Source organism: Mesorhizobium salmacidum (SeqCode) (genome assembly GCF_037179605.1).
GTDB classification, from domain to species: domain Bacteria; phylum Pseudomonadota; class Alphaproteobacteria; order Rhizobiales; family Rhizobiaceae; genus Mesorhizobium; species Mesorhizobium salmacidum.
In genome coordinates this window covers 1-55376 of record NZ_JAPYKS010000004.1, presented here as the reverse complement: position 1 = coordinate 55376, position 55376 = coordinate 1, and the positions used below count along the sequence as shown (strand labels likewise).

Genomic DNA, 55376 nt, shown 5'->3' with positions numbered 1-55376 from the left:
CACCTTGGCGTTACGGTTGCGTCCTCCCTCGACACCCTCCCCCGGACTTCAAGGAAAATCATGTTTGCTGGCAAAAAATTCGCCGCCTTCCTCTTCGATATGGACGGCACGCTCATCAATTCCATCGCCTCGGCGGAGCGGGTCTGGGGCGACTGGGCGCTGCGCCACGGCCTCGACGTCGCGGCCTTCCTGCCGACAATTCATGGCGTGCGGGCGATCGAGACCATCACCGCCCTTGCACTCCCGGGCGTCGACCCGACACACGAAGCCGATTTACTGCTGAAGGCCGAGGCCGACGATCTCGAGGGCATCCTCCAGATCTCCGGTGCCGTGGCGTTTCTCAACGCGCTGCCGCCGGAGCGCTGGGCGATCGTAACCTCGGCGCCACGCTCGTTGGCGCTTGCACGCATGAAGGTCGCCGGCATCCCTGTCCCTGGGGTCCTCGTCGCGGCGGAGGATGTTTCCCGCGGCAAGCCGGCGCCCGACTGTTTCCAGCTCGGCGCAAGACGGCTTGGCTTCGACGCGCGTGACTGCCTGGTGTTCGAGGATGCCCCGGCTGGCATCGCGGCGGCGGAGGCGGCGGGAGCGTCGGTCATGGTGATCAACGCCACGCACCAGCATCCCCTGGCAACACAGCATGCCGCGATCGCCGGTTACGACGAAATCGACATCACCGTCGACGAACGCGGCTGGGTCGCGCTCGAGCCGCAGCGCAACGCAGCTTAGAGTGCAGCGCGGCCTGGAGTGTGCCGAGATTCAGGTCAGGCCGAGTCGAAAACGGAAGCTGCCGAGAACCGGAGCGGAGCGTACTGAGCTACGTGAGCAACGGAAGCGCAGGCAGCTTCCGTTTGCAGGCCGGTCTCACCTGAATATCAACACACTCTAGAAGTCGCTGGTCAGGCCTTTGACCTCCCAGTCGCCATAGCGGCCGGGTTCCTTGCCGCCGCGGCCGCCGATTTCCCGGGGCAGTGCTGCTTCCTTGCGGCGGTAGTCTTGCCGCCTTGCCTCAGCTTCCTGCAGCGCGCGGCGGGCGGCGGGCGTCAGCTCTTTTGGCGGCTCGCCGTCATCCGTGCCGGCCGGCGTTTTACTGGTTTCATCGTTCATGCGATATCTCGACCGGATTGAAACAGGAACAGGCGTTTCCCATCATATAGCGATGACCTCACTCGGATCGACCCTTTTTCACCACCATCCGGACAGGAGCAGACGATGAACACCATCCGCACCGCCATGCTTCTCGCCGCCATGACTGCGCTGTTCATGGGCGTCGGCTTCCTGATTGGCGGTTCGGGCGGCATGATGATCGCCCTGCTGGTCGCTGCCGGCACCAATTTGTTCAGCTACTGGAACGCCGACAAGATGGTGCTGTCGATGAACCGCGCCGTCGAGGTCGACGAGAAGAACGCGCCGGAATATTACGCCATCGTCCAGGCACTGGCCAAACAGGCCGGGCTGCCGATGCCGAAAACCTATCTGATCGACAATCCGCAGCCGAATGCCTTTGCCACCGGCCGCAATCCGCAGAACGCGGCTGTCGCCGCCTCCACCGGCCTGCTGCAGCGGCTAACCCATGAAGAGGTCGCCGCCGTGATGGCGCATGAGCTCGCCCACGTCCAGCACCGCGACACGCTGACCATGACCATCGTCGCCACCTTTGCCGGTGCCATCTCGATGCTCGGCAATTTCGCCTTTTTCCTTGGCGGCAACCGCGACAACAACCCGTTCGGCTTTGTCGGCGTGCTGGCGGCGATGATCGTCGCGCCCTTCGCGGCCATGATCGTGCAGATGGCGGTCAGCCGCACCCGCGAATATGAGGCCGACCGGCGCGGCGCCGAAATCTGTGGACACCCGCTATGGCTGGCCTCCGCGCTTGACAAGATCGCCCGCGGGGCCGAACGCATTCCCAACCCCGATGCCGAGCGCAATCCCGCGATGGCGCATCTCTTCATCATCAACCCCCTGCATGGCGAGCGCATGGACAGTCTGTTCTCCACCCATCCGAGCACCGACAACCGCATCGCCGCCCTGCAGGCAATGGCGCGGCAGATGGGCGATGGCGCTCCGCGAACCGCGCAGCGCCAGGCACCGACGCCACCGCAAATGGACGAGCCGCAAGCGGCTGGACCGTGGGGCAAGCCGGCCGAACCGGAACAGCCGGCCGAACCGGCCAGCCCGAAATCCAATCCGTGGGGTCGCAACCCGACCGGGCCCAAGGGCCGGTGGTCGTGAGCGTGGCGGGCAGAGCACCTCGACGCACGGTTTCAGGCGATCAGGAACATAATGCCGGCGGCGAGTTCGTTGCCGGTCTCGCCGCGCGCAAGGCGGCCGCGCGGCTGCTGGCCGCAGTCATCGACGCCCGCACGCCGCTAGACGGCCTGACCGATCACGAGAACGGCCACCCGCAATACCGGGCACTCGATTTGCGCGACCGTGGCCTGGTGCGCGCCATACTGGTAACCGCGCTGCGCTACCGCATGACAATATCGGGACTGCTGGCGCGGCGCCTGGAAAAGCCGCTGCCGCCCAACGCGACCGCCTTGTCGCACATACTGCATGTGGCGGCAGCGCAGATCCTGTTCCTCGACATCCCCGACAGTGCCGCCGTCGACCTTGCCGTGACCCACGCCAAATCCGACCCCCGCACGCAGCGCTTTTCCGGCTTGGTCAACGGCGTGCTGCGCACGCTGGCGCGAGCCAAGGAAGTCGAGCTTCCGGCCGCGCTTGCCGCCACAGACGAAGCGCCAAAATGGTTTTCCGACCGGCTGAAGGCCGCCTATGGCACCGAGAAGGCCCGGCAGATCCTGGCTGCCCATCGCCACGAGGCGCCGGTCGATTTCTCGGTCAAGGCCGATGCCGAACTCTGGGCCGAAAAGCTCGGCGGCATTGTCCTGCCCACGGGAACGGTTCGGGTGGAGAAGCTAGCCTGCGCCGTCACGGAATTGCCGGGCTTCGCGGAGGGGGCATGGTGGGTCCAGGATGCGGCGGCCAGCCTTCCCGCCCGGCTGTTCGGCGGTGTCACCGGCCTGCGCGTCGCCGACCTTTGCGCAGCGCCCGGCGGCAAGACCGCGCAGCTCATTCTCGCTGGCGCCAGGGTCACAGCGGTAGACACCTCGAAGAACCGCTTGGCGCGGCTGGCGCAGAATCTCGACCGCCTCGGCCTCTCCGCCGACATCGTCCAGGCCGATCTGCTCAAATACGAGCCCAGCGAATTGTTCGACGCCGTGCTGCTCGATGCGCCGTGTTCCTCGACGGGCACGGTGCGGCGGCATCCGGACGTGCCGTGGACCAAGACGGCGGCGGACGTCGGAAAACTCGCCGACCTGCAACGCAGGCTGCTCGCCCGCGCCGTTACACTGGTCAGGCCCGGCGGCCGGATCGTCTTTTCCAATTGTTCGCTCGACCCGCTCGAAGGCGAAGAACTGCATCGTTCCGTTCTCAAGGACACGGCTGCGGTCATTGACGATCCGCTGCGGCAAGGTGAGATCGCCGGCATCGATTCGTTCCTGACGCCGCAAGGCACACTGCGCACCACGCCCGCCGATCTTGACCTCGGCGCGCCGGAGCGCTCCGGTCTGGACGGCTTCTTCGCCGCGCGCATGCGTCGAACCTCGGCCTAAGCACTGGGATTTGCAGATTTTTTTAGGAAGGAACCGGTCCAAAAGCAGGGGACCCGGCTCCGTCCTATGGAATTCGCCTTCGCATAAGTTCTTGAACCATATAAGCTTGTGCTTGGGGTAGAGGACGATCAGGAGGGGTTTTGGCACTGGCTGCCAGCAACACGACGCGTCTGTGGACGCTGGTCGCGAAGGAGTTCTGGCGCAAGACGCGCCGGCGCCTGCGTGCCAGCCCGGTCTATCGCTGGCGCTATTCCGGCCGCACGCCCGAACGTGTCCTGATCGCGCCGCCGGACCTGCGCCTCGCCGACCCGCAGATCGCACTCGAGATCTATTACGGCCGCTATCCACTGTCTGGCCATCTGGTCGAGACCGGCGGCAAGTCGCCCTTCCAGATCAATGTCCCCAATCACGGGTGGCAGAAGACGCTGCATGGCTTCCGCTGGCTGCGCCACATGCGTGCCGCCGGCACGGAGCTCGCCGCGGCAAACGCCCGCGCGCTCGTCTCCGACTGGATCGCCATGCATGGCAACCATATTTCAGGCATCGCCTGGGAGCCAGGCACGACGGCCAAACGCATCATCGCCTGGCTGCAGCATTCCTCCGTTGTGCTGCAGGGCGCCGAGTTCCCCTTTTACCGCGCGTTCCTGAAATCGCTGGCCATGCAGATCCGCTATCTCAGGTCGATGGCGCGCGAAATGCCCGACGGCAAGGACCGGCTGCGCGCCCGCATCGCACTGGCCTTCGCGGCACTGTCCCTGCCGGCGCCGGCCTCCGCGCTGCGCGGCGCCACCCGCAACCTTGCCGGGGAACTCAATCGCCAGATCCTTGCCGATGGCGGCCATATCTCGCGCAATCCAATGGCTGTGCTGGAAATCCTCGCCGACCTCCTGCCGCTGCGCCAGACCTACGCCAACCAGGCCGAAGCGCCGCCGCAGGCGCTGATCGGCGCCATCGACCGCATGCTGCCGGCGCTGCGCTTCTTCCGTCATCAGGATGGCAGCCTCGCCCGCTTCAACGGTATGGGCGCCACAATCCATGACCGCATCGCCACCATCCTGCGCCTTGACGACACCGCCGGCTCCCCGCTGCTGCATGCACCGCATTCGGGCTATGAACGGCTGGCGATCGGCGGCACCACCGTGATCGCCGATACCGGCCTGCCGCCGCCGGTCGACGTGTCCAATGCAGCCCATGCCGGCTGCCTCGCCTTCGAACTGTCGTCGGGCCGCCAGCACTATATCGTCAATGCCGGCATCGACACCTACGGCGCCGCCGAGTTCCGGCCACTGGCCCGCGCCACCGCAGCGCATTCGACAGCCACCATCAACGACACGTCTTCGGCGCGTTTCACCCACGCGCTGCGGGTCAACGACCAGTTGGGTTCACCATTGATCGGCGGCCCACAGCAAGTGCAGTGCAAGCGGATCGACCAGAAGGGCGTCCACGGTTTCATCGCCCGCCATGACGGCTATCTGCAGCGTTTCGGCTTCCTGCACGAGCGTGAGCTGAAACTCTCCTCGGACGGCAATGTGCTGGCGGGCCGGGACCGGTTCCAGCGGCCCGGCAACGCCGCGATCCGCAACAGCGGCCGCGATTTCATCACCGTGCGCTTTCACGTCCATCCGGACATCAATCTGCTGCAGGACGAACAGGAGCGGCTGGTGCTGACCGCCGATCTGGCCGACACTTGGGTGTTCACCTCGGACGAGGTGGTGCCCGAAGTTGAGGAATCGATCTATTTCGCCGGTCTGGGCGGGCCGCGCCGCAGCCGCCAGATCGTGCTCGCCTTCAAGGCGTCCGAAATTGCCGAAGTCCATTGGCAGCTGACGCGGACAAAGATCGCCGGTTATCCCGAAAACAACTGAACCGCCGCCAAACCAGTCGGCTCAAGCCTGCTGCGGGATACCGAAGGCGTCATAGGTGCTGAGCGATGGCGGACCGGCGAAGGCGAAGCGGATCTTGTCGACCGTCGCCGCCGCCTCGCCGCTTCGGTCATAGCGCTCGGCATCCTCTGCCGTGCTCCAAACGTTGATTGCCATGAACGTGTCGCGCGCCTGGTGCTGCTGCAGCAGCACGGCGCTGATATTGCCCTCGGCAGCGCGGATGGCGGGGATCGCCTCGGCCTCGTAGACGTCCAGCAACCGCTCCGTCGTGTCCGGCAACGCCCTGAACTGGCCAATACGCACGAATGCCATAGGTTTTCCTCCATCGCGAGAAGATGAGCCTATACTGGATGCCCTCAATTTCATATGAAACCGTCGAATGACGCGCGACGCTTGATTTCCGGGCCTCATATGCTACGGCGCGGGCATCCATCACACCAGCCGTGAAAGGCCGCCAGCCAATGGCCGTCGCCGCCAAGAATATTCCCGCCCCGGACCTCGTTCCCGTCCGCCGTGCCTTGCTCTCCGTCTTCGACAAGACCGGGCTGATCGATTTCGCCAGGGCGCTGGCCGCGGCCGGTGTCGAACTCGTCTCCACCGGCGGCACGGCAAAAGCGATCGCCAAAGCCGGCATGGCGGTGCGCGATGTCTCCGAGCTCACCGGTTTTCCCGAGATCATGGACGGCCGCGTCAAGACGCTGCACCCGTCCGTGCACGGCGCGCTGCTTGGTGTGCGCGACGATCCCGAGCATGCATTGGCGATGCGCAAATACGGCATCGAGCCGATCGATCTCGTCGTCTCCAACCTTTATCCGTTCGAGGAAGTCCGCCGCTCCGGCGCCGACTACGCGGCCATCGTCGAGAATATCGACATTGGCGGCCCGGCGATGATCCGCGCCTCGGCCAAGAACCATGCCTATGTCGCCATTGTCACCGACCCCGGCGACTACGCCGCGGTGCTCAACGCGCTGGAGATGAACATCGGCTCGCTGTCGCTGGATTTCCGCAAGAAGCTGGCGGCCAAGGCCTTCGCCCGCACCGCCACTTATGACGCGGCGATCTCGGGCTGGTTCGCCGAGGCGCTGGAGATCGAGCATCCGACCTGGCGCGCCTTCGGCGGCAGGCTTGCCGAGGTCATGCGCTATGGCGAAAACCCGCATCAGGATGCCGGCTTCTACGTCAATGGCGACAAGCGGCCAAGCGTCGCCACGGCGCGGCAGCTGCAGGGCAAGCAGCTATCCTACAACAACATCAACGACACCGATGCCGCCTTCGAACTGGCCGGCGAGTTCGATCCGAACCGCTCGGCCGCCGTCGCGATCATCAAGCACGCCAATCCGTGCGGCGTGGCCGAAGGTACGTCGCTGAAAGCGGCCTACGCCAAGGCGCTCGCCTGCGACCCGGTCTCGGCCTTCGGCGGCATCGTCGCCTTGAACCGCACCCTTGACGCCGAGGCGGCCGAGGAAATCGTGAAGACCTTCACCGAGGTGATCATCGCCCCCGACGCCACCGACGAGGCCGCGGCAATCATAGCTGCCAAGAAGAATTTGCGCCTGCTGGTCACCAGCGGCCTCCCCGACCCGCGCACCGCAGGCACGACGGTCAAGTCGGTTTCCGGTGGCCTGCTCGTCCAGGGCCGCGACAACGCCGTGGTCGACGACCTCGAATTGAAGGTGGTGACGAAGCGCGCGCCTACGCCGAGCGAAATGGCCGATCTGAAATTCGCCTTCCGCGTCGCCAAGCACGTCAAGTCGAACGCCATCGTCTATGCCAAGGACGGTGCCACCGTCGGCATCGGCGCCGGCCAGATGAGCCGGGTCGATTCCTCACGCATCGCCGCGCGCAAGGCCGTCGACGCGGCGGAGACGGCAGGCATGGCGGAGCCGTTGACCAAGGGCTCGGTGGTCGCTTCGGACGCCTTCTTTCCCTTCGCCGACGGCCTGCTGTCGGCCATCGAAGCCGGTGCCACCGCCGTGATCCAGCCGGGCGGTTCGATGCGCGACGACGACGTCATCGCCGCCGCCGACGAACACGGCATCGCCATGGTGTTCACAGGCGTGCGGCATTTCCGGCATTGAGGAGCTTCTTCCCCTTCTCCCCTTGTTGTGGGAGAAGGAAGAGGCGCTGCTATTCAACTGGCCGATCCGCCGGATACGGTGTGCGAACCAGGATCGCCATGCCGATGGCCAGGAACAGGATAATCGCCGCCATGCCAAGCCGCGCCGAGCCGCTGGTTGCGGTAATCGTCGCCACCATGAACGGCGCCAGGAAACTGGTTGCCCGCCCGGCCAGCGCATAGATGCCGAAATAGCGGCCGGATTCGGCTGCGGTCACGCTGCGCGCCATGTAGGAGCGCGACGACGCCTGCACCGGCCCGAAAGCCAGGCCGATCAGCAGGCCGTACATGATGTAGGCCTTTTCGGCCGCCGTGCCGAACAGGCCTCCCGAGTCGGCGGTCGAAAGCTGGATCAGGCCAAGCAGCGTGAAGCCCGGGCCGGTCGAGACGACGCCGATGGTGGCGATGGACAGCATGACCAGCGAAATCATCACCACCGCCTTGGAACCCAGGCCGGTGTCGAGCCGCGCCGCGATCCAGCAACCGAAGATGGCGACGACGTTGAGGATGATGCCGAACATGCCGATCTCGGTGATCGACCATTGGAACATGCCCGCCGCGAAGGTGCCGCCCAGCGCCAGTAGCGCATTGACGCCATCCTGATAGATCATGCGGGCGACGAGGAAGCGGAAGATGCCGCCACGCTTGCGCACCTCGGCCAGCGTCGATTTCAGCTCCGACAGGCCTTCGCGCACCGCCGGCCCGATCGGGATGCCCTTGATCGCGTCGGGCGTGAAGAAGAACATCGGCAGGATGAACAGGAAATACCATCCGGCCGACAGCGGCCCGGTGGCGCGGGCATCCTCGCCCAGCTGCGGGTCAAGACCGAACAATGGGATGATGCCGATGATCGTCTTGCCGGTTTCCGGCGAGCCGGCCAGGCAGGTGACGACGAAGATCAGTGCGATCATGCCCCCGAGATAACCGAGGCCCCAGGCCACGTTGGAGATGCGGCCGATCTCGCTCTTCGGCACCAGGCGCGGCATCATGGAATCGTTGAAGACGGTGGAAAACTCCGCCGCCACCGACGCCAGCGAGAACAGCGCCACGATCAGGAACAGGTTCGAGCCGGGCGCGGCGAACCAGAGCAAGGTGAGACTGGTGACCTTGATCGCGGCGAAGAAGGCGATCCATGGCTTGCGCGGTCCGGTCTGGTCGGCGATCGAACCGAGGATCGGCGACAGCACCGCGATGACCAGCCCGGCAGCGGCGATGCCATAGCCCCAGACGGCTTGGCCGGTGGTGGGATCGCCCGCCATGCGCGAAACGAAATAGGGGCCGAAAATGAAGGTGGTGACGACCGTGAAGAACGGCTGCGCCGCCCAGTCGAAGAACATCCACCCCCAAATGCCGCGCCCGGACGCCCGCTGGATCGTCTCTACCGCCATAGTGATTCCCCCGGCACCCGCTCCGCCCATTTGGGGCGCCATGTCTGCATGTTTCGAATGTTCATGCAAATGGACAAGCGCTGGCTCACATTCCCGTCAGATCGCTCATCAGGCCTGACGCAACCGACAGCCGCGACACGGTGATGTCGCCGCCTTCCGTCAGCGCCTGTAGCCGATCGCGGATGCGCGCCACCCGCTCGCCGCCGGCTTCGAGCCAGGCCGCCACCGGATCGGCCGCCTTGGACTGGCCGGTGAGCGCGGCGACCGCGATACCGCGCCGTGCCGCGCCGATCGTGTCGGTGGCGCGGGACAGAGCGAGTTGATCATAATAGTCCGAAGGCGTGATCGAGCGCGCCGCATCCTCGACGCGCGGGATGCGGAAGGCATCGCTGACGGCGAAGAACGCCCTGGCGGCCGCGACAATATCGGCACCGGCGGTGCGCGCCGTCAGCGCGATGTCGGGGATGAGCTCCGCCGCCTCGCTCATCGCCAGCTGCTCGGCCAGCTTCTCCGGGGCGCCAGCCTTGAACAGCCCGTGCCGCTTCTCCTCGATCCGCTCGCGGGAAAAAGCCGGCAGCAGCGATACCAGTTTGGGCTCCAGCGCCTTGCGCGCATCCTGCAGTTCGGCGATGCGCTGGCCGAGCGGTGCCGTGCCGGCATCGTTCTTCAGATACCAGCCGCTGCTCATATAGATGAGCCGGCTCACCATCTGATAGAGATCGAGCTGCACCTGGCCGTCGATCTGGTTGTCGAGCGCGTCGATCTCGCGATAGAGCGCCGGCAGCGCAAAGCCATCGCGCACCACGGCGAAGGTGCGCACCACATCGGCGGCGGTGCGCCCCGTCGCTTCCTGCAGCCGGTTGACGAAGGACGGCCCGCCGCGATTGACCAGGTCGTTGGCCACGACACGGGCGATGATCTCGCGGCGCAGCCGATGACCGTGGATCTCGGAAGCGTATTTCTTCGCCATCCGGTCCGGGAAATAGCCCATCAGATCGCGGTCGAAATGCGCATCGTCCGGCACGTCGCTGGCGACGATGTCGGAAAACAGCACGATCTTGGCATAGGCGAGCAGAACGCCAAGCTCGGCCCGGGTCAGCGGCTCGCCGCGTGCCTCGCGTTCGGCAAGGGCTACCGGCGACGGCAACGTCTCTACCACACGATCGAGCAGGCCGCGCGCCTCCAGCGCCGTCATGAAGCGGCTTTGATGCGCGATGTCGGCGAGACCGCGCTTGCGGGCGATCGAAAGCGCCAGCGTCTGCTGGTAGTTGTTGGACAGCACCAGGCCGCCGACCTCGTCGGTCATCTCGGCCAGCAGCTTGTTGCGCGCCGGACGCGTCAGCGATCCCTTGCGCATCGCGGACGCCAGCGCGATCTTGATGTTGACCTCGACGTCGGAGCAGTTGACGCCGCCCGAATTGTCGATGGCGTCGGAATTACAGCGGCCGCCATTCATGCCGAACTCGATGCGTGCGCGCTGCGTCACACCCAGATTGGCGCCCTCGCCGATCACCTTGGCGCGCACGTCGAGCGCCGTGATGCGGACGGCATCGTTGGCGCGGTCGCCAACCTCGGCATTCGTTTCGGTCGACGCCCTGAGATACGTGCCGATGCCGCCGAACCACAACAGGTCGACCGGCGCCTTGAGGATGGCGGTCATGATCTCGACCGGCGTGGCGGTCGTCTTGGCGAGGCCGATCGCGACCGCCGCGGCCGCCGGCAAGGTGATCGACTTCTGGTTGCGCGAGACGATGACGCCGCCTTCCGACAGCTTGGTCTTGTCATAGTCCTGCCAGCTCGAACGCGGCAACGCGAACATGCGCTCGCGCTCGGCCATCGAGGCCGCCATGTCAGGATCCGGATCGATGAAGATGTCGCGATGGTCGAAGGCGGCGATCAGCCGCGTTTTCGGCGACAACAGCATGCCGTTGCCGAACACGTCGCCCGACATGTCACCGACACCGACAACAGAGAACGGCGAGGTTTGGACATCGCGGTTCATCTCGCGGAAATGCCGCTTGACCGCTTCCCAGGCGCCCTTGGCGGTGATGCCCATCTTCTTGTGGTCGTAGCCGGCCGAACCGCCGCTGGCGAAGGCATCGTCGAGCCAGAAGCCGTGCTTCTCGGAGATGGCGTTGGCGGTGTCGGAGAAGGTCGCCGTGCCCTTGTCGGCGGCGACGACGAAATAAGGATCGTCCTGGTCGCGGCGCACCACGCCGGCCGGCGGAATGACGCCGTCCAGGCCGATATTGTCGGTGATCGACAGCAGGCTGGAGACAAAGTTCTTGTAAGCCGAGGTGCCGGCCTCGAAAATGGCGTCGCGGCCGGCGCTCATCGGCAGCTTCTTGGGATAGAAGCCGCCCTTGGCGCCGACCGGCACGATGACGGCATTCTTGACCTGTTGCGCCTTGACCAGCCCGAGCACTTCGGTGCGGTAGTCCTGGGCGCGGTCCGACCAGCGCAAGCCGCCACGCGCCACCGGGCCGAAGCGCAGATGCAGGCCTTCGACCTCGGAGCCGTAGACGAAGATTTCCCGCCATGGCCGCGGCGCCGGCAATCCCTCGACCGCCTGCGATTCGAGCTTGATCGCCAGCGACTGGCCTTTCTGTTTCGTATCGGCAACGAAATGATTGGTGCGCAGCGAGGCTTCGATCAGATTTAAATAGCGGCGGATGATGGTGTCGTCGTCGATGTTGGGCACATCTTCCAGCGCATCCCTGATCTTGGCCTTGAGGTGCTTGGCCGCCACCACGCCTTCCGTTTCCGCCGCCGGGCCGAGCCGCGCGATGAACAGGTCATGCAGGCCCCGCGCGATCTCGGGATAGCGGTTGAGCGCCGCGGCAATGAAATCCTGGCTCTGCGGAATGCCGACCTGCTGCAAATAGCGGCCATAGGCGCGCAGGATCGTGATCTCGCCCGACCACAGGCCGGCGGTCTGGGCAAGGCCATTATAGCCATCATTGTCGACATCGCCGCGCCATACCGACAGGAAAGCGTCCTCGAACAGCGCGCCGCCGTCGGCGAGGTCGATCGGCTTGCCGTAGCTGTTCTCCAGCTCCATGTCGTGGATGAAGACCAAGCCCGACTGGTCGTCGCCGACCTCGAAGGTGCGCTCACTGATGACACGGAAGCCGATGTTCTCCAGCACCGGAACGCGCCGCGACAACGCCACCGGGCTGCCATGGTGATAGATCTTCAGCGCCGCCTGGTGTGGCTTCTGCTCGGCATGGCGGTAATAGTCGATGGCGATCGGATTGCCGGCGCTAATCTTGGCGATACGCCCGGCGTCGGCCAACGCCACCGCCGCGCTGAACGTATCCCGGTAGCTCTCCGGCAGCCGCGCGGCGATCGCTTTCAACGCCGGGTCGCTGCCGCTGGCTTCCGCTGCGTCGGCAAGGGCATCTTCCCAGGTGCGCACGATGTCGCGGATCGCCGCCTCTACCGTCGCCTGCTCGACCTTCGGCGTCTTGCCGCCGGAGCGGCCGATGATGAAGTGCACGCGCGCCAGCCCGCCTTCGGGGAAGGCCGGGTAGTAGGCCGACAGCCGGCCCTCGAACACGGTTTTCAGATAGGCGCCGATCTTCTCGCGCACGACGCTGTCGTAGCGGTCGCGCGGCACGAAGACGAGGATCGAGACGAAACGGTCGAACTGGTCGGCGCGCACCAGCGCTCGCACGCGCGGCCGTTCGACCAGGCCGAGAATGGCAGCGGCATGCTTGCGCAGGATCGGAACCGGCACCTGGAACAGCTCGTCGCGCGGGTAGCTTTCCAGCACGTTGATCAGCGCCTTGCCGGAGTGGTCATGGCGGTCGAACCCGGATTTGGCGATGATGGTTTCGGCCTTGGACCTGAGATACGGGATCTTCATCACCGACCGCGTATAGGCGGTCGAGGTGAACAGGCCGACGATGCGCAGTTCGCCCGCCAACGCGCCCTTGGCGGTGTAGGTCTTGACGCCGATGTAGTCGAGATAGATGCGCCGGTGCACCAGCGACTTGGCATTGGCCTTGGTGACGATCAGCGGCTCCGGTCCGTGCAGGAAAGCACGGATTTCCGGCGTCGTCGTCACCGCCTCGGTCCCGCGCCTCAGCACCAGCACGTCCGGGTCGGTCAGGATGCCCAGGCCGGGCTTTTCGGCGCGTTCCAGATTGCCGCTTTCCTCGCCGCCGGTGTATTTGAATTCACGCATGCCGAGGAAGGTGAAGTTGTCGTCGCGCAGCCACTCCAGGAAGGCGATGGCCTCGGCGACGCTCTTCTTGTCGAGCGGCACCGCCGAATAGCGGAATTCGGAGATTGCCTGATCGAGCCGGGCCAGCATCGGCCGCCAGTCGTTGACCGCGGCGTGGACCTGTCCAAGCATCTTGCGCAGCCGCTCGGTCAAGCCATTTGCCTGTTCCGCCGTCAGCCGGGGAATGTGGACATGGATCACGCTCAGCCGGTCATGGCTTCCGTCATCCCTGGCGAAATTGCCGTCGCCGAGGATCTCGTCCACACCCGTCTTGCCATGGCGAACCGTGATCACCGGATGGGTGACCAGGGTCGGTTCACCTGATGTCTCTGTGACCTCGCCGAGGATGGAATCGAACAGGAACGGCATGTTGTCGTTGACGACCGTGATGACGGTCACCGGGCGGCCTTCGCGAACGACGCCCGAATCGGCTTCGACGGCGACGACGCACTCACCCTTTTTGTGAACGGCGACCGCCTGGCCGGCGAGATCGGCGGCACGTTCGAGGTCCGTCACGTCGTAGGCGGCGATATCCTCCGCCGGCGCGCGGGCGAGCAGGTAATCGGTGAGCCTGGCCGGTCTGTCCTCGATCTTCGCCGCAGGTGCCTTCTTCTTCGACTTGGCTGCGGACTTCACACTGGCCATGACGCTTCTTCCCTCCCGTCGCATGCTTTTGCGACTATGGTAGCAGATGACCGCTGTTTGGCGACAAAGGTTTGACGGCTTGCCAAGAATTATCGGAATTCGGCGGCAAGGCATCGCCTGACGAGGAGAAATGATCCATGACCGGCAAAATCACCGCGCTTGACCTGGCCTCGGGAGAGCTGAGCGAGCCGACAAAAGCCTATTTCGCCAAATGCGAGGAAAAGCTCGGGCTCGTCCCCAACGTGCTCAGGGCCTATGCCTTCGACGACAAGAAGCTGCGCGCCTTCACCGACATGTATAACGACCTCATGCTGGGCGAATCCGGCCTGTCGAAGCTGGAACGCGAGATGATCGCTGTCGCCGTCTCCTCCATCAACCACTGCTACTATTGTCTGACCGCGCATGGTGCGGCGGTGCGTCAGCTCTCGGGCGATCCCTTGCTCGGCGAGATGATGGTGATGAATTTCCGCGCCGCCGACCTTTCCCCGAAGCAAACGGCGATGCTCGAATTCGCCGTCAAGTTGACGCAAGAGCCGGCCAGGATCGTCGAGGCCGACCGCGCTGCATTGCGCCAGGCCGGCTTCAGTGATCGCGACATCTGGGACATCGCCTCGACCGCGGCGTTCTTCAACATGTCGAATCGTGTCGCGGCCGCGATCGACATGCGGCCGAACGACGAATATCACGCCATGGCGCGATAGGGCCACGCGCGCTCCACCATCGGTCCTCGTTCTCATCAAGCGTTGACAGGCAGACACTGCCGGCTAGGTTTCCGGGAAACAAAATTTCCGAGGGGTGAAACTTCGTGCCCGAAGCTAACGCTTCGAGAATGGGAGCCCTTATGCTTGACCGAATTGCCAAACCCAGGATTGTTCTCTGCGCCCTGACCATGACCCTGGCGCTCGCATCTCCACCCGCCCATGCATTCGAGGCGGCGACAGCCTACCAGCCCATTTTCGAGACGGCGGCGGCCAAGACAGTAACGTTGAGCGGCCACGACCTGACCATCGACCAGGTCATCGACATCGCCCGCAACGGCGCCAAGGTCGAACTCAGCCCGGAAGCGCTGCAGCGCTCGGCGGATGCCTACGGCCTGCTGCTCGAGGGTGCCGCCGAAGGTATCACGATCTACTGGTTCAACCGTGGCGCCGGCGACCAGCGCGAAACGGTGATCTTCTCCGGCGACCCGACGACGCCGGAAAACAGCAAGCTCCTCAAGGATCAGCAGCTCGCCCGCTTCAAGGGCGGGGTCAACAGAGGCTACGGGCCGGAGCTGCAGGAGGAGGCGCTCGTGCGCGCGATCATGGCGATCCGCGCCAACACCATGTCCTACGAAGCCGCCAGCCCGCAGCTGACGCATATGCTCCTCGACATGCTGAACAAGCGGGTGACGCCGGTCGTGCAATCGCGCGGCACGCTCGGCGAAGGTGACCTCGCGACACTCGGCAATATCGGCGCGGCCATGGTCGGCGAAGGCGAGGCCTACCTCAACGGCGTTCGCATGCCGGCCGCGCAGGCCCTTTCGCAGGCGGGCCTGAAGCCGCTCGAACCGTTCGCCGCCGACCAGGCCGCGCTGATCAGCAGCAATGCCTACGCGCAGGCACAGGCGGTGCTTTTGCTGGAAGACGCGCGAAAACTGCTGGAATGGACCGACCTCAGCTACGCCATGGGACTGAACGGCATGAATTCCAGCGTGACGCCGATATCGGTGCCGGTGCAATCCATGCGGCCTTACCCGTGGCTGACATGGGATGCGGCGAGGAACATGGACATGATCAAGGGCAGCTATCTCTTCGATGAGGATGCGGCCCGCATCATCCAGGACCCGGAAAGCATACGCGCCTCCAGCCAGCGTCAGGGCTCGGCCTGGCAGGCCTGGGCGGATCTGCGCCAATCCGTGCTGCTCTCCATCAACTCGTCGGATCACAATCCGGCCGTGCTGCCGGGCCTGACGCCGCAGAGCTCGCCGGAGCTGAACACGCCGCAATTCATGAAATATTACATCAAGGGCGGACCGCTGAGTAACGGCAAGTCCGGCTATATCTTCTCCAACGCCAACTGGGATCCTTATCCCATGGCCAATCAGGTCGAGGCTTTCATCATCTCTCTCACCAATCTTGGCGTCGCGGTGGCGCAGCGCATCGAGCGCTTCCGCAATCCCTTCTTCACCGTGGTCAAGCCGGCCGATGTGCTGAAGCCCGAAGAGCGCAAGGATATCCCGACCTTCGACGGCTATCTGCCGACCGATCTCTGGCAGGAACTGGCCGACCTCGGCACGCCGGTGACACCGAATGGCCAGGCCATCGTCGCCACCGTCGAGGACCTCGAAGCGCAGACCCGCATCAAGACGCAACGCGCCCGCGAGGCGGTCGACCTGTCGTTTCACCTGCTGGCTCAGGACCTGTTGACGGCAAGCTATTGGATGGAAATCCGCAAGGCGCAGAACCCGCAGCGGAAATTCGGTGAGGCGCCAACCGCGGCGCTCGAGGCGCTGCGCCAGGTGATCCCCTGGCATCAAGCGGCGTCGGAACGGCAAAAGCGGCCGCTCGGCATGGTCGCCTATGATTTCATGCTGGGGAACCCGGCCTCGAAATTCTACCCCGGCGGACCGCAGGCGCCGAAGAGTGCCGCATTTCCGACGGCCGGCGTTCTGCCCAAGCGATGAAGGCCGCCGCAAGGCGGGTATCCAGGAACCGATGCCCACCTTCAGGACGGTCGAGTAGCATATGGCGATCACCTCGCGGAGACGAATATTAGCGCTGGCGAATTTTCATTGCCTGCCGGTCATTTTGGTCCGATGATCGGCAGCGGCATGACCGCATGTCGGTTCGATGCCGCTGATCAGGGAGGAGAGCATGGCAAAGTTTCTCTACATCTATCATGGCTCGGGCAAGATGCCGGCGAACGAAGCGGACCGCAAAGCAATGACCGACGCCTGGACAGGCTGGTTCGGAAAACTCGGCTCGGCCGTGGTAGAGCGCGGCAATCCTGTCGGCATGTCGAAGACGGTGCTGCCCGGCGGCAAGGTCGAGAACAATGGCGGCAGCAACCCGACCGGCGGCTATTCGATCATCGAAGCGAAGGACATCGATGACGCTGCCCGCAAGGCCAGGGAGTGTCCGATTCTGATGGAGCCGAACTGCAACGTCGAGATCGCGCCGATCATCAATATGATGGGCTGACGCCTGCTTAGAGCAATTCCAGGAAAAGTGTGAAGCGGTTTTCCCCGGAAACGCGCGTAGCGCTTTCCCTAAGGAATTGCGTTAAAAAAGAGCTAGAGCGGTTCGACGTTTTCATGAAACGGCGAACTGCCCTAGGACCGCGCCGCGATGGCCGCCGCGGCACCGGCCATTGTCGTGGCGCTGACGCGGTTGGCGATCTTCATGGCGCGCTTGCTCCTGAGCAGCTTGCGCGCCTGCGAGGCGGCAAGCACCCAGGCGAGATCGATGGCGATCAGCACCACCGCCATGGTCGCCGTCAGTTCGACCCAGCCGACGAGGCTGACCGAAGCGAGGTCTATGATGGTCGGCAACAGCGCCAGATAGAACATCATGATCTTGGGATTGCCGAGCGTGACGGCCATGCCGGCGAAGAACAGCTTGCCGGCCGAATCCTCGCGCGGCATCTCGCCTTCCTTGGCGTCGACGGGCGCCGTCCACATCTTCCAGGCGAGGTAGGCGAGATAGGCGACGCCAACCCATTTCACCATGACGAAAGCGAGATGGAAGGTCTGCGCCACCACCGCTAGCCCGAACACAGCCAGCGACAGCCAGATGCCTTCGCCGATCCACATGGCAAGCAGGAACGGAAACACATCGCGAAACCCTTTCGAGATGACGCGCGCGACGAGCGCCGCGATGGACGGACCGGGCGAACCGGCGGCCACGAACAAGGCGGCGGCGAAGATCAGCAGTGAGGCGAGGTGCATGGCGAGGGTCTCTGCGTCGGGGCTCGATCAGCCACAATAACCCAACAGCTGCGGCTCTGGCAAAGGCAAGACAATATGGGCCATGGGCGCTGACCTGCCGCGTGCTTGCGGAGCCCCTTGCAGACCCGGCGTCACGCCGCTAGAAGGGCTGCCGCGAAACAATTTCGAGCCTCACTTTGCCTCAGTAACCGCCGGTCTCGTCAACTCCCCCGACACACCTGCATGGCGCCGCATCAGCAGTGCCTGTTTCGTTTTCATGTGTTCTTCTGGGCGGCGGTTCGAGACCGGTTTGGCACTGCTGAACCGCTGTCGCGCGCTTTTGCCCAGCGACAGCTGTATTCACATCCTCCGCAGCCACCCGCCACGCCGCGCCCGCATGGGCATCTCGACATCGCCGACCGGATGAACTTCCCGACGGGAAGGACTTACCGGCATGTCTTCGGCCCTGCGCATCCACTGGACGATCGCGCCTGAAATCGCACCACGCCCCCTGATCAACTGCAATCGCTGCGGCTGCGTGAAAGCCTATCGCTGCAGCGGGAAATTCCGCGTCAACGCCAACGGCAAGCGCATCGACGTGTGGCTGATCTATCGTTGCGTCGATTGCGACAATTCCTGGAATGTCGGTATTTTCGAGCGCTGCAACCGCCGCGACATCGCGCCGGCGCTGCTCGCGGCACTCGAAAGCAATGATCCGGCACTGGTCCGGAGCCATGCCTTCGACATCGTTGCCCTGCGCAAACACGTGGGGCGCGTCGAGGAGTTCCCTGACGCCGCCGTGCGCAAGCAGGTGATCGGCGAGATGAAGGAAGACGCGACGGCGCTGGAACTCCGGCTCGGTCTGGAAATGCCGGTATCGCTGAGGCTCGACCGGCTGCTTGCCAACGAACTTCGCATCTCGCGGTCGCGGCTTCAGGCACTGGACGAACGGAGGCTGCTGACCATCGAGCCGGATGGAGCAAAGGCCCTGCGCAAACCAGCCCGAGAGGGAGCGACAACCCGCATCGATCTCGCCGGCGAGCCTGACCGGCGGACCATCATCTCGGCCGCGGGTGGATGAACGAAAAAGGGCGGAAGCACAGGTGCTCCGCCCTCTCAACTCTCGAAAAAGGAAACCCTTACGCCGCGCCGACCGCCTTGGACGACTTCTCGAAACGCTTACGCTCGTTCGGGTCGAGATAGAGCTTGCGCAGGCGGATGGTCTTCGGCGTCACCTCGACCAGCTCGTCGTCCTGGATCCAGGCCAATGCGCGCTCCAGCGTCATGCGGATCGGCGGGGTGAGCTTGACCGCTTCATCCTTGCCGGCGGCGCGGATGTTGGTCAGTTTCTTGCCCTTCAGCACGTTCACTTCGAGATCGTTGTCCCGGCTGTGGATGCCGATGATCATGCCCTGATAGACCTTGACGCCCGGATCGATGACCATCGGGCCACGGTCTTCCAGGTTCCACATGGCATAGGCGACCGACTCGCCCTGCTCGTTGGAGATCAGCACGCCGTTGGTGCGGCCGGGCAATTCGCCCTTGTAGGGTTCGTAAGCATGGAACAGCCGGTTCATCACGGCGGTGCCGCGCGTATCGGTCAAAAGTTCCGACTGGTAGCCGATCAGACCGCGCGTCGGCGCGTGGAAGACGATACGCTGGCGGTTGCCGCCCGACGGGCGCAGTTCGACCATTTCGGCCTTGCGTTCCGACATCTTCTGCACGACGACGCCGGCATGCTCCTCGTCGACGTCGATCACAACTTCCTCGACCGGCTCCAGCAATTCGCCATTCTCGCCCTTCTGCATGACGACGCGCGGACGCGAGACGGCGATTTCAAAGCCTTCGCGGCGCATCGTCTCGATCAGCACGGCGAGCTGCAATTCGCCACGTCCGGAGACGAAGAACGAATCCTTGTCGGGCGATTCCTCGATCTTGAGCGCGACATTGCCTTCGGCTTCCCGAAGCAACCGGTCGCGAATGACGCGGCTGGTCACCTTGTCGCCTTCGGTGCCGGCCAGCGGGCTGTCGTTGACGAGGAAGGACATGGTCACGGTCGGTGGATCGATCGGCTGTGCATGCAGCGCCTCGGTCACCGCCAGGTCGCAGAACGTGTCGGCGACGGTCCCCTTGGACAGGCCGGCAATGGCGACGATGTCACCCGCCTGGGCTTCTTCGATCGGCTGGCGCTCGAGGCCACGGAAAGCGAGGATCTTGGAGATGCGGCCGGTTTCGATCTGGGTGCCGTCATTGTGCAGCACCTTGACCGCCTGGTTGGACTTCAGCGTGCCGCTCTCGATGCGGCCGGTGATGATGCGTCCGAGGAACGGATTGGCTTCCAGGATGGTGCCGATCATGCGGAACGGACCGGGATGGACGGTCGGCGCCGGCACATGCTTGATGACGAGGTCGAACAACGGCGCGAGCTGCTGGTCCTTGGGCCCTTCCGGGTTTTCCGACACCCAGCCGTCGCGGCCCGAACCATAGAGGATCGGGAAATCGAGCTGCTCGTCGGTGGCGTCGAGCGCGGCGAACAGGTCGAACACCTCGTTGACCACCTCGACATGGCGCGCGTCGGGACGGTCGATCTTGTTGATGACGACGATCGGCTTCAAGCCGACCTTGAGCGCCTTGCCGACGACGAACTTGGTCTGCGGCATCGGCCCTTCGGCGGCGTCGACCAGCACGATGGCCGAATCCACCATCGACAGGATGCGCTCGACCTCACCGCCGAAATCGGCGTGGCCGGGGGTATCGACGATGTTGATGCGGGTGTCCTTCCAGTCGACCGAGGTCGCCTTGGCCAGGATGGTGATGCCGCGTTCCTTTTCGAGATCGTTGGAATCCATGGCACGCTCGGCGACGCGCTGGTTGTCACGGAAGGAGCCGGACTGTTTCAAAAGCTGGTCGACCAGGGTGGTCTTTCCATGGTCGACGTGCGCGATGATCGCGATATTACGGAGGTTCATGATTCTGGTCTCGGAAGCGTTGCAGGCAGCAGGCCAAAGGCGCTGCCTCTTTCGGTTGCGCGGCTCATACAGGGTTTTTCGCAGTTGCGAAAGGGGACGCGCGCCACCAAATACTCATCAAATCTTAAGCATCTGCGTGTGAAATGATTTTGTTAACCAAGGCGGGAACCTTTTCAGGCCCCGGGCAGTTCGAACGTCATGACCGATAAACTCAACCGATTTTGGCCGCTGATCGCGTCCGCTGCCTTTGCCGTCCTGCTGGCGGCCAACGCCGCGCAGTCGGCCGCGACGCTGAAGGAAGCGCGGTCTGTCCTGCCTGATAATACGCCTTCCGCGCAGCAGGCCTTTGCCGACGCGCCCGACGGCGTCGACCCGGTAGTGACCGGCCCGGTCAGCGCCGCCTTCAAGCAGAGACAGGCCAGCGCCAACTGCGATGCGGCGGTTTGGCCCAACATTCCAATGGTCTGCTACCCCGACTGAGACGCCTCTCGCGCCAGTTCTTACACGCTGAGGCGTGTTGAGATTCAGGTCAGGCCGAGCCGAAAACAGTGACTTTCGAGAACCGGAGCGGAGCGTACTTTTGTACGTGAGCACCGGAAGCGCAGGAAGCCGCCGTTTGCAGGCCGGCCTCACCTGAATATCGACGCGCCTCAAGCCGCCTGCGGTTCCGGATCGAAGGCCGGTCGGCTGGTGTTGATCAGGAGCGAAATACAGGCCGCCGCGATTGCCGTCATGCCGGCAATCAGGAACGCCAGTTCGTAATTGCCCTGCAGCTCACGCATGGTGCCGCCGAAGGCGGCGGCGGTGGCGGCACCCACCTGGTGGCCGGCGACGATCCAGCCGAACACGATCGGCCCGCTGCGGTCGCCGAAGGCTTCGTTGGCCAGCCGCAGCGTCGGGGGCACTGTGGCGATCCAGTCGAGGCCGTAGAGCACGGCGAAGATGATCAGGCTGGTCGCCGAGAACCCGGAATAGGGCAGATAAATCAGCGACAGGCCACGGATGGCATAGTAGACGCCGAGCAGCTTGCGCGGGTCGAAACGGTCGGTGAGCCAGCCTGACAGCGTGGTGCCGATCAGGTCGAAAATGCCCATCATCGACAGCAGGCCGGCGGCCTGCACCTCGCCAATGCCCATGTCGCCGCAGAACGCGATCAGATGCGTGCCAACCAGCCCGTTGGTGGTGAAGCCGCAGACGAAGAAGGTGGCGAACAGGTACCAGAACACCCGCGTGCCGGCGGCGCGGCGCAACGTGTTGAGCGTATGCGCCAGGAAATTGCCTTGTGCCGCGGGCGAAGTCGGCGGAACGTCATCCGCCTCGGCGCCATAGCGCACCATGCCGATCGAGGCCGGGCGCTCCGGCACCAGCAGCCAGACCAGGGGGATCAACGCAGCGGTAGCGATCGCGACGGCGATGACAACGGGCTGCCAGCCGCCGGCTTGCGCCAGCGAGGCGATCAGCGGCAGGAAGACCAGCATGCCGGTGGCGCTGGAGGCCGACATCAGCCCCATGACAAGGCCGCGATTGGTCTTGAACCAGCGGTTGACGATGGTGGCGCCGAGCACGCTGGCGACGGCGCCGGATCCGATGCCGGAAAAAACGCCCCAGGTGATGAACAGATGCCAGGGCTTGGTCATCAGCAGGCTGAGCGTGGTCGAACCTGACATCACCACCAGCGATGCAAGCAGCGTGCGGCGCAGCCCGATGCGCTCCATCAGTGCTGCTGCGAACGGACCGGTCAGCCCGTAGAGCAGGATGCCGACGCCCGCGGCCAGCGAAATGACGTCGCGTCGCCAGCCGAAACTGTTTTCCAGCGGCAGCATCATGACGGAAGGCGCCGAGCGCAGGCCGGCGGCGATCAGCAGGCAAAGGAAGATGACGCCAACCACGACGAAAGCGTAGCGCTGGCCAAATGGACGGGATTGAGCTATCATGTTACTGACCGGTACGTTGCAAGGTGGGAGCATGTATCGTACCGATCGGTAACATTGTCAATCGAGTCCCATGATGCCAAGCGACAAAAAAATTGAACTGACCATCAGAGACGGTCATGCTTCCGCGCCACCCAAGGCCGCCAAGAAGATCCTCGACGTAGCCTATGACCTGTTCTACCGGCGAGGTATCAGGGCGATCGGCGTCGACGAAATCGTCAAGCGCGCCGGCGTCACCAAGCCCAGCCTCTATCGCAGCTTTCCCTCCAAGGACGAGCTGGCCGCCTCCTACCTCAGGCAATACGATCTTGAATACTGGGAGCGTTTCGATGAGGCCGTTGCCGCCTATCCCGGCGACCCGCGCGCGCAGATCAAGGCTTTCCTGACCCGCATCGGCAAGCGAACGCAAGTGGCGGACTATCGCGGCTGCGGCATGACCAATGCGGCGGTCGAATATCCCGACCACAGCCATCCGGCCCGCGTCGTCAGTGAGGCCAACAAGCAGGAATTGCGCCGCCGCCTGCGCGCCATGGCGGCGGCGATGGGCGCGCAAGACCCTGACACGCTGGGCGACGGGCTGCTGCTGCTGATCGAAGGCGCCTATATCAGCGGCCAGCTGTTCGGCCTTGGCGGACCGGCGCAGTCGGTTGCCCGCAACGCCGACCTGCTGATCGAAGCGAGCTTGAAGAAATAGCGATTGGCGATACGCTGGGACGACCTCCAACGGAGATCTCCGCGATGCGCAGCCTGTTGATCCCGCTTACCTTCGCCGGCCTCTGCCAGGCGGCACAAGCCGGCGAGATATCCAGCGCCTACACCGACCTCGACTGGAAAAAGGACTGCGTGACCTATGCGCAGGCCGAGCAGGGCGACGGCGACTGGGCCGACCTCGCCTGCTCCGGTTATCGCGGCTATTCCGTGCTGATCGGATATGACGACGCCCGCGAATCGCTGTTCTACGGCTTTCCGCCCGGCGGCGACATGACGTCCGCCTGGGAAAGTTTTTCGGCCTTGAATTCGTCCGGAGCCAAGGTCGAGTGGCGCATCGAAACCAATGGCGACAAAGCCGTGCCATTCGCGGTCATCCACCGCCGCTCGATCAGCGATCCCGAGGACGAGACCAAGAAGACCGAGGTGCTGCTCGTCGCCAAGGTCGCCCAGATGGACGCCCGTGACGGCTGCACCGTCGGCCTGGTGCTGGCCACCGGCAACCTCACCGCCAACGACCAGGCGCGCAAGATCGCCGATGAAAAGGCGAAGGGCTTCGCCCGCGGCAAGGACAAGCGCGTGGTGGTCGGCAACGTGCCGGCTTTCGGCCGGGTCGATAACTGAGGACGTCGCCGAAGCGCCGCTTCGCGGCTGCTCCGCCCTGGCATGACGAAGTCGGGTTACCTACTTGCTCGCCTTCGCCCGGTCGATCGCGTCCATGATCATCTTCTTGGCATATTTGGAATCGTGCCAGCCCTCGATCTTGACCCATTTGCCGGGTTCGAGATCCTTGTAGTGCTCGAAAAAGTGCTGCACCTGCTGGCGCGTGATGTCGGGCAGCTGCGTGTATTCGGTGACGTTCTCGTAGCGCAGTGTCAGCTTCGGTGACGGCACCGCGATGATCTTCTCGTCCTGGCCGGCATTGTCTTCCATGATCAGCACGCCGATAGGCCGCACGTTGATGACGCAGCCCGGCACCAAAGCGCGCGTGTTGCAGACCAGCACGTCGATCGGGTCGCCGTCGCCCGACAGCGTGTGCGGCACGAAGCCGTAATTGCCGGGATAGCGCATCGAGGTGTGCAGGAAGCGGTCGACGAACAGCGTGCCGGCCTCCTTGTCCATCTCGTACTTGATCGGCTCGCCGCCAATCGGCACCTCGATGATGACGTTGACGTCGTCAGGCGGATTCTTTCCAGTGGCTATGGCTTCGATGCGCATGGCTTTTTGTCCCTCTCTCGATCGGCAGGAGATAGCGGGCGGCGCAAAATGGTGCAATGCGGCGAATGGTGCTTAGATGCATCCGGTGAGACGCGATGGCGCTCTACGCGTTCAATCATCGGCACAAGATGTTTCAGCGCCGTGATTTTGGGTTAGTCGGGGACTCCGCCTTCCGAATATCCCCGGCGGTCACTCCCAGACGAAGGCGACCTTCTTGAGCGCCTTCTGCTCGAAAATCTCGACGCCTTCGGCGATGTCGCGGCCGCCGGCCCCGGCATAGAAGGCAAGTGCGTTCTGGTTGTCTTCCAGCGCCCACACCACCATGCCTTTCAGCCCATGGTCGGCGAGACGTGCCCTGGCCGCCGAAAACAGGCGCCTGCCGAGCCCGATGCCCTGGTATTCAGGGCGCAGGTACAATTCGTAGATCTCGCCCTGCTGCTTGAGTTCCTTGGCGCGGTTCTTGCCGATCGTCGCATAGCCGGCGATCTTGCCACCGATCTCGACGACCAGCACGGTGGCGGCGCGGCGGATGGCATTGGCCCACCAGTCGGCGCCACGGCGGTTGATCATCGATGTCAGCGTGCGGTGCGGAATGATGCCGGAATAGGCGCCCCGCCAAGCTTCCAGATGCACCTCGGCAATGGCGCCGGCATCGCGCGGGTCTGCCTTCCGGATGTCGATCGTCAGCGTATTCATGATTTGTTAACCATAAACCCGCATTGCCCGATTGCAAGAGTCCGGGCGGCCGATGGTGCGCTTTCGCACAGACGATCCATGACGCTGGTGACATCCAGCAAAGCCTGTCAGGAATCCGGCTGAGGAGCGTTTGCGGGCGAGCTTTCAGATCTCGACCAGATGGTCGTCCAGCTCGTTGGTATCGCCTTGCGTGACCGGGAAGTGCTCGGCCAGCACCGCCCCCACCTGCTCGATCGCCGTGACGAAGCCGTCGGCGAGCCGGTCGTCGCCGGCATGCGCGGTGAGATCACGCACCACTCCGTCCCACAAATGCTGGCCGACTTTGGCGTCGATGCCTGAATCGGCGACCACCTCGGCATAGCGTTCGGCGATCGAGACGAAGATCAGCACGCCGGTGCGCGCCGTGGTGCGGTGGACGTTGCGGGCGAGGAACTGCTTGACCGCATTGGCGTGTGCGGCCTGATAGCGCAGCCGACGCGGCACCATATGGATGCGCAGGCCGGGCAGCGTCCACAGCAGGGCGAGCACGCAGGCCAGCGCCAGCAACTCAGCTATGACGAAATGCGGCAGGCGGATGGTGAGCCACCAGGCCTCCAGCCCATAGGCGACCACGAGGCTGACGACCAGCATGCCGAGTGTCGCCATCAAGGCCGCAGGGGCGAAATAGCCATCGCTGGCATGCGCCACGACGCAATAGATTTCGCCGTCGGTCCTGGATTCCGCCGACCGGATCGCAGCGGCGATCCGCTCATGATCCTGTGGGCTGATCGGTCGTGTTGCCATGATCTTGTCTCACCAGCTTCCTGAAGAACCGCCACCGCCGGACGAGCCGCCGCCACCCGAAAACCCGCCGCCGCCGCTGCTTGACCCCGAAGACCACCCGCCGCCGGAACTGCCCGAGGACCAGCCGCCGCCCGACCCCGTCGTCCAACCGCTGATGCGCGTGGATCCGCCCGCTCCCTGGCCATAACGAAACGTCATGCCCAGCCATCTATACACGCCCGGCGACAGCTTCGTGCCGAACATCGGCGGCAGGAATGCCATTGCCAGGCCGCCGAAGAACATCGTCGCCCACAGGATCAGGAACACGGCGACGACCGGGTCCATGGGAGTGCTGCTGTCGGCGGGATTGCGCTTGCCGCGCGCCTCCAGCTCCTCCGGATTGCCCTCCAGCACCATGATCATGTCGTCGACGGCCTTCGAGATGCCGCCGGAGAAATCGCCGGCGCGGAAGGCCGGCACCATGTCGTTCTCGATGACCAGCTTGGTGTGCAGGTCGGTCAGCGTGCCTTCCAGCCCATAGCCGACCTCGATGCGCATCTTGCGGTCGTTGGGCGCGACCAGAAGCAGAACGCCGTTGTTCTCCTTGGCCTGGCCGAGCTTCCAGAAGCGGAACAGCCGGTTGGCGTAGGGTTCGATCTCCTCGCCGCCGAGGCTGGGGATGGTGGCGACGACGATCTGGTCCGAGCCCTTGGTTTCGAAGTCCGCCAGCTTCTGCGTCAGCGCCGCCTTGGTCGCGGCATCGATGATGCCGGCATTGTCGACCACGCGGCCCGTGAGCGCCGGCAGATCGGCAGCGAAGGCGGTTAGGGGCAAGAGGAGGAAAAGGCAGAATAACGCGCCAAGAAAAACCAGGTTGGCGTTCTGTCGCGCCCCCCTCTGTCCTGCCGGACATCTCCCCCTCAAGGGGAGAGATTGGATGTCATACAGGGTTTCGCCAATCGCCAGGCATTGAGAGCGGAAGCCGGCCGCAAAGCTGCCAATCCCCTTTGAGGGAGAGGTGTCCGGCAGGACAGAGGGGGGTGTTTGCACGCCAGCGATCCGTCTTTTCGCGGAATTTATTTCGATGACAGTCGCCGTTCACCCGCCCTGCTTCGTGCCGAAATCGACCTTCGGCGGCTGCATCTTGTCTTCCTCTACGGTGAAGTTGGCGAAGGGCTCGCTGCCGCGGAACCAGAAGGTCGCCCACAGCACCGACGGGAACGTCTTCAGCGTCAGATTGTAGTCCCTGACGGCCTGGATGTAGTCGCGCCGCGCCACCGCGATGCGGTTCTCCGTGCCTTCGAGCTGCGCCTGCAGCGCCAGGAAATTCTGGTTGGCCTTGAGGTCGGGATAGGCCTCCGACACCGCGATCAGCCGCGAAAGTGCGCTGGTCAGCCCTGCCTGGGCATCCTGGAACTTCTTGAGCGCTTCCGGATCCTTCAGCGTTTCCGGCGTTACCGTGATCTGCGTCGCCTTGGCCCGCGCCTGGACAACGGCGTCGAGCGTGTCCTTTTCATGCGAGGCATAGCCTTTGACCGTCTCGACCAGATTGGGGATGAGGTCGGCGCGGCGCTGATACTGGTTCAACACCTCGCTCCATGCCGCCCTGGCGTTTTCTTCCGCCGTCGGGATCGTGTTGTAGCCGCAGCCGGCAAGCAGCGGCAGCACGATTGCCATCATCAGGAAGGCGGGCAGCGTGCGGAATGTCGATGGTCGAGCAAGGCGCTGGGCAGGCATGATGGGGGTCCCTCGATAGAAGTTGCATCCGAAGCATTACCACAATCGGCGCGCAAGAAAACGGCCCCGACCTCTGCAGCAGGCCCGGCATGGATCGCCCCCGCGCAAGGCTCTGTGATTGGCCGCGCGAACGCGATAAGGTTCCACCAAAACGGGACATCATCATGCCGGAAGGCCAGGACAGCGACAGGGAATCGCGCCGTATCCTCCAGCGCGTCGCGCAGGAGACCGATCCGGCCGGCAACTCTTTCGTGGCACGGACGACAAAAGGCATGCGCGACCACGTCTCCGCGGCCGATGCCGACCGCTCGGACCCGATCGAAGTCTGGGGTACGCGCGTTGGCAGGATACTCGGCCTGCTTCTGGCGCTGGGCTTGATGGTCTGGCTCGTGCTTTTCCTCACCCGGGGCAGCTAGGAATCAAAAAACAATGAGCGCCGAAAAAACCGACGCGCCGCGCGCGGTCATTGTCATTTCCAGCCATGTCGCGCGTGGCTCGGTCGGCAACCGTGCCGCCGTCTTTGCGCTGGAGACGCTGGGTTTTCCGGTCTGGGCGGTGCCGACAATTATCCTGCCATGGCATCCCGGCCATGGCCGCGCGACCCGCATCGTGCCGCCGCTCGACCAGTTCAAGGCGCTGATGGCCGATCTGGAGCGCGCGCCGTGGCTCTGTGAGGTAGGTGCCGTGCTGTCGGGCTATCTCGGCGAGGCCGGCCAGGCCGAGGCGGTCGCCTCTCTGGTCTCCGCGGTCAAGGCGAGGACGCCCGACGCCGTCTACATCTGCGATCCGGTGATGGGCGATTCCGGTGGCCTCTATGTGCCCGAGCCCACCGCCGCCGTCATGCGCGACCGGCTGATGCCGATCGCCGACATCGCCACTCCCAACCGCTATGAGCTGGAATGGATGGCCGGCGCGCCGCTGCCCGACCTGAAATCGGTGATCTCGGCGGCACTCCATGCCGGACCGTCGACCATGCTGGTCACCTCGGCACCGTCGATGATTTCAGGCGGCACCGGCAATCTGCTGCTCGACGGCACCCAGGCGCTGCTCGCCGAACACCGCCTGATCGAGAAGCCGCCGAACGGCCTGGGCGACCTGACCGCGGCGGTCTACCTGGCGCGCATCCTGTCCGGCCAGCCGGCGATCAAGGCGCTGCAGTCGACCACGGCGGCGGTCTACGAGATCCTGGCACGCACGGCAAAACGCGGCGGCGACGAGTTGCAGCTCGAGACCGATGCGCAGAGCCTGTCGCACCCGATGGCCATGGTCCAGCTGCGCCACCTCACGCATCCGGGGCGGGACCGCCGGGCGTGACCCCGGCCAAAGTCGTGCTCGTCGGCGCCGATGGCTGCAAGGCCGGCTGGATCGCCGTGCTGCGCGAACCCGGTTCGACACCTCGTAACCCCGACGCCGCGCCTTCGGTCGATGTCTTCCCCACCTTCGCCGCCCTGCTGGCGGCGATCCCCGATGATGCGGTCGTCGCCGTCGACATGCCGATCGGCCTACCGGAATTTTCGCAAAAGGGCGGGCGCGGACCGGAGGCGCAGGTGCGGCCGCTGCTCGGCGCGCGCCAGTCCAGCGTCTTTTCGATCCCATCGCGCGCCGCGCTCTATGCCGACACCGGCGATTTCACCACGACCGAAGCCTGGTACGCGGCACATCTCAGGGCAAGCGACGTGGCCAGGACGACATCGGACCCTCCGCGCGGCGTTTCCATCCAGGCCTTCGGCATCTTCTCGAAAATCCGCGAGATCGACGCGTTGCTGATCGCGCGGCCCGAGCTGCGCGGCCGTGTCTTCGAATCGCACCCGGAAGTCGCCTTCTGCCGCCTGAACGGCGATCGGGCCATGCTGTTGCCGAAGAAGATCAAGGGCAGCGTCAATCCAGCCGGCATGGCGGAACGCAAGGCGCTGCTTTGCCGGCACGGCTATGACATGGACTTCCTCGACCAGCCGCCGCCACGTGGTGCGGCCGCCGATGATTTCCTCGATGCGGCGGCCATGATGCTGATCGCCGGCCGCATCGTTGGCGGCAAAGCAAAACCGTTTCCCAACCCGCCGCTCGCTGACGGTTTTGGCATACCGGTCGCGATCTGGGCGTGACAAAGTCGGCGGGCGTTCCCGCTTTGGCGCATGACATTTATGGCCAGCCCCCGCAATTCTGCATTGCTCGCAGCGGGCTTTTGCCGTTAGAGCCTTTCCTCGACCGCAACGAGCTTCCGCCTCCAACCGGAAAGGCCTTAGCCGCCCATGCCTCATCTTCCCGACCACCTCCTCGCCGGCTACCGCAATTTCATGAACGGCCGCTACCTCACCGAGAGCGGCCGCTATCGCGAGCTCGCCCGCGAAGGCCAGGCGCCCGAGACCATGATCGTCGCCTGTTGCGACTCCCGATCCGCGCCCGAGGCGATCTTCGACGCCGGCCCCGGCGAACTTTTCGTCCTGCGCAATGTCGGCAATCTGGTGCCGCCTTACGAGCCGGACGGCGAGTTCCATTCGACCTCGGCGGCGCTCGAATTCGCCGTGCAGAGCCTCAAGGTCAAGAACATCGTCGTCATGGGCCACGGCCGCTGCGGCGGCATTCGCGCCGCGCTCGACCCCAATTCCGCGCCGCTGTCTCCCGGCGACTTCATCGGCAAATGGATGAGCCTGATCGCGCCGGCTGCCGAGACGGTGTCGGCCAGCACCTTCATGACGGCGACAGAGCGCCAGACGGCCCTCGAGCGCATCTCGGTCCGCTATTCCATCGCCAATCTCAGGACCTTTCCCTGCGTCTCGATCCTCGAGGGCAAGGGGCGGCTGTCGCTGCACGGAGCGTGGTTCGACATTTCGACCGGCGAGCTCTGGGTGATGAACAAGGAGACCGGCGATTTCGAGCGGCCGGTGCTGGAATGAACGGGGCCGCGCGCCAGCTGACGGACGTCCGGCCGGTCGTCTTCACGGCAGCGGTATTGCTGTTGGCGATCATGGCCGCTCGCGCCGATGACCGCGCCATCATCGGCCGCTGGTATTCGGCGCTGCTGGTCGCCGATCGCACCGAACTGGCGGACCTGCTCGCCGACGACGTCCGCATCAAACTCGACGACCTCGGCGTCGTCCAGAGCAAACAGGAATTCATCGCTTCGCTCGACGAATGGAAAGGTGCGGTTGCCGGTGCTGCTATCCGCCACCGCATCGAGAAGAGCGAAGGCGGGGTCACCACCGTGATCGCCTGCTACGATTTCCCCAACAATGACATGCTGATGCAGGAAACCTTCGCGGTGAGCGACAACCGAATCACCGCCAGCTCGCAAGCCGCGATCGCCGAAACCTGCGAGGGCTACTGAGGCGGAGCGGCCAACTGGTATATTGCGGGTCAGCAGGCAGCGTCCTACATCGGTGATACCCTCCTTCCTGACGCCAGCGAAAGACCCTCCATGCCTTCCACGAAAGTCGTCGATCTTGCCGCCCATCCGTTGACCGCGTGGCGAGGCCCGCTCGGCCTGCCCGATTTTGCCCATATTGGCGACGGTGATTTTTCCCCCGTCTTCGACGCCGCGCTGAAGGCGCATGAGGCGGAGATCGACGCGATCGCCACCAACCAGGAAGTACCGACCATCGAGAACACGCTTGCCGCGCTGGAACTTGGCGGCGAGGCGCTCGATCATGTCTCGTCGATCTTCTGGTGCCGCGCCGGCGCTTACACCAACGAGACGATCCAGGCGCTGGAGCGCGACATTTCGCCGAAGATGTCGAGGCACTTCTCGGCGATCTCGATGAACGAGAAGCTGTTTGCCCGCATCGACGACCTCTACCAGCGCCGCGAAGCTCTGAAGCTCGATCCCGAAACGCTGCGCGTCCTGGAGAAGACATGGAAAGGCTTCGTGCGTTCCGGCGCCAAACTCGACGCCGACGGCAAGATACGATTGGCCAAGATCAACGAGGAGCTGTCGTCGCTCGGCACGACTTTCGGTCAGAACGTGCTGGCCGACGAGCGCGACTGGGCGCTGTTCCTCGACGAGGCCGACCTCGCCGGCCTGCCGGATTTCGTGAAAAGTTCGATGGCCGAGGCCGCCGAGATGCGCGGCCGGAAGGGCCGCTACGCCGTCACCCTGTCGCGCTCGATCTACGAGCCGTTCACGACCTTCTCGGAACGCCGCGACCTGCGCGAGATCGCCTATCGCGCCTTCACCATGCGCGGCCAGAATGGCGGCGCGTCCGACAACACGACCGTGGTGCGCGACATGCTGAAGCTGCGCGCCGAAAAGGCGAAGCTGCTCGGCTACGCCTCCTTCGCCGCGCTCAAGCTCGACGACACCATGGCCAAGACGCCGATGGCGGTGCATGCGCTGCTCGACCCGGTCTGGGAAAAGGCGCTGGAAAAAGCCGCCGCCGACCAGAAGGAGCTGGAGCGGCTGGCGGCGAAAGCCGGCAGCAACGAAAAATTCGCCGCCTGGGACTGGCGTTTCTACCAGGAGAAGCTGCGCGCGGAAAAGTTCGCTTTCGACGAGGCGGAACTGAAACCCTATCTGCAGCTCGACCGCATCATCGATGCCTGTTTGGATGTGGCGACACGGCTGTTCGGCATCACCTTCCAGGAGAAGAAGGGCATCGCCGCCTGGCATCCGGACGCGCGAGTCTTCGTGGTGAAGAACGCCGACGGCAGCGAGCGCGGCCTGTTCCTGGCCGACTATTTCGCGCGGCCCTCGAAGCGTTCCGGCGCCTGGATGAGCGCGCTGAAGTCTGGCTACAAGCTCGGACATGGCTCGCAGCCGGTGATCTACAACATCATGAACTTCGCCAAGCCGCCGGCGGGCGAACCGGCCCTGCTGTCGGTCGACGAGGCGAAGACCTTGTTCCACGAGTTTGGCCATGCGCTCCACGGCATGCTGACCGACGTTACCTGGCCGTCGGTGTCCGGCACCTCGGTCAGCCGCGACTTCGTTGAATTGCCCTCGCAGCTCTACGAGCACTGGCTGACGGTGCCGGCGGTGCTGGAAAAGCACGCGCTGCATGTCAAGACCGGCAAGCCGATGCCGCAGGCGCTGCTCGACAAGATGCTGGCCACGCGCACTTTCGGCGCCGGCTTCGCCACCGTCGAGTTCACCGCTTCGGCCTTGATCGACATGGCCTACCATGCACGGCCCGATGCGCCGGAAGAGCCGCTTCGTTTCGAAGCCGAAACATTGGAAAAGCTCGACATGCCCGGCACGATCGCTATGCGCCATCGCACCCCGCATTTCGGCCATGTCTTTGCGGGCGAGGGCTATTCGGCCGGCTATTATTCCTACATGTGGTCCGAGGTGCTCGACGCCGATGCCTTCGCCGCCTTCGAGGAAACAGGTGATCCCTTCAACCCGGCGCTGGCCGAGCGGCTGAGGAAGAACATCTATGCCGCCGGCGGCTCGAAGGACCCTGAGGAGCTTTACACGGCCTTTCGCGGCAAGATGCCTTCGCCGGAAGCAATGATGGTCAAGCGCGGATTGGTGTGATTAGCCGATCTCCCCCCTCGTGGGGGAGATTGGCAGCGTCGCCCGCGGCACCCTTCCAAGGGTCAGCCACCCTTGGCCACACTGGCCGGGTCAGCTTCGTGTAATTCGTCGCCGCCGGATTGCTGGGATACGAACTCAGCGCCGCGACATAGATGATCTCGGCGGCGATCGGCTCGAAGCCCGCGTAGAAATGATTCGTTGATTTGATCAGCAGTATGTCCTTCGTCAGCGGATCGACGCCGATGTTGGAAAAGATATCGGGCTCGAAGGTCTGCGTGCGATTGGTGTTCAGGATCACATCGACCTCGGTGCCTTCGATGCGCACCACCGCTGAGGGTCCCAATGTCACGCGGCTCGGACCGAAACTCTGCCAGCCTTCCCCAACGGCCTTTAACACCGTCACGCGCGCATCGATCGGCTCGCCCGCCTGCGGCCCGGCCTTGCCGCCGAAGCGCAGGTCGATGACCGCGCCCTCGCCCGCTGCCTGGCAGAAAGTCACCGCGATCGGATCCCAGATCGTCGCCACGCCGACGCTTGTGATGCCCCGCGCCAGCAGTTCGCGAAGCACGATGGTGCCGTCGCCGGGAACGCCGCCGCCGGGATTATCCCAGATGTCGGCGATGACCACGGGCTTGCCGGGATTTTCGGCGCGAACGGCCAGCGCCCGATCGATGCCGTCGGCCGCGCTCAGCATGGCCATCGCCGTCGTTTCGCGCATGGCATAGAGCTCGCGTCCCAGCCGCTCGGCCAGCGCATCGCCTTTGGCCTTGTCATCGTTGGTGACGACAAGGATGCGCGTGCCCATTTCGGGCACGTCCGCGGCCATGAAGCCATGGATGACCGAGACCGACAGCACGCCGTCCTTGCCGTGCAGCGCCTTGATGCGGTCGACGAAGGAGCGCATCGGTTCGCGGCTGGTCGGCAGCACCTGGATCATGCGGCAGTCGAAGGTCGAGATGACGGGTTTGATCTCGCCGCGCGCCGCGGCAAGTCCAAGTTCGACGACATGCTCGCCGCGCTCGTAGAAATCGGTGTGCGGGAATTCGAGGAAGTAGGCCATGATGTCGGACGCCGCCACGCGCTTCGGCGTCAGATGGCTGTGGGGATCGAACTCGCAGGCGATCACCACGCCGGGCCCGACAATGCCGCGCACGCGCTCCAGCAGATCGCCCTCGCAATCATCATAACCCTGCGCCACCATGGCGCCATGCAGGCCCAAAATGACGGCATCGACCGGAAGTGCCGCCTTGAGCTGGCCGAGTATCTCGTCGCGTAGCGCTTCATAAGTCTGCCGCTGCACGAGACCGCCGGGCTCGGCCCAGGTCGCGGTGCCCTCGATCACGGTCAGCCCTTCCGCGGCCGCGCGACGGCGCAGCGCCACGATCGGCGAGGAACACAGGGTCGGCGTTTCCGGATGCTTGCCCGGCCCGGCATAGAACGCCATCTCGAACGAGGCCCGGTCGGTCGGCACCGGCGAGAAGGTGTTTGTTTCCGTCGCCAGCGAGGCGGTGAAGACGCGCATGAAAGCTCCGTAGACTTCTTGTTTTTCGCAATTCCGGGCGGAAAACCGCCGCGCACTTTTCCTGGACTTGCTGGGATCGCTACTTGACCGCCCCGAGCGCCAGCCCCCGAACGAGATAACGCTGCAGCCAGATGAACAGGATCGCCACCGGCAAAGTGGCCAGCAGCGTCGCGGCCATGACGTGATGCCATTCGATCGTGTAGCGGCCGGCGACCAAAGAGAACACCTGGATCGGCAGCGTGTAGCTCTCCTGGCTGCGCAGCATGGTCAGCGCCACGACGAATTCGTTCCAGGCGTTGATGAAGGTGAAGATCGCCGTCACCGCGATCGCCGGCAGGCAGAGCGGCAGAAACACTTTGCGCAGCGTCAGCCAGCGGCCGGCGCCTTCCATCCAGGCCGCCTCCTCGAGGTCACGCGGAATGGTGTCGAAATAGCTCTGCAGCATCCAGACCGTGAAGGCGACGTTGAAGGCCATGTAGATGAAGCCGAGCGCGGTGGTCGATTCGACCAGCCCCCAGGCGGCCATCAGCCGGAACAGGCCGAGCACCAGCACGATCGGCGAGATCATCTGCGAGATCAGCAGGAACTGGCGGAAGGCGCCGTAACCGGCAAAGCGAAAGCGCGACATCGCGTAAGCCGCCGGCACCGAGATCAAGATGGCGCCGACGGTGGCGATCACCGAGACATAGAGTGAATTGGCCAGCGCCTGGCCGAAGCCGGTCGCCACCCACATGTCGGAAAAATTCGACCAGCGGAACTCGCTCGGCCACCATGTGGGTGTCAGCACCTCGGTCCGTGGCTTGACCGCCGTCAGGAACATCACCGCGAAGGGAAAGATCGTCACCACGATCAAGGGCGCCAGCAGCAGCCAGGCGATGACGGTGCGCTTCAGCTTGCCAGTCATGCGCGCTGCTCCCGCATCGCGAGGCGCACATAGATCATGGTGAAGATCAGCAATATGGCGAACATCACCAGCGACACCCCCGAAGCTTCGCCGAGTTTGCCGATGCGGAACGCGAGCTTGTAGAGATGGGTGACCAGGATGTCGGTCGAGTTGGCCGGCCCGCCCTGCGTCATCACCCAGATGATCGGGAACGAGTTGAAGACGTAGATGGTGTTGAGCACGATGGCGATGTTGATGAACGGCTTCAGCAGCGGAAAGGTGATCTCGCGGAACTGCTGCAGCGGCGTTGCCCCTTCCAGTGCGGCCGCCTCGTAGAGATCGTCCGGGATCGACGACAGGCCGCCGAGGAAGATCGTGGTGGTGAACGGCACCGTCACCAAGATGCCGATCAGAACCTGCATCGGAAAGGCGGTTTCGGCCTGTGCCAGCCACTGGATGTTGTGGTCGATCAGGCCAAGCCCGATCAGCGCCGAATTCAGCATGCCGCTTTCGCCGCTCAGCGCCCAGCGCCAGACCACCGCCGTCATGGTCAGCGACACCGCCCAGGGCAGCATGATGATGACACGGGCAAGGCCCCGGCCATAGAAATCGGTGTTGAGGATCATCGCCACCGGGATCGAGAGCAGCAGCGCGCCGCCGACCACCAGCACGGTCCACAGCCCCGTGCGCCAGAGTGCGGCGACAAAATCGGGATCGGCCGTCAGCGCGGCGAAATTGGCAAGGCCGCTGAACTCGCGCAACTGACCGAAGCGGTTGACGTCATGCGTCGCGATCTGGATCAGGTCCCAGACCGGCCAGAAGATGACCACCGCCGCCAGGAACAGGCTGGGCAAGGTCAGGAGATAGGGCAGGAAGCGATTTTGCATCGGCTTGGGTTGAGTCCCGGTGCGCTGGATCTGAGTTTCTGCTTATGCGAATTTCGGATCCGCTGCACCCGGCTGGAAATCAAAAATGTGGCGCGCCCCGCCTGAGTCGGGGGCGCGCCACGGGCGCAGGGAGATACGCCCTATTTCTTCAGCACCGCATTGGCCTTGGCCGCGGCGTCCTTCAAGCCTGTCTCGGGATCGCCGCCGAGATAGATCTTCTGCATGGCATCCGAGGTGATCTGGGCAACTTCTTCCCAGCCCGGGATGACTGGCGCGAAACGGGCATCCGGAAGCAGGGCGGTGAAGGCGGCGAGATCGGCGTTGTTGACGTAATAGTCCATCTTGGCCTCTTCCTTGTTCACTGGGAGGAAGCCTTCGCCTTGCGTGAACTTGGCGCGCTGCTCCGTGGTGAACAGGAAGTCCATCAGCTTCCAAGCCTCGTCCTTGTTCTTGGAGTTCTTGAACATGATCATGGAGTCGGTGACGCCATAGGTGCCGCGCGCGCCGGTCGGACCGGCCGGAATGGCGGCCACGCCATATTTGAGGCTCGGCGCCTCCTCCTTGATCTGGTTGGACAGGAAGGGCGCCGTGATCATCATGCCGACCTTGCCCTGCTTGAACAGGTTCTGCACGTCCTCGCGGTTGTTGGAGGTGACGCCGGGCTCGGTCAGCCCCTCGTCGATCATCGACTTGTAGAGCTTGGCGGCTTCGAGCGCGCCCGGCGTGCCGAGGCCCGACGTGCCGTCCTTGTTGAGGATCTCGGTGCCCTGCGACCACATCGCGTAATAGTAATAGACGTCGGTCTCGATCTCCTTACCCTGCAGGCCGAAACCGAAGGCACCCTGCGCCTTGATCTTGCGCGCGTCCTCCTGCAGTTCGGTCCAGGTTGCCGGCGGTTTGGCGATGCCGGCTTTCTCGAACAGCTCCTTGTTGTAATACATGGCGCGCGCCGAAGCGGCGATCGGCAGGCCGTAGGTCTTGCCGCCCATGATCGAGGGCGACAGGAAGGTGTCGATGAAGCGGCCCTTGAATTCGGGCGTGATATAGCTGTCGAGCGGCTCGGCGACATCCTGCTGGACGAAATCGATCAGCCAGCGCGTGCCGATGATGGAGAGATCCGCATTGGTGCCGGCGGTGATGTCGGTGGTCAGCTTCTGCAAGAGCACATCCCACGGCACCACCTCGAACTTGACCGTGATGCCAGGGTTCTTCGCCTCGAACTCCTTCTTGACCTGCTCGAAGTAGGGGCCGGTCTTGGCGCTGTATTCAGCGACGGTAACCCGCACTTCGCCGGCCTCTGCCTGCGCCGCGAAGGCCAGCATGCCCATTCCGGCCATCAGGCCGGCAGTCCATTTTGCAAGGTTCATCCGATCTCTCCCATTTGTTCGCGCATTCGCGCTCCTTGTGCCGGTGCTGACACAAGATTTATGTGACTTTCCTACATTATCGATGAATTCGCCGCATGCAAGCGGATTAATATGTTGCTTAATTACATCGTGTTCTTTAGCCTCCCGGCATCTGCCTGACCTGCGGGAGGAGCAAGCGCCGTGGTTTCGAGAGCCGAATTCGAAGGCAGGACCGTCGTGGTCACCGGCGCCGGTGGCGGCCTTGGCTCGGCGATCGTCGCACTGCTGGCTGACAGAGGCGCGCGGGTGGTCGGCTGCGACCAGTCGCAAGAGGCGCTGGCGAGCCCGCACCTTGCCTCGCGCCATGTCTTCGACCTTCTCGACCGGGCCTCGATCGAGGCCGCGATCGCCGCCGTGCTCGAAAAGGACGGCGTCCCCGACATCCTGATCAACAATGCCGGCTGGACCCGCGCCGAGACGCTTGATGCGCTGACCGCGGACAGGATCGAGCACGAACTCGACCTCAACCTGACCGGCGTGATGATGTTCGCCGATCCCATTGCCAAGGCGATGGCCGCGCGCGGTTCGGGCAGTGTCGTCTTCATTTCCTCCGTCAACGCCATCGCGCATTTCGGCAACCCCGCCTATGCCGCCGCAAAGGCCGGCATCAACGCCTATGCCAAATCGATCGCCGTCGAGCTCGGCCGCCGCGGCGTGCGCGCCAATGTGGTTTGCCCCGGATCGATCCGCACCGCCGCCTGGGACCATCGCCTTGCCAAGGACCCTGAGATCTTGGGCAAGCTGCAGCGACTCTATCCGCTCGGCCGCATCGTCAACGCCTCGGAAGTCGCCGAAGCGGTGGCTTTCCTTGCTTCCGACCGGGCCTCGGGCGTAACAGGCGTGGTGATGCCCGTGGATGCGGGATTGACCGCCGGCTGCCTGCCGTTCATCGACGACATATTGGGAGCGTGACCATGACCGACGTCGAGTTTCGCAAGCTGTCGAAATCCTTTGGCCAGCACAAGATCCTCGAGGACATCAGCCTCGACATCAAGAGCGGCGAGTTCGTGGTGCTGGTCGGCCCGTCTGGCTGCGGCAAATCGACCTTGCTGCGCATGCTGGCAGGATTGGAGACCATCAGTTCCGGCGATCTCCTGATCGGCGGCACGCGCGCCAACGACCTGCCGCCGCAGCAGCGCAACATCGCCATGGTGTTCCAATCCTATGCGCTGTTTCCGCACCTGAAGGCCTCGGATAATATCGGCTTCGGCCCGAAAATCCGGGGCGAGAACCGCACGGACATCGACCAGAAGGTCAAAAAGGCGTCCGGCGTCCTCAACCTGTTCTCCTATCTCGACCGCTACCCCCGCCAGCTCTCAGGCGGCCAACGCCAGCGCGTCGCCATGGGGCGCGCCATCGTGCGCGAACCCTCGGTGTTCCTGTTCGACGAGCCGCTCAGCAATCTCGACGCACAGTTGCGCGTGCAGATGCGCACCGAGATCAAGGCGCTGCACCAACGGCTGAAATCGACCATCGTCTACGTCACCCACGACCAGATCGAGGCCATGACCATGGCCGACCGCATCGTGGTGATGGACCGCGGCAGGATCCAGCAGGTCGGGGCACCGCTGGAGCTCTATGACAGGCCGGCCAACAAGTTCGTCGCCGGCTTCCTCGGCTCGCCGTCGATGAGTTTTGTGTCCGGGGCTCTCAAGACGACGCCTGAGAAAACCTGGTTCGAGTCGGTCGGCGGCGGGCGGCTTGCGCTCGCCGGCAAGCCGGTGCCGGCAGGCAGTGCGGTGGAGGCGGGCATCCGACCCGAGCATTTCATCGTCGGTGAAGCCACCGGCACCATGACGCTCAAGGTTGACGTCGTCGAGCCGACTGGTTCCGAAACCCATGTCTACGGTGCCATTGGCACTGATACGGTACGCGCCGTGTTCCGCGACCGGCTGCCGGTCCGGCCAGGCGACCTGCTGCCGGTCTCCGTCGATCCCGGCAACATCCATCTGTTCGACACGGCGACGGGCCTGCCTCTGAGATGACGACGGAAACTCGGATATGAAGACGCCTGCCGACATCATCACCCGGCTGCAGCTGATGTCGCAGGACGGCACCAAGTCGGATCGCCGGCTGGCAAGCCTCGTCCTGTCCGACCTCGACTTCGCCTCGAAGGCCGCGATCTCCGAGATTGCCGCGCGCGTCGGCGTCAGTGAGCCGACGGTGACCCGTTTTTGCCGCAATCTCGGCTGCGAGGGCCTGCGCGACTTCAAGTTCCACCTGGCGCAGGCCATTGCCATCGGCGGCCAGTATCTGTCGCCGGAGCCGCTGAGCCGCGACGCCCGCGAGCAGCGCATTGCGTCGGCCATCACCGAAGCGGCTGTCACAGCCATCCAGCGCGCCAGCGAGAATCTCGACATGACGACGCTGGTCGATGTCGCCGCGCGCCTTGCTGCGTCAGGCAATGTGCTGTGCATCGGTTCGGGTGGCATTTCCTCGATGATGGCGACCGAAATGCAGAACCGGCTGTTCAGGCTCGGCCTGCCGGTTCTGGCGCAGATCGACGGGCAACTGCAGCGCATGTACGCCGCCGTCGCCACGCCGGACACCACCGTGGTCGCCTTCTCGGTCTCCGGTTATGCCCGCTCGGTCATCGAGGCGGTGCAGGTCGCCCAGCAATATGGCGCCGCCACGGTGGCCGTCACCGCGCCCGACTCCGCACTGGCCAAGGCCGCCGACACGGTCATCCACCTGCAGCCGCTCGAGGACGGCAACATCTACAAGCCGACATCATCGCGCTACGCGCTGCTGGCGATCGTCGATATGATCGTGACATCGGTCGCCGAGACGCGCGGCCCGAAGGTGCTGGAGAACCTGCGCCGCATCAAGCAGAGCGTGAACACGCTGAAGGTCGACGATCCGCGTTTGCCGCTGGGCGATTGATTGAACTTCAGGCAGAGGATTGATCGCAGACCGCTTCGACACGTCTTGCCAGCGCAGCCGGTTCGCCAACAATGCGCAGCGTCTTGAGCCGGGTCGTGCCGCCTGCAACGACCGAAACGGCCGAAGCCGGCACGCCCAGCGCCTTGGCGACCAGCTTCTCCAGCGCTTGATTGGCGGCGCCGTTTTCCGGCACGGCGCGGACCCGCGCCTTCACGTGACTTCGTCCGTCCGCCGAGATCTCGACACTTTCGAACCTGTCCACCGAAGACTTTGGCGTCAACCGGACAAACAGCTCGATGCCGTTGTCGCGAATGCGGTAAGGCGCGCTCAAGCGATCGTCAGGCCAGCAGCAGCGGCGCCACCGTTGTGAGAATGAACTGCCTGAGGAAGAACAGGATCAGCAGCAGGATGATCGGCGAGATGTCGATGCCGCCAAGGTCGGGCATGAAGCGCCGGATCGGCCGCAGCGCCGGCTCGGTCAGCCGGTAGAGCATGTTGCCGATGCTGCCGACGAACTGGTTGCGCGAGTTGACGACGTTGAATGCATAGAGCCAGGAAAAGATCGCCGAGGCGATGATGACCCACCAATAGAGGTCGAGCGCCATGACGATGGTTTGAATGAGGGCGAGCATGCCGGTCTCCAATTGTTGCCGACATGTAGCCATTACGCGCCAAACCGGCAAGGGCAGGTTCCGCCATGCGACCTGTGGTCGGGTTTTCGGTGATGCGCCGCCTTGACAGGAAACCGCGTCCCCCGATAAATGCGCCATCCGCTGGACGGGGCTGTAGCTCAGCTGGGAGAGCGCGTCGTTCGCAATGACGAGGTCAGGAGTTCGATCCTCCTCAGCTCCACCAGCGGAATAATCGATTGTCCGCCTTTCCCGAGCGGTAACGCCCAAGCATCATGCGATACCACGGCGTCAATGCCCCCAAAAATGGCCAGATGCGATTTCGCGTTCCCAAGGCGAAATGGTTGTCAATTGGACTTATGGCGATGGCCTCTGTCCGGTAGACGCTATTTTTTTTGGAAGCCGCCCCATTAGACTGGCGTTCTCAAATCAGTTTTTTCTGTGTGTTGTGACAAGGCGTTTCGGCAGGGGCGACCGAAGGCGCTATACGGATTCCGACTCGAAATGAAGAAGCCGCCCGCGGAAGCAAAAAAGTGTCCATTCGCGAGAATCTCGCTGCAAATCTCAGGCGGCTCTGCAAGGACCATGCTTCCGTCAGCGCGGTGTGCCGCGAGCTGGGCATCAACCGCACGCAGTTCGAGCGTTACCTGCAGGGGCAGACCGTTCCCAACAAGACCACCGCCAAGCTGATCTGCGACTACTTCCGCGTCGATGAACCCGAACTGTACCGGGACCCAGGCACGCCTGAGCTCTCGGCTCCCGGCCTGCCGCCGATTTCCGAAAGCCTGTTCACCCAGATGATCCGCCCGCCCGCTCCGTCGATCGCGAGCGGCACCTATTTCACCTATTTTTCGATTCCGACCCGCGCCGACCTCCTGATGCGCTCGGTGACCTTCGTGCGTCGCGAGGCCGAATTGGTCACATTCCGCAGGGTTACCGGATGGTCGGAGCGCCGCGGCTCGACATGGGCGCGGGCGCGCGGCAACCACTATGGCGTGGCGATCTCGCGTCTCAACTGGATCTATTTCAGCGGCGTCAACCGCCGCCAGACAGGCGAGCCGTCGCTGATCTCGGTGCAATGGGCGCCTATCTCCGAACCGGTGCTGACAGGCAAGGCCATGCTTCTGACCGAAACCGGACCGGCATTCGTGTCGGTCATCATGCGGCAGGACATGTCCAATATCCCGCCCAGGCGTGCGATCCGCATGGCGCACGTCATCAGGCTCGATGATCCCGGTATCGATCAGCTCGTCGTCAGCCTCGCCCGGGATGGACTGGGCTAGCCACTAGCTTACGCTAAATAAGAACAAGAATATCCCGAAAAAGCGTATGTTTGCGATTGCCTACTCCATATCCGAGTAAAATCGTTTTTTTCGACTTTGCAGCCAAGAAAGATATTTTAGATCACATTCGATTTACTACAATTTTAACAAAGTATTAAGTCTTGGGACCTTACCTTTCTTCTTGCGGATCCGAACCTGGCCCGCATTTGGCGGCTCGGTCGACCAATTAGCCAACTCGACATGCACATCGTAGCCAATACGGGTTCCCAGAATTCCATCGGATGACAGGAGTAGCACGTGTCAAACCAGTCCCTACGTCAGTCAGAGCTCGATAGTCTGCAATATATCGCGACGATGACCAACGAGCTGGTGCAGATGGCCGAAGCAAGCCGTTTTCCCATGATCTCCTATCTGCTCGGCATGGCCTATGCCGAGGCCTTCGATGTCTTGCGCGGCGCACGGCCGGCCAGACATGCGCAGCTCAGCGGCAACCCGATGCACCCCAAGGCACACGCGAAAGACAACCACGCCCAGCCAAGGACGGCGTAGGGCGCGTGATGGGCGGCTGCTAGTCCCGCAAACTGAACACGAATGGCGCCGTACGGCTGACGCGCGAGCCTAGTTCCGACGGCGGCGCCGGCACGGTGGCGCCCCGCAGCACCGCGAGCGCGGCACGGTCGAGTTCGGCATCGCCGGACGAACGGACCACGTGCGCCGATATCACCCGGCCTGAGGCATCCACGGTGAAGGCCACATTGGCATTGCCCTGCGCGCGTCGGGATTTCGCGGCACTCGGATAGCGCTTGTGGCGGTTGATCCACGCCGTCAGCCGCGATTCCCATTTGGCTGGGCTGACACCCGAAATCCCGGCCGCCGATTTCGGCGTCGCTGTCTTGGCGGCGGGCTTGATCTCGGCGCTCGCGGCACTTGCCGTCTTCGGCGGTTCCGCCTTTTGCTTCTTCGGCTTTAGCTTGGGCATGTCGGCAGGCCTTTTGACCCTGGCTTCGGCCGGTTCCTTTTCCTTGCGCCGCTCCGTCGGCTTTGCCTGCGGCAACGGAACGACAACCTCCGGCGCGACGGTCTCGACGATATCGGGGACGACCTCCTCCAGCGGCGGCTGGTCGACTGGTTCGACTTTCGTCATCTCCGTTGACTCGTCCGGCGGCACCGTCTCCGGCTCGGCAGCAGGCTCCGCTTGCTCGATCACCTTGTCGGGTTCGGCTTCGGTGACCTTTTCGGTCTCTTCAACCGGCTCGGTCTGGTCGGGAATGGCCGCACCGAGCATCGCGGCGTGTTCAGGTAACGCCGGCGTCACCATCATCGGCGCCATTTCGATCATCAGGGCTGGCGGCGGTCCGCCATCCGGCGGGTCGGCTGGACTGAAATTCTGCACGGCATAGGCGACCGCGACGTGCGCCCCAAGCATCAGCACGGCCGCACATGCCCACAGGCCAAGATCGCGCCAGCCGAAGCGCGACAGGACCATCGTGGCCGAGGCGGCGGAGCATGTCATGGGGCAGCCGTCGCGCCTGGCACCGGTGCGGCGGCATCACTGGCGGGAGCGGCTTCCAGGCCGACCAGGGCGACCTTCAGATAGCCGGCTGCACGCAGCAGGTTCATCGCCTCCATCAGGTCGCCACAGGCGACCGCCTTGCCGGCGCGCAGGAAGATGCGCGTCTGCTTGTCGCCCTTGGTGCGGCTGTCGAGTATGGCGGCAAAAGCCGGGCGCGGCACGGCGTCATTGCCGATCGAGAGCGTGAGATCATCCTTCAATGTCAGGAAAAGCGGGGTCTCCGGCCGCGGCGCCGATGTCGCGGTCGACCTGGGCAGATCGACATTGACATCCACCGTCGCCAGCGGCGCCGCGACCATGAAGATGATCAGGAGCACCAGGATGACATCGATGAACGGCGTGACATTGATCTCGTGGCTCTCCTCGAGGTCGTCATCCATGCTCTGGCGGATTCGGCTGCCCATGGTCTTGCGCCGCTACTCGGCCGCCACCGCCGTCGCGGGTGCGACGGAGCGGAAATCGAGGTCGCGGCTGACCAGCCGTTCGACGCCCGCCGAGGCGTCGGCCAGGACCTGCCGGTAGCCGGCTATGGAGCGGGCGAAGACGTTGTAGATCACCACCGCCGGAATCGCCGCGACCAGACCCATCGCGGTGGCCAGCAGCGCCTCGGCGATGCCTGGCGCGACCACGGCGAGATTGGTGGTCTGCGCCTGCGAAATGCCGATGAAGGCGTTCATGATGCCCCAGACGGTGCCGAACAGGCCGACGAAAGGCGCGGTGGAACCGATCGTCGCCAGCAGGCCGGTGCCGCGCGACATGCGCCGCGACGCCGCCGCCTCGATGCGCGACAGGCGCGAATTGACCCGTTCCTTCAGCCCGTCTCCGCCGACATGGTCGAGCGCGCCGGCCGAAAGCGCGGTCTCTTCCTCCGCCGCCCGCACCAGGAGCGCGCCGGGGCCGCCACCACGGTCGAGCGCACGGCTCGCCTGCTTCAACGTCGCGGCATCGCCGATCGCGCGAACCGCGCGCCGGATGCGCAGCTTGCCGCCGAAAATCTCCAGCGATTTGGCCAGCCAGATCGTCCAGGTGACGAGCGACGCGAAGGCCAATCCGATCATCACCGCCTTCACGATGATGTCGGCGGCCATGAACATGCCCCATGGCGACAGGTCGTGCGGCAGGTTCAGCTCCATCGCCCCCGCAGGTGCCGCCCCCGCCGGCAGCGCGGGCGCGGGCGTCGCAGATGCGGCCGTCGTGGCGGATGCCGGTGCGGCTGGAGCAGCTTGTGCCGCTTCGGTCGGCGCGGCAGGTGCCTCGACTGCTGGAGCAGCGCCGGCCGGTTGCTCCTGGGTCATCGCGCCGGTCGCCGCCAGGATCACCGATGCGACAAATGCCGCCAACAAACAATGTCTCGACACGAGCTTCTTCCTTGTCCTTACAGCGGCCCCCGGTCATGGCATTTCTCCAGCGCGGCCGCCGCATTCCAATCCCGGCTGCGCCAGGCAAGGTGCCCGGCTGACTATGAAACATGAACTTATTAGTCAACATTAAAGATGACTGCAATGCTCAACAATTTGGGAATGCGCCGCAAAATCCCTGAAACGCTACGGCGCCGGTGGTCTGCGATATCCGCCCCGGGCTATACGATGACAGGCATCCAGTGTCGCCGTGTCGATGCGGACTCGCTAGACTGATCCGGCAGCAAGGAGTTCCGGATGATCAAGGCAATACCTTTCGATTACCCCTATGACGGCAGGCTGGTTGCCGAAAACACTGCGTTGATCGTCATCGACCTGCAACAGGATTTCCTGTCGACATCGGGCTATTTCGCCAGAAAAGGGTATGACCCCTCGCCGCTGCGGGCGATCCTGCCGACGGTGAACCGTCTGATCGCGGCCGCACGCGAAGCCGGCGTCATGATCATCCACACCAGACAGGGTTACCGCGCCGACATGGCCGACATGACGCCCTACGAGAAATGGCGCCGCAAGCGCGCCGGCCTCGACGGCACCGACGTCCTGCTGCGCTCCGGCGCAGGGTTCCAGATCGTTCCGGAGATCGATGTCGCCCCGCGCGACATCATCGTCGACAAGACCTGCAACAGCGCTTTTACCTATACGGATTTCGAGCTTGTGCTGCGCGCGCAAGGCATCACCCATCTGATGTTTTCCGGCTGCACGACGGATGTCTGCGTTCACACCACGTTGCGCGAAGCCTGTGACCGCAATTTCCAGTGCCTGACAATCTCGGACGCCTGCGCCAGCGGCGACAGGCAAGCGCATGAAGCGGCATTGCACATGGTGACGGTCGAGGACGGCGTCTTCGGCGTGCTGGCCGATTCGGACGCCGTCATCGCGGGCTTGTCGCGCCTTCCTTGCCCGACTGATCCGGGTGCCGCTACTCCAGCATGACGATGGCCTCGACCTCGAAGAGCATCGGGTCGATCGCAAGCTTGGGAACGGGAACCAGGGTTTGTGCCGGCAGCGTCTCGCCGAACATCTCCTTCGCGCTCTGGGTCAACACGCCAAGCTTGGACATGTCGTGATCGACGACGAAGACCGTGAGCTTGGCGACCTTGTCCGGCCTGGCGCCGAGCGCATCCAACGCGGCGCGCAGATTTGCGTAGGCTTGCTTAACCTGGACGGCGAAGTCGGGCGACAAGCCTCCCGTGCTGTCTTGGCCGCCCTGCCCGGAAATGTAGGCCACCCGGGCTCCGGCGGGCATGATTACGGCTGTGCTATAGCCATTCGGCGACGGGTCGTAGAGGGTTTTTGGATTGACGATGGTCAACCTGGAATCATTCGCATTCACTGGCGCCACAGTGGAAGCTGCCATGATCATGATTAGTCCTCCGATAAGCAGATGGTTGGTTGTGCGTGACATGATTTTTCTTACCTCCGCGGACCGACTCGTACGCCATACGAGCCAGTCGCATGGTACATTGTACGAGTCAATTGAGCGGGATCGACATTCCTGCCATTGCCGGCCAAAATCGATATACTGAACAGAGAGGAAGATGGATGACCGCCAAACGCAGCGGCGCCCGGAGCAAACGGCCCCGACGGACGGAATTCCAGCCCGCGCCGGAGCCGCGCGGTGAACCGCACCTCTTGCTGGAACGCCCTCTCTCCCTGGAACGCATTGTCGCCACTGCGGTGGAACTGCTGGACGCACGGGGGATCGACGGATTGACGATGCGTCGACTGGCTGATCGCCTCGGCTCGGGCGTGATGAGCCTATATTGGCACGTCGACGACAAGGACGGCGTCTTCGATCTGGCGCTCGATTCCGTGCTCGAATATCGCGGATCGCCGCAAATGAATGGCGCTGAGGACTGGCGAGTGGAAATTGTCCATATGCTCGAAGACTGGCGGGCCGGCATGCTGCGCCATCCCTGGTCGGTACCGCTGTTGTCGAGCCGGGCGCTTGGACCGAACATTCTCAGCCGCCTGGAATTGCTCGGCAGGACTTTGTCCCGAGCCGGCGTGGCGGACAAGGATTTGAACGTCGCGATCTGGTCGCTATGGAACTATGTGATGGGCGCCACCATAACCCGGACGAGTTTCGACCTCGCGGACAGCGACAAGGCCGCCACGCAGCAGCACCACGCACATCCGGGCGCACGCTATCCCACGATCCAACGCTCCCGCCTGCTGTTCGACGACGATTGGGTCGGCACCTTCAGGAAGGGCCTCGATTTGCTGCTTGCGGGCCTCGCTCCCGGGAAATGAACCTGCCAAGCTGTGGCGCATCGGCCTCCCGGCGCGCCAGGGAGTTGCGCAGCAGCGCCATTGTTTCCCGGCCAACTGTCGCGATCTCGTGTGGCCTGTCGACGCCGACGACCATGAACTCATCGATGCCGAGAGCCGCATAGGCAAGCAACGACAGCGCGACCTGGGCCGGTGGCCCGGAGAGGTCGACCGCCTTGTGGCCGGCGGCGGAAACACCTTGGTGGATCCTGACCGGAAGCGCGAAGCGCAGTTTGCCGGCACGGCCATATTCGGCTGCGGCGCCACGCGCCCGCTCCATCAATTGCCTGATATCGTCGATCGAGCCCGGCGCCAGCTCGAAGAGATCGGCATGCCGGCCGGCCACCTTCAGCGCCGTTCCGGATTGCCCGCCCATGCGGATCACAAGGTCGGCGCCATGCGGACCCTTGCGCGGCACGTAACCACCCTTGATGCTGTAAAACGCGCCTTCGTGATCGAAGGGCCGGTCGTTCGACCACAGCCGCTTCAACAGGACCAGATATTCGTCGATGCGCTGCCAGACGACGCCATGGCCGACCGGCCGTGTCTCGGCATCGTCATCGTTCAGCGGCTCGCTGATCATCCTGAGCGCCAGCCGTCCGCCGCTCTCCCTGTCGATGGACGCCAGCTGGCGGGCAGCCACCGTCGGGTCGATAACCCCGGCCCAATGAGTGAGCACCACTTCCAGCGAAGCGGTGCGGTTGAGCACCTGGGACGCAAGATCCATGTTGGTCAGCAGCCCGGCCGAATCGTCGACGACGATCTTCTGGAAACCGCCGTCCTCGATCAGCCCGAGCTTCGTCGCGGTCTCGGCGAAGTCATAGAAAAAAGGAACCGCCGCGTCGGCGGTCTTGCCGGGAATATGGGTGAATTCGATCGGCATTGTCATCTCCTCCATCTCTGGATTCACTGATGCTGTGAAATGCGGCCCCTCAGGTGCGCGAAAGCGCTCCGGGATCCGGTTCATTCAACTCCGATTGCCTGAAAGCTGTGGGGCAACAGCCCCTGTCGATCCCTTAGGGAATAAGGCCCAGCACGACTGCCCCGGTGAACACGAACGCAAGGGCAAAGACGAGATAGGCGAAAGCGCCAGCATAGGCCGGGCGAAAGCCCTGGGCATTGGCCAGCTTCTGGCCGTTGCTGTCGGTCTGGGCGTTCTGGATATAGGACATATCGACCTCCGTCTGTGGTTAATCTATAAAACTTGTAGACTTTGTCGATTGCTATTTTTGCGTCATAGGCAAAATTATTTTCTGATCGATCGTCGAAAATTGGTACGAAATTGCTATGGAGGCAAATCCAGGCGCTCGACGGAGATGGATGGCGGCATCGCTTCACGCGCCTATTTCCTGCATTGGCCACCCGATGCAGGAGGGATAGCATCGTTGCCGGTGGCAACATGAAATCATCCAAAAGGACGTTGGGAGCAGAAAAATGGGCGAAAGACTGGCCGGCAAGGTCGCCATCATTTCGGGCGGAGCGACGGGAATGGGCGGCGCGGCTTCGGAGTTGTTCGCCGCCGAAGGCGCCAGGGTGGCGATCATCGACCGCAACGGTGAAGCAGCCGCTGCAACCGCGGCCGCGATACGCGCGCGGGGACACATGGCCGAATACTTTGTCGCCGACGTTTCCGATGAGGCTCAGGTCGAGGCGGCGGTTACAGGAGCGACCGAAAAACTCGGGCCCGTCACCGTGCTGTTCAACCATGCCGGCACCATCGTGATAAAGCCGTTCCTGGAGACGACACTGCAGGAATGGGATTGGCTGCACGCCGTCAATGTGCGCTCGATGTTCCTGATGACACGCGCCGTGCTGCCCGGCATGATCGCCGCCGGCGGTGGATCGATCGTCTGCACCTCGTCGATCTCGGCGGTGGCGGCGACGCCGAATGAAGTGCTCTACGACACCACCAAGGGCGCCTGCCACATGTTCGCGCGCGCCATCGCGGTGGAGTTCCGTGATCGCAACATCCGTTGCAACGCGGTCTGTCCCGGCTTCATCAGAACGCCGCACGGCCTGCGCGAGGTCGCCGACCTTGGCAAGCTTGGGGTCGATGTCTCGGACGCCGCACTTGCCGCGCAGCAGGGCCGCATCGGCGAGCCGGAGGAAGTGGCGAAGGCAGCGCTTTACCTGGCGAGCGACGAGTCCAGTTTCGTCAACGGCACGCATCTGTTCGTGGATAACGGCTTTACCGCGATGTGACGCATTCGGGTTTTGGGTCTTCGACCCAGGGACAGCTTGGCGCCTTCCTCTACCCGTCGATCGGGGGAGAGGAAAGGATGCCAATTATTCGCTTACCGCTCTTCCCGCCGAAACGGCTTCAGCAGTGCCGAGGGTGCCACCGCGTTGCGCGACATGACCGCCATCGCGACTATGGTAAAGATGAACGGAAGCATCAGGAACGCCTCGTAGGGGATATGCCCCAAACCGCTCGCCTGCATGCGGAGTTGCAAGGCATCGACGAAGGCGAACAGCAGCGCGGCCCCTGCCGAGCGCCACGGGTCCCAGCGGCCGAACACGACCAGCGCGATCGCCACCCAGCCGCGCCCGGAGACCACGCCGAAGGTGAAGGCATTGAATTGCGCCATCGACAGGAAGGCGCCGGCGAGCCCCATCAGGGCGCCGCCGAGAATGACGGCCTGGAAACGCGTGGCAATGACGCTGACGCCGGCCGAATCGGCGGCGCGCGGGTTTTCACCGACCATGCGCACCGACAGGCCCCAGGGTGTGCGGTAGAGCACGAAGGCGGCGAGCGGGATGGCAATGATCGCCATGTAGACCAGCGCGAACTGGTTGAACACCGCAGGTCCCAGCACTGGAATATCTGAGAGGACCGGGATCGGCAGCGTCTGAAAACCCTTGATGCTCGGCGGCACCGATTGCTGGCCGAAGATCAGCCGGTAGAGGAAATAGGCAAGGCCCGACGAGAACAGCGTGACGCCGATGCCGCAGACATGCTGGCTGAGGCCGAGCGCCACCGTGAACAGCGCATGCAGCGCGCCCATCAGCATGCCGGTCAGCACCGCCACCAGCACGCCGAGCCACAGGCTTCCACTGAGGCTGGTGGCGGTGAAGCCGGTCATCGCGCAGAGCAGCATGATGCCTTCGATGCCGAGATTGAGCACGCCGGCCCGTTCGGAGAACATTTCGCCGAGCGTGGCAAAGGCCAGCGGCGTGGCGATGCGGATGATGGCGGCGAGAAAGCCGACCTGAAAAATCTGTTCGAACACCGCGCTCATCCGAAGGCTCCGACGCGGCGGATGCGATAGGCGGTGAACAGCAGCGCCACCAGCATGGCGAGCAGCGCCGTGCCCTGGATGACGTCGCTGAGGAAGGCCGGCACGCCGGTCGCCCGCGACATCGCCTCGGCACCGGTCATCACGGCCGCCAGAAAAATCGCCGCCGGCACGACGCCGAGCGGGTTGAGCCGCGCCAGCATGGCGACGACGATGCCGGAATAGCCGTAGCCCGGCGAGATGTCGCTCATCACCTGGAAGTGCACGCCGCCGACCTCGCCGACGCCGGCAAGACCTGCCAGCGCGCCCGACAGCAGCGCCGTCGAGATCAGCACTCGCTCGACATGGATGCCGCCGTATCTGGCCGCTTCCGGGTTTTCGCCGGTAACCCTGATCCGGAAGCCGAGCGTCGTGCGCACGATCAGGAACCAGATCAATGGGGCCGCGACCAGCGCCGCGACGACACCGAGATGCAGTCGCGTGCCTTCGATCAACACCGGAAAGTTCGCCGAATCCTCGATCGGCGGCGAAATCGGGTAGCCGCTGAAGCTATCCTTCCACGGCCCTTCGATCAGCGCCATCAAGGCGTAGTAGATGACCGAGTTGAGCAACAGGGAGCTCACCACATCATCGACCTTGAATTTTACGCGCAGCGTCGCCGGCACCAGCGCTACTGCGGCGCCTGCGGCCGCACCCGCCAGCGCCATCAGCAGCATGGCGAGCGGCCCCGGCATGGGAATGGCGCCAACAAAACAGCTCGCCACCGCACCGGCAAGCAATTGCCCCTCGGCGCCGATGTTCCAGAATTTGGCGCGGAAGGCGACAGCCACCGCCAGCCCGGTAAAAATCATCGGTGCGGCCCGCACCAGCGTTTCGGTGATGGCATAGCTGTCGCCGAGCGAAGCCGTGAACATAACCCCGTAGGAATCGAGGACACCCGCGCCGGCCAGCGCGATCAGCCCGCTGCACAGGATGAGCGTGGCGGCGATCGCCAGCAGCGGCAAGGCGAGGTTGAACCAGGCGGGTGTCGAGGTGCGGACTTCGAGGCGGAACATCAGCCGTGCCCCTCCGCGCCGGTCATCAGCAGGCCGAGCCGCGCGACGGTCGCGTCGGCGCTGTCCAGCGTGCCGGCGATGCGGCCTTCATACATCACCGCGATGCGGTCGCAGAGCACCAGCAGTTCTTCCAGATCCTCGCCGATGACGATGATGCCGCAACCCTTGGCGCGCATGTCGAGGAATTTTTCGTGGATGAAACGGGCGGCGCCAATGTCGAGGCCGCGCGTCGGCTGCGACACGATCAGCACCTTTGGGTCGAAGGCAAGCTCGCGCGCCAGCAGCGCCTTCTGCAGATTGCCGCCGGACAGCGCGCCGGCGCGCGTCATCGGCCCGGGACATCTGATATCATAGGCCTTGATCTGTTCTTCGGCGAAAGCGCGGATCGCATCCGGCTTGAGCAGCCCCCTGGCGGAGAAGGCAGATGTGCCGATGCGCGGCAGCACCATGGAATCGGCGAGCGGCAGATTGGTGACCAGCCCCGTCGTCATGCGATCTTCCGGGATGCGGCCAAGGCCCAGCGCCTGCACCTCGCGCGGCGAGAACCGCGATACGGTCTGGCCGGCGATGGTCATCCGGCCGGCATCGGGCGCGCGCACGCCCGAGATGACCTCCGCCAGTGCCCGCTGGCCATTGCCGGAGACGCCGGCAATGCCGAGGATTTCGCCCGCACGAACCGCAAGCGACACATCGCGCAGCGCCGTGCCGGAATGCCGGGAGGTTGAAATGCCATCGAGCGTCAGCACATCGGCGCCGGGCACCGACGGCCCCCTCGCCGGCGGCACGATCTCATGGCCGCACATCAATTGCGCCATTGCGGCCGACGTCGTGTTGGCAGGATCGTCGACACGGCCGGCGACGCGGCCATGCCGCAGTACGGTGCAGCGATGGGTGAGTGCCCGCACCTCATTGAGCTTGTGCGAGATGAAGATGATGCCGAGCCCTTGCGCCGCCATAGACCGCAACGCCGAAAACAAACCCTCGACCTCGCTCGGCGCCAGCACTGCAGTCGGTTCGTCGAGAATCAAGAGCCTGGCGCCTCGAAACAGCGCCTTGACGATTTCCAGCCGCTGCTGCTCGCCGACCGACAGCGCCGAGACCGGCAGATCGGGATCAAGCGTCAGCCCGTGCTGGCTGCTGATTTCAGCAAGCCGAGCCAGCCCGCCGGCGCGATCGATCCGCCCCGACTTGCCCGGAATACCGATGAGCAGGTTTTCCAGCACCGTCAGCCGTGGCGCCAGATGGAAATGCTGGTGCACCATGCCGATGCCGGCGGCCAGCGCATCGGCCGAGCTCGTGATCCGTACCGGCCGGCCTTGGATCAGGATCTCGCCGGCATCCGGCGCGTAAGCGCCGAACAGCACGTTCATCAATGTCGTCTTGCCGGCGCCGTTCTCGCCGAGCAGACCGAGGATTTCGCCCGGCGCCACGCTGAGATTCACGGCCTCGTTCGCCTTGAGGGCGCCGAAGGTCTTGGTGATGCCGCGCATTTCGATGAGGGGGGCGGACAAGGGCGCTCCTGAAAGGAATTGGCTTTACCATGGCAGCTTTGATTGACAGGGATGCGCTGCACCCCCGTCAGGCCTGCCGGACGAGGGGCGCCACGCACCGGCCCCTCGCAACCAACCCTCAATCCGAAACCGGCGTGTTCTCGTCCACATCCACCCGGAAATTGCCTTCCAGGATCTCGGCCTTCTTCTTCTCGACCAGATCCTTGATCTCGGCGGGTAACGTTTTGTCGAACTTGTGGAAGGGTGCCAGATACGAGCCGCCCTTGGCCATGCGCGAGAAATCGCCGTAATCCTGCGCCGTGTAGACGCCGGCCTTGACCAGCTTGATCGCCTGCTCGACCGTCGGGTACATGTCCCAGACCGGGCCGGTGATGACCGTGTCGGGGCCGAGGCTCGACTGGTCGGACATGTTGGAGATGGCGAAGATCTTCTTCTCCACCGCCGCCTCGATGACGCCGAAGCGTTCGGCATAGATGACATCGACGCCGGCATCGATCTGCGCCACCGCGGCCTCCTTGGCCTTCGGCGGATCGAAGAACGAGCCGATGAAGGCGACCTTCTTCTTGACGTTCGGATTGACCTCCTTGGCGCCGGCAAAGAAGGCGTTGACCAGCCGGTTCACTTCCGGGATGCCCATCGCCGCCACCGCGCCGACGGTGCCCGACTTCGACATCTTGCCGGCGATCATGCCCGAGAGATAAGCCGGCTCATGGATCCAGTTGTCGAACACGCCGAAATTGGGTTCGGCCGGCCCGGCTCCCGAGCCGAACAGCCAGGCGGTCTTCGGGAACTGCTTGGCGGTGCGGCGTGATTCACGCTCGGCGGCGAAGGCATCGCCCAGCACCAGCTGGTAGCCGCCTTGCGCATATTCGCGCATGACGCGGCTGAAGTCGGCGGTCTGCACCTTCTCGGACCATTTGTATTCGATACCGAGTTCCTTCTCGGCCTTCTGCAAGGCGACGTGGATCTGGTTGTCCCAAGGCTCCTCGATCGGAGTGGCGAAGATCGCCGCCACTTTCAGTTTTTTGCCCGCCGCGAAGGCCGCACCAGGCAGCATCGCCGCCGCCAGGCCAAGAGCGCCCAGCTCCAGCACGTTGCGCCGCGACAGCCCTTCGCGCATCGAATGGGATTTGTTCTTCCGGTTTTCCATTGAAGTGCCCCTCTGTTCGACAGCCGTGTCGAGCCGGCTGTTCCAAAAATCAGACGGGGAACTATGGAACGGGTCAGCACTTTTGTCCACATGGTCAAATTTGGCGGAGCGCCGAATCTGGCCATGGTCTTGGCGAGCCGAGAACCGACGATCAGGCCCGTTCGAGCGCAACGGCAATGCCCTGGCCGACGCCGATGCACATGGTGGCCAGCGCGTAGCGGCCACCGCGTTCGCGCAGCTCACGTGCGGCCGTCCCTGAGATGCGGGCGCCCGACATGCCCAGGGGATGCCCAAGTGCGATGGCGCCGCCATTCGGATTGACGTGCGGCGCATCCTCGGCAATGCCGAGCTCGCGCAGCACGGCGATGCCTTGTGAGGCGAAGGCTTCGTTGAG

General features: G+C 64.1%; 55 protein-coding genes, 1 tRNA gene and 1 pseudogene. 28 read left to right on the top strand and 29 right to left on the bottom strand.

Annotation, left to right across the window (positions count from 1 at the left end):
• Positions 1 to 60: 60 nt before the first annotated feature.
• Positions 61 to 726, top strand: a complete 666-nt coding sequence (locus tag O7A60_RS06625) for an HAD-IA family hydrolase (RefSeq protein WP_337105598.1) — start codon at positions 61 to 63, stop codon at positions 724 to 726.
• 156 nt (positions 727 to 882) lie between these two features.
• Here the strand turns inward: O7A60_RS06625 and O7A60_RS06620 are convergent, their stop codons facing one another.
• Complete coding sequence (locus O7A60_RS06620) at positions 883 to 1104, bottom strand: DUF1674 domain-containing protein (protein ID WP_027145146.1); 222 nt, start codon at positions 1102 to 1104, stop codon at positions 883 to 885.
• Between the two features lie 105 nt (positions 1105 to 1209).
• Here O7A60_RS06620 and htpX point away from each other — a divergent pair, with 105 nt between their 5' ends.
• The 3 genes from htpX to O7A60_RS06605 all read left to right on the top strand — a co-directional run bounded on the left by htpX (position 1210) and on the right by O7A60_RS06605 (position 5482).
• A complete protein-coding gene (gene htpX / locus O7A60_RS06615; RefSeq protein WP_027145147.1) occupies positions 1210 to 2229 on the top strand; it encodes a zinc metalloprotease HtpX in 1020 nt (339 codons plus the stop codon).
• On the top strand, positions 2226 to 3617 hold the full coding sequence (locus O7A60_RS06610; protein ID WP_337105597.1) for an RsmB/NOP family class I SAM-dependent RNA methyltransferase: 1392 nt from the start codon (positions 2226 to 2228) through the stop codon (positions 3615 to 3617). Before htpX ends, O7A60_RS06610 begins: the two co-directional genes overlap by 4 nt.
• A gap of 140 nt (positions 3618 to 3757) precedes the next feature.
• Complete coding sequence (locus O7A60_RS06605; protein ID WP_337105596.1) at positions 3758 to 5482, top strand: heparinase II/III family protein; 1725 nt, start codon at positions 3758 to 3760, stop codon at positions 5480 to 5482.
• A 21-nt stretch (positions 5483 to 5503) separates the two neighbouring features.
• Here O7A60_RS06605 and O7A60_RS06600 read toward each other — a convergent pair whose 3' ends face one another.
• Positions 5504 to 5812 carry a putative quinol monooxygenase gene (locus O7A60_RS06600; RefSeq protein WP_337105595.1) on the bottom strand — a complete coding sequence of 103 codons (309 nt, stop codon included), beginning with the start codon at positions 5810 to 5812 and terminating at the stop codon, positions 5504 to 5506.
• Between the two features lie 149 nt (positions 5813 to 5961).
• On the opposite strand from O7A60_RS06600, the gene purH reads away from it, so the two are divergent.
• Positions 5962 to 7578 carry a bifunctional phosphoribosylaminoimidazolecarboxamide formyltransferase/IMP cyclohydrolase gene (gene purH / locus O7A60_RS06595; protein WP_337105594.1) on the top strand — a complete coding sequence of 539 codons (1617 nt, stop codon included), beginning with the start codon at positions 5962 to 5964 and terminating at the stop codon, positions 7576 to 7578.
• Positions 7579 to 7627: 49 nt separating this feature from the next.
• Here purH and O7A60_RS06590 read toward each other — a convergent pair whose 3' ends face one another.
• A complete protein-coding gene (locus tag O7A60_RS06590; protein ID WP_337105593.1) occupies positions 7628 to 9004 on the bottom strand; it encodes an MFS transporter in 1377 nt (458 codons plus the stop codon).
• 85 nt (positions 9005 to 9089) lie between these two features.
• On the bottom strand, positions 9090 to 13877 hold the full coding sequence (locus O7A60_RS06585) for an NAD-glutamate dehydrogenase (protein ID WP_337105592.1): 4788 nt from the start codon (positions 13875 to 13877) through the stop codon (positions 9090 to 9092).
• A 137-nt stretch (positions 13878 to 14014) separates the two neighbouring features.
• On the opposite strand from O7A60_RS06585, the gene O7A60_RS06580 reads away from it, so the two are divergent.
• From O7A60_RS06580 to O7A60_RS06570, 3 genes are all read left to right on the top strand, one after another.
• Positions 14015 to 14578: a peroxidase-related enzyme gene (locus tag O7A60_RS06580; RefSeq protein WP_140503915.1), complete on the top strand. Its 564-nt coding sequence runs from the start codon at positions 14015 to 14017 to the stop codon at positions 14576 to 14578.
• Positions 14579 to 14718: 140 nt separating this feature from the next.
• Complete coding sequence (locus tag O7A60_RS06575) at positions 14719 to 16542, top strand: aromatic amino acid ammonia-lyase (protein WP_337105591.1); 1824 nt, start codon at positions 14719 to 14721, stop codon at positions 16540 to 16542.
• Between the two features lie 190 nt (positions 16543 to 16732).
• A complete protein-coding gene (locus tag O7A60_RS06570) occupies positions 16733 to 17059 on the top strand; it encodes a YciI family protein (protein WP_337105590.1) in 327 nt (108 codons plus the stop codon).
• A gap of 131 nt (positions 17060 to 17190) precedes the next feature.
• Here the strand turns inward: O7A60_RS06570 and O7A60_RS06565 are convergent, their stop codons facing one another.
• Positions 17191 to 17805, bottom strand: coding sequence for a LysE family translocator (locus O7A60_RS06565; protein WP_337105589.1), 615 nt, complete (start codon positions 17803 to 17805; stop codon positions 17191 to 17193).
• 222 nt (positions 17806 to 18027) lie between these two features.
• Between O7A60_RS06565 and O7A60_RS06560 the strand changes: the two genes are divergently transcribed.
• Complete coding sequence (locus O7A60_RS06560; protein ID WP_337105588.1) at positions 18028 to 18279, top strand: hypothetical protein; 252 nt, start codon at positions 18028 to 18030, stop codon at positions 18277 to 18279.
• Complete coding sequence (locus O7A60_RS06555; RefSeq protein WP_337105587.1) at positions 18239 to 18865, top strand: DUF1062 domain-containing protein; 627 nt, start codon at positions 18239 to 18241, stop codon at positions 18863 to 18865. The genes O7A60_RS06560 and O7A60_RS06555 overlap by 41 nt, the downstream gene beginning before the upstream one ends.
• A 58-nt stretch (positions 18866 to 18923) precedes the next feature.
• Here the strand turns inward: O7A60_RS06555 and typA are convergent, their stop codons facing one another.
• Positions 18924 to 20753 (bottom strand): translational GTPase TypA, encoded by a 1830-nt coding sequence (typA, locus tag O7A60_RS06550; RefSeq protein WP_027145159.1) that lies wholly within the window; start codon positions 20751 to 20753, stop codon positions 18924 to 18926.
• 198 nt (positions 20754 to 20951) lie between these two features.
• On the opposite strand from typA, the gene O7A60_RS06545 reads away from it, so the two are divergent.
• The gene (locus tag O7A60_RS06545; RefSeq protein WP_140503924.1) at positions 20952 to 21233 is read left to right on the top strand and encodes a hypothetical protein; all 282 of its coding nucleotides are present in this window, start codon (positions 20952 to 20954) and stop codon (positions 21231 to 21233) included.
• A gap of 170 nt (positions 21234 to 21403) precedes the next feature.
• On the opposite strand, the gene O7A60_RS06540 is transcribed toward O7A60_RS06545, so the two are convergent.
• Positions 21404 to 22687, bottom strand: coding sequence for an MFS transporter (locus O7A60_RS06540; RefSeq protein ID WP_337105586.1), 1284 nt, complete (start codon positions 22685 to 22687; stop codon positions 21404 to 21406).
• A 73-nt stretch (positions 22688 to 22760) separates the two neighbouring features.
• Between O7A60_RS06540 and O7A60_RS06535 the strand changes: the two genes are divergently transcribed.
• Both O7A60_RS06535 and O7A60_RS06530 read left to right on the top strand, forming a co-directional pair.
• Positions 22761 to 23378: a TetR/AcrR family transcriptional regulator gene (locus O7A60_RS06535; protein ID WP_337105585.1), complete on the top strand. Its 618-nt coding sequence runs from the start codon at positions 22761 to 22763 to the stop codon at positions 23376 to 23378.
• 44 nt (positions 23379 to 23422) lie between these two features.
• Positions 23423 to 24016 carry a hypothetical protein gene (locus O7A60_RS06530; RefSeq protein WP_337105584.1) on the top strand — a complete coding sequence of 198 codons (594 nt, stop codon included), beginning with the start codon at positions 23423 to 23425 and terminating at the stop codon, positions 24014 to 24016.
• Between the two features lie 60 nt (positions 24017 to 24076).
• Here O7A60_RS06530 and ppa read toward each other — a convergent pair whose 3' ends face one another.
• The 5 genes from ppa to O7A60_RS06505 form a co-directional block, all read right to left on the bottom strand.
• Complete coding sequence (gene ppa, locus O7A60_RS06525) at positions 24077 to 24610, bottom strand: inorganic diphosphatase (protein WP_140503932.1); 534 nt, start codon at positions 24608 to 24610, stop codon at positions 24077 to 24079.
• Positions 24611 to 24799: 189 nt separating this feature from the next.
• Positions 24800 to 25306: a GNAT family N-acetyltransferase gene (locus O7A60_RS06520; protein ID WP_027146749.1), complete on the bottom strand. Its 507-nt coding sequence runs from the start codon at positions 25304 to 25306 to the stop codon at positions 24800 to 24802.
• Positions 25307 to 25450: 144 nt separating this feature from the next.
• Entirely contained in the window at positions 25451 to 26089 is a 639-nt protein-coding gene (locus O7A60_RS06515) for a TPM domain-containing protein (protein WP_337105583.1), read from the bottom strand.
• 9 nt (positions 26090 to 26098) lie between these two features.
• A complete protein-coding gene (locus O7A60_RS06510) occupies positions 26099 to 26941 on the bottom strand; it encodes a TPM domain-containing protein (protein ID WP_337105803.1) in 843 nt (280 codons plus the stop codon).
• Between the two features lie 225 nt (positions 26942 to 27166).
• Positions 27167 to 27805: a LemA family protein gene (locus O7A60_RS06505; protein ID WP_337105582.1), complete on the bottom strand. Its 639-nt coding sequence runs from the start codon at positions 27803 to 27805 to the stop codon at positions 27167 to 27169.
• Positions 27806 to 27969: 164 nt separating this feature from the next.
• Here O7A60_RS06505 and O7A60_RS06500 point away from each other — a divergent pair, with 164 nt between their 5' ends.
• From O7A60_RS06500 to O7A60_RS06475, 6 genes are all read left to right on the top strand, one after another.
• Entirely contained in the window at positions 27970 to 28221 is a 252-nt protein-coding gene (locus O7A60_RS06500; protein ID WP_337105581.1) for a hypothetical protein, read from the top strand.
• 13 nt (positions 28222 to 28234) lie between these two features.
• The gene (pdxY, locus tag O7A60_RS06495; protein ID WP_337105580.1) at positions 28235 to 29119 is read left to right on the top strand and encodes a pyridoxal kinase PdxY; all 885 of its coding nucleotides are present in this window, start codon (positions 28235 to 28237) and stop codon (positions 29117 to 29119) included.
• Positions 29116 to 29907 carry a DUF429 domain-containing protein gene (locus O7A60_RS06490; RefSeq protein ID WP_337105579.1) on the top strand — a complete coding sequence of 264 codons (792 nt, stop codon included), beginning with the start codon at positions 29116 to 29118 and terminating at the stop codon, positions 29905 to 29907. The genes pdxY and O7A60_RS06490 overlap by 4 nt, the downstream gene beginning before the upstream one ends.
• Before the next feature lie 147 nt (positions 29908 to 30054).
• Positions 30055 to 30699 (top strand): carbonic anhydrase, encoded by a 645-nt coding sequence (locus O7A60_RS06485; protein ID WP_027144539.1) that lies wholly within the window; start codon positions 30055 to 30057, stop codon positions 30697 to 30699.
• Entirely contained in the window at positions 30696 to 31130 is a 435-nt protein-coding gene (locus tag O7A60_RS06480) for a nuclear transport factor 2 family protein (protein WP_337105578.1), read from the top strand. The genes O7A60_RS06485 and O7A60_RS06480 overlap by 4 nt, the downstream gene beginning before the upstream one ends.
• 90 nt (positions 31131 to 31220) lie before the next feature.
• Entirely contained in the window at positions 31221 to 33275 is a 2055-nt protein-coding gene (locus tag O7A60_RS06475; RefSeq protein ID WP_337105577.1) for a M3 family metallopeptidase, read from the top strand.
• On the opposite strand, the gene O7A60_RS06470 is transcribed toward O7A60_RS06475, so the two are convergent.
• The 4 genes from O7A60_RS06470 to O7A60_RS06455 form a co-directional block, all read right to left on the bottom strand.
• Positions 33256 to 34797, bottom strand: a complete 1542-nt coding sequence (locus O7A60_RS06470; protein ID WP_337105576.1) for a M81 family metallopeptidase — start codon at positions 34795 to 34797, stop codon at positions 33256 to 33258. The genes O7A60_RS06475 and O7A60_RS06470 overlap by 20 nt on opposite strands.
• Positions 34798 to 34876: 79 nt before the next feature.
• Positions 34877 to 35701, bottom strand: a complete 825-nt coding sequence (locus O7A60_RS06465) for a carbohydrate ABC transporter permease (protein WP_140811112.1) — start codon at positions 35699 to 35701, stop codon at positions 34877 to 34879.
• Complete coding sequence (locus tag O7A60_RS06460; RefSeq protein WP_337105575.1) at positions 35698 to 36567, bottom strand: carbohydrate ABC transporter permease; 870 nt, start codon at positions 36565 to 36567, stop codon at positions 35698 to 35700. The genes O7A60_RS06465 and O7A60_RS06460 overlap by 4 nt, the downstream gene beginning before the upstream one ends.
• A 140-nt stretch (positions 36568 to 36707) precedes the next feature.
• Positions 36708 to 37934: an ABC transporter substrate-binding protein gene (locus tag O7A60_RS06455; RefSeq protein WP_337105574.1), complete on the bottom strand. Its 1227-nt coding sequence runs from the start codon at positions 37932 to 37934 to the stop codon at positions 36708 to 36710.
• 180 nt (positions 37935 to 38114) lie between these two features.
• Between O7A60_RS06455 and O7A60_RS06450 the strand changes: the two genes are divergently transcribed.
• From O7A60_RS06450 to O7A60_RS06440, 3 genes are read left to right on the top strand one after another with little or no spacing between them, the layout of a single operon-like run.
• Positions 38115 to 38885, top strand: coding sequence for an SDR family NAD(P)-dependent oxidoreductase (locus O7A60_RS06450; RefSeq protein WP_337105573.1), 771 nt, complete (start codon positions 38115 to 38117; stop codon positions 38883 to 38885).
• Between the two features lie 2 nt (positions 38886 to 38887).
• Positions 38888 to 39958 (top strand): ABC transporter ATP-binding protein, encoded by a 1071-nt coding sequence (locus O7A60_RS06445; RefSeq protein ID WP_337105572.1) that lies wholly within the window; start codon positions 38888 to 38890, stop codon positions 39956 to 39958.
• 16 nt (positions 39959 to 39974) lie between these two features.
• Positions 39975 to 40856, top strand: coding sequence for a MurR/RpiR family transcriptional regulator (locus tag O7A60_RS06440; RefSeq protein WP_027144548.1), 882 nt, complete (start codon positions 39975 to 39977; stop codon positions 40854 to 40856).
• Positions 40857 to 40863: 7 nt separating this feature from the next.
• On the opposite strand, the gene O7A60_RS06435 is transcribed toward O7A60_RS06440, so the two are convergent.
• Positions 40864 to 41187, bottom strand: a complete 324-nt coding sequence (locus tag O7A60_RS06435) for a DUF167 family protein (RefSeq protein WP_337105571.1) — start codon at positions 41185 to 41187, stop codon at positions 40864 to 40866.
• Positions 41188 to 41194: 7 nt separating this feature from the next.
• Entirely contained in the window at positions 41195 to 41488 is a 294-nt protein-coding gene (locus tag O7A60_RS06430; RefSeq protein ID WP_015315112.1) for a YggT family protein, read from the bottom strand.
• Positions 41489 to 41635: 147 nt separating this feature from the next.
• Between O7A60_RS06430 and O7A60_RS06425 the strand changes: the two genes are divergently transcribed.
• The 3 genes from O7A60_RS06425 to O7A60_RS06415 all read left to right on the top strand — a co-directional run bounded on the left by O7A60_RS06425 (position 41636) and on the right by O7A60_RS06415 (position 43317).
• Positions 41636 to 41711, top strand: a tRNA-Ala gene (locus O7A60_RS06425).
• Positions 41712 to 42018: 307 nt separating this feature from the next.
• Positions 42019 to 42768 (top strand): helix-turn-helix transcriptional regulator, encoded by a 750-nt coding sequence (locus tag O7A60_RS06420; RefSeq protein WP_337105570.1) that lies wholly within the window; start codon positions 42019 to 42021, stop codon positions 42766 to 42768.
• A gap of 297 nt (positions 42769 to 43065) precedes the next feature.
• Positions 43066 to 43317: a hypothetical protein gene (locus O7A60_RS06415; RefSeq protein ID WP_127277088.1), complete on the top strand. Its 252-nt coding sequence runs from the start codon at positions 43066 to 43068 to the stop codon at positions 43315 to 43317.
• Positions 43318 to 43336: 19 nt separating this feature from the next.
• Here the strand turns inward: O7A60_RS06415 and O7A60_RS06410 are convergent, their stop codons facing one another.
• From O7A60_RS06410 to exbB, 3 genes are read right to left on the bottom strand one after another with little or no spacing between them, the layout of a single operon-like run.
• A complete protein-coding gene (locus O7A60_RS06410; RefSeq protein WP_337105569.1) occupies positions 43337 to 44281 on the bottom strand; it encodes an energy transducer TonB in 945 nt (314 codons plus the stop codon).
• The gene (gene exbD / locus O7A60_RS06405; RefSeq protein ID WP_337105568.1) at positions 44278 to 44745 is read right to left on the bottom strand and encodes a TonB system transport protein ExbD; all 468 of its coding nucleotides are present in this window, start codon (positions 44743 to 44745) and stop codon (positions 44278 to 44280) included. Before exbD ends, O7A60_RS06410 begins: the two co-directional genes overlap by 4 nt.
• Positions 44746 to 44757: 12 nt before the next feature.
• The gene (gene exbB / locus O7A60_RS06400) at positions 44758 to 45699 is read right to left on the bottom strand and encodes a tonB-system energizer ExbB (protein WP_337105567.1); all 942 of its coding nucleotides are present in this window, start codon (positions 45697 to 45699) and stop codon (positions 44758 to 44760) included.
• A gap of 297 nt (positions 45700 to 45996) precedes the next feature.
• Between exbB and O7A60_RS06395 the strand changes: the two genes are divergently transcribed.
• Entirely contained in the window at positions 45997 to 46692 is a 696-nt protein-coding gene (locus tag O7A60_RS06395) for a cysteine hydrolase family protein (protein WP_337105566.1), read from the top strand.
• Here the strand turns inward: O7A60_RS06395 and O7A60_RS06390 are convergent.
• On the bottom strand, positions 46679 to 47164 hold the full coding sequence (locus O7A60_RS06390) for a RidA family protein (RefSeq protein WP_027144555.1): 486 nt from the start codon (positions 47162 to 47164) through the stop codon (positions 46679 to 46681). The genes O7A60_RS06395 and O7A60_RS06390 overlap by 14 nt on opposite strands.
• A 137-nt stretch (positions 47165 to 47301) precedes the next feature.
• Between O7A60_RS06390 and O7A60_RS06385 the strand changes: the two genes are divergently transcribed.
• Positions 47302 to 48012, top strand: a complete 711-nt coding sequence (locus O7A60_RS06385; protein WP_337105565.1) for a TetR/AcrR family transcriptional regulator — start codon at positions 47302 to 47304, stop codon at positions 48010 to 48012.
• Here O7A60_RS06385 and O7A60_RS06380 read toward each other — a convergent pair.
• Both O7A60_RS06380 and O7A60_RS06375 read right to left on the bottom strand, forming a co-directional pair.
• Positions 47963 to 48913 carry an LLM class flavin-dependent oxidoreductase gene (locus O7A60_RS06380; protein WP_337105564.1) on the bottom strand — a complete coding sequence of 317 codons (951 nt, stop codon included), beginning with the start codon at positions 48911 to 48913 and terminating at the stop codon, positions 47963 to 47965. The two genes, O7A60_RS06385 and O7A60_RS06380, sit on opposite strands and share 50 nt — an antisense overlap.
• A gap of 133 nt (positions 48914 to 49046) precedes the next feature.
• Positions 49047 to 49202 (bottom strand): hypothetical protein, encoded by a 156-nt coding sequence (locus O7A60_RS06375; protein ID WP_140510795.1) that lies wholly within the window; start codon positions 49200 to 49202, stop codon positions 49047 to 49049.
• Positions 49203 to 49464: 262 nt separating this feature from the next.
• Between O7A60_RS06375 and O7A60_RS06370 the strand changes: the two genes are divergently transcribed.
• Entirely contained in the window at positions 49465 to 50232 is a 768-nt protein-coding gene (locus O7A60_RS06370) for an SDR family NAD(P)-dependent oxidoreductase (protein WP_337105563.1), read from the top strand.
• A 92-nt stretch (positions 50233 to 50324) separates the two neighbouring features.
• Here O7A60_RS06370 and O7A60_RS06365 read toward each other — a convergent pair whose 3' ends face one another.
• The 5 genes and pseudogenes from O7A60_RS06365 to O7A60_RS06345 form a co-directional block, all read right to left on the bottom strand.
• Positions 50325 to 51269, bottom strand: coding sequence for an ABC transporter permease (locus O7A60_RS06365; protein ID WP_027144559.1), 945 nt, complete (start codon positions 51267 to 51269; stop codon positions 50325 to 50327).
• Complete coding sequence (locus tag O7A60_RS06360) at positions 51266 to 52321, bottom strand: ABC transporter permease (RefSeq protein ID WP_337105562.1); 1056 nt, start codon at positions 52319 to 52321, stop codon at positions 51266 to 51268. Before O7A60_RS06360 ends, O7A60_RS06365 begins: the two co-directional genes overlap by 4 nt.
• Positions 52321 to 53832: an ABC transporter ATP-binding protein gene (locus O7A60_RS06355; protein WP_337105561.1), complete on the bottom strand. Its 1512-nt coding sequence runs from the start codon at positions 53830 to 53832 to the stop codon at positions 52321 to 52323. Before O7A60_RS06355 ends, O7A60_RS06360 begins: the two co-directional genes overlap by 1 nt.
• Before the next feature lie 118 nt (positions 53833 to 53950).
• A complete protein-coding gene (locus tag O7A60_RS06350) occupies positions 53951 to 54982 on the bottom strand; it encodes a BMP family protein (protein WP_337105560.1) in 1032 nt (343 codons plus the stop codon).
• A 151-nt stretch (positions 54983 to 55133) separates the two neighbouring features.
• Positions 55134 to 55376: pseudogene (locus tag O7A60_RS06345) on the bottom strand (3-oxoadipyl-CoA thiolase); the annotation flags it as partial.

Bases quoted from the DNA above. Each gene is read 5' to 3' on its own strand.
- O7A60_RS06625 (WP_337105598.1), top strand. From the start codon at position 61: ATGTTTGCTGGCAAAAAATTCGCCGCCTTCCTCTTCGATATGGACGGC.
- O7A60_RS06620 (WP_027145146.1), bottom strand. From the start codon at position 1,104: ATGAACGATGAAACCAGTAAAACGCCGGCCGGCACGGATGACGGCGAG.
- htpX (WP_027145147.1), top strand. From the start codon at position 1,210: ATGAACACCATCCGCACCGCCATGCTTCTCGCCGCCATGACTGCGCTG.
- O7A60_RS06600 (WP_337105595.1), bottom strand. From the start codon at position 5,812: ATGGCATTCGTGCGTATTGGCCAGTTCAGGGCGTTGCCGGACACGACG.
- purH (WP_337105594.1), top strand. From the start codon at position 5,962: ATGGCCGTCGCCGCCAAGAATATTCCCGCCCCGGACCTCGTTCCCGTC.
- O7A60_RS06590 (WP_337105593.1), bottom strand. From the start codon at position 9,004: ATGGCGGTAGAGACGATCCAGCGGGCGTCCGGGCGCGGCATTTGGGGG.
- O7A60_RS06585 (WP_337105592.1), bottom strand. From the start codon at position 13,877: ATGGCCAGTGTGAAGTCCGCAGCCAAGTCGAAGAAGAAGGCACCTGCG.
- O7A60_RS06580 (WP_140503915.1), top strand. From the start codon at position 14,015: ATGACCGGCAAAATCACCGCGCTTGACCTGGCCTCGGGAGAGCTGAGC.
- O7A60_RS06575 (WP_337105591.1), top strand. From the start codon at position 14,719: ATGCTTGACCGAATTGCCAAACCCAGGATTGTTCTCTGCGCCCTGACC.
- O7A60_RS06570 (WP_337105590.1), top strand. From the start codon at position 16,733: ATGGCAAAGTTTCTCTACATCTATCATGGCTCGGGCAAGATGCCGGCG.
- O7A60_RS06565 (WP_337105589.1), bottom strand. From the start codon at position 17,805: ATGCACCTCGCCTCACTGCTGATCTTCGCCGCCGCCTTGTTCGTGGCC.
- O7A60_RS06560 (WP_337105588.1), top strand. From the start codon at position 18,028: ATGGCGCCGCATCAGCAGTGCCTGTTTCGTTTTCATGTGTTCTTCTGG.
- O7A60_RS06555 (WP_337105587.1), top strand. From the start codon at position 18,239: ATGTCTTCGGCCCTGCGCATCCACTGGACGATCGCGCCTGAAATCGCA.
- typA (WP_027145159.1), bottom strand. From the start codon at position 20,753: ATGAACCTCCGTAATATCGCGATCATCGCGCACGTCGACCATGGAAAG.
- O7A60_RS06545 (WP_140503924.1), top strand. From the start codon at position 20,952: ATGACCGATAAACTCAACCGATTTTGGCCGCTGATCGCGTCCGCTGCC.
- O7A60_RS06540 (WP_337105586.1), bottom strand. From the start codon at position 22,687: ATGATAGCTCAATCCCGTCCATTTGGCCAGCGCTACGCTTTCGTCGTG.
- O7A60_RS06535 (WP_337105585.1), top strand. From the start codon at position 22,761: ATGCCAAGCGACAAAAAAATTGAACTGACCATCAGAGACGGTCATGCT.
- O7A60_RS06530 (WP_337105584.1), top strand. From the start codon at position 23,423: ATGCGCAGCCTGTTGATCCCGCTTACCTTCGCCGGCCTCTGCCAGGCG.
- ppa (WP_140503932.1), bottom strand. From the start codon at position 24,610: ATGCGCATCGAAGCCATAGCCACTGGAAAGAATCCGCCTGACGACGTC.
- O7A60_RS06520 (WP_027146749.1), bottom strand. From the start codon at position 25,306: ATGAATACGCTGACGATCGACATCCGGAAGGCAGACCCGCGCGATGCC.
- O7A60_RS06515 (WP_337105583.1), bottom strand. From the start codon at position 26,089: ATGGCAACACGACCGATCAGCCCACAGGATCATGAGCGGATCGCCGCT.
- O7A60_RS06505 (WP_337105582.1), bottom strand. From the start codon at position 27,805: ATGCCTGCCCAGCGCCTTGCTCGACCATCGACATTCCGCACGCTGCCC.
- O7A60_RS06500 (WP_337105581.1), top strand. From the start codon at position 27,970: ATGCCGGAAGGCCAGGACAGCGACAGGGAATCGCGCCGTATCCTCCAG.
- pdxY (WP_337105580.1), top strand. From the start codon at position 28,235: ATGAGCGCCGAAAAAACCGACGCGCCGCGCGCGGTCATTGTCATTTCC.
- O7A60_RS06485 (WP_027144539.1), top strand. From the start codon at position 30,055: ATGCCTCATCTTCCCGACCACCTCCTCGCCGGCTACCGCAATTTCATG.
- O7A60_RS06480 (WP_337105578.1), top strand. From the start codon at position 30,696: ATGAACGGGGCCGCGCGCCAGCTGACGGACGTCCGGCCGGTCGTCTTC.
- O7A60_RS06475 (WP_337105577.1), top strand. From the start codon at position 31,221: ATGCCTTCCACGAAAGTCGTCGATCTTGCCGCCCATCCGTTGACCGCG.
- O7A60_RS06470 (WP_337105576.1), bottom strand. From the start codon at position 34,797: ATGCGCGTCTTCACCGCCTCGCTGGCGACGGAAACAAACACCTTCTCG.
- O7A60_RS06465 (WP_140811112.1), bottom strand. From the start codon at position 35,701: ATGACTGGCAAGCTGAAGCGCACCGTCATCGCCTGGCTGCTGCTGGCG.
- O7A60_RS06460 (WP_337105575.1), bottom strand. From the start codon at position 36,567: ATGCAAAATCGCTTCCTGCCCTATCTCCTGACCTTGCCCAGCCTGTTC.
- O7A60_RS06455 (WP_337105574.1), bottom strand. From the start codon at position 37,934: ATGAACCTTGCAAAATGGACTGCCGGCCTGATGGCCGGAATGGGCATG.
- O7A60_RS06445 (WP_337105572.1), top strand. From the start codon at position 38,888: ATGACCGACGTCGAGTTTCGCAAGCTGTCGAAATCCTTTGGCCAGCAC.
- O7A60_RS06440 (WP_027144548.1), top strand. From the start codon at position 39,975: ATGAAGACGCCTGCCGACATCATCACCCGGCTGCAGCTGATGTCGCAG.
- O7A60_RS06430 (WP_015315112.1), bottom strand. From the start codon at position 41,488: ATGCTCGCCCTCATTCAAACCATCGTCATGGCGCTCGACCTCTATTGG.
- O7A60_RS06410 (WP_337105569.1), bottom strand. From the start codon at position 44,281: ATGACATGCTCCGCCGCCTCGGCCACGATGGTCCTGTCGCGCTTCGGC.
- exbD (WP_337105568.1), bottom strand. From the start codon at position 44,745: ATGGGCAGCCGAATCCGCCAGAGCATGGATGACGACCTCGAGGAGAGC.
- O7A60_RS06395 (WP_337105566.1), top strand. From the start codon at position 45,997: ATGATCAAGGCAATACCTTTCGATTACCCCTATGACGGCAGGCTGGTT.
- O7A60_RS06390 (WP_027144555.1), bottom strand. From the start codon at position 47,164: ATGTCACGCACAACCAACCATCTGCTTATCGGAGGACTAATCATGATC.
- O7A60_RS06385 (WP_337105565.1), top strand. From the start codon at position 47,302: ATGACCGCCAAACGCAGCGGCGCCCGGAGCAAACGGCCCCGACGGACG.
- O7A60_RS06380 (WP_337105564.1), bottom strand. From the start codon at position 48,913: ATGCCGATCGAATTCACCCATATTCCCGGCAAGACCGCCGACGCGGCG.
- O7A60_RS06375 (WP_140510795.1), bottom strand. From the start codon at position 49,202: ATGTCCTATATCCAGAACGCCCAGACCGACAGCAACGGCCAGAAGCTG.
- O7A60_RS06370 (WP_337105563.1), top strand. From the start codon at position 49,465: ATGGGCGAAAGACTGGCCGGCAAGGTCGCCATCATTTCGGGCGGAGCG.
- O7A60_RS06365 (WP_027144559.1), bottom strand. From the start codon at position 51,269: ATGAGCGCGGTGTTCGAACAGATTTTTCAGGTCGGCTTTCTCGCCGCC.
- O7A60_RS06360 (WP_337105562.1), bottom strand. From the start codon at position 52,321: ATGTTCCGCCTCGAAGTCCGCACCTCGACACCCGCCTGGTTCAACCTC.
- O7A60_RS06350 (WP_337105560.1), bottom strand. From the start codon at position 54,982: ATGGAAAACCGGAAGAACAAATCCCATTCGATGCGCGAAGGGCTGTCG.